The organism is Saccharomonospora piscinae, from assembly GCF_005862235.1.
In the GTDB taxonomy this organism is placed as follows: domain Bacteria; phylum Actinomycetota; class Actinomycetes; order Mycobacteriales; family Pseudonocardiaceae; genus Saccharomonospora; species Saccharomonospora piscinae.
On the sequence record NZ_VCEK01000004.1, the window covers coordinates 618,450 to 676,120 of the forward strand.

The 57,671-nt window shown below is 71.4% G+C and carries 3 protein-coding genes (2 of these 3 cut by a window edge); all 3 read left to right on the forward strand.

From position 1 onward, the window contains the following. Tightly spaced (at most 57 nt apart), the 3 genes in view from FFT09_RS19145 to FFT09_RS23375 form a layout consistent with a single transcriptional unit that may run on beyond the window. Positions 1 to 8,576, forward strand: the 3' portion of a protein-coding gene (locus tag FFT09_RS19145; RefSeq protein ID WP_138383529.1) for a type I polyketide synthase. 4,855 nt of this gene lie to the left of the window's left edge; only the last 8,576 of its 13,431 coding nucleotides appear in the window; its start codon lies beyond the left edge, outside the window; it ends in the stop codon at positions 8,574 to 8,576. A 57-nt stretch (positions 8,577 to 8,633) separates the two neighbouring features. Beyond that, entirely contained in the window at positions 8,634 to 19,694 is an 11,061-nt protein-coding gene (locus FFT09_RS19150) for a type I polyketide synthase (protein ID WP_138383530.1), read from the forward strand. Next, positions 19,691 to 57,671 carry the 5' portion of a type I polyketide synthase gene (locus FFT09_RS23375; protein WP_244231418.1) on the forward strand. Its footprint extends 899 nt past the window's final position, so 37,981 of the gene's 38,880 nt are visible here — the first part of the coding sequence; the start codon lies at positions 19,691 to 19,693; the stop codon falls past the right edge of the window. Before FFT09_RS19150 ends, FFT09_RS23375 begins: the two co-directional genes overlap by 4 nt.

Below are 57,671 nucleotides of genomic sequence, written 5' to 3' on the forward strand. Positions count from 1 at the left end.
CGTGGGAGGCACTCGAACGCGCCGGGATCGCGCCCGAGTCGCTGCGCGGCAGCCACACCGCCGTCTTCGTGGGCACGAACGGCCAGGACTACGGCTACCTGCTGGGCAACGCGGGCGACGAGGTCGCGGGCTACGTCGCCACCGGAAGCTCGGCGAGCGTGCTGTCCGGCCGGGTCGCCTACACCTTCGGCTTCGAGGGACCGGCCGTCACGGTCGACACCGCGTGTTCGTCGTCGCTGGTCGCGATGCATCTCGCCGCGCGGGCACTGCGGTCGGACGAGTGCTCCCTCGCCCTGGCAGGCGGTGTGACGGTCACCGCGACGCCGGGGGTTTTCGTCGAGTTCAGCCGCCAGCGCGGGCTCGCGCCGGACGGCCGCTGCAAGGCGTTCGCGGACGCCGCCGACGGCACCGGCTGGGGCGAGGGCGTCGGCATGCTCGTCCTGGAGCGGCTGTCCGACGCGCGCCGCAACGGCCACCCGGTACTCGCCGTGCTCCGGGGCTCCGCCGTCAACTCCGACGGAGCCTCCAACGGGCTCACCGCGCCGAACGGAACCGCACAGCAGCGGGTGATCAGGCAGGCGCTGGCGAGTGCCGACCTCGCCCCGTCGGAGGTCGACGTGGTCGAGGCCCACGGCACCGGCACGACACTCGGCGACCCGATCGAGGCGCAGGCACTGCTCGCCACCTACGGCCATGACCGCCAGCGCCCGCTGCTGGTCGGCTCCGTGAAGTCGAACCTCGGCCACACCCAGGCCGCGTCGGGAGTCGCCGGCGTGATCAAGATGGTGCAGGCCATGCGGCACGGTGTCGTGCCGAAGACGCTGCACGTCGACCGGCCGTCGGCGCACGTGGACTGGTCGGCGGGCGAGCTGTCCCTGTCGACCGACACGGTGCCGTGGCCCGAGGGCGGGCGTCGCAGGCGCGCGGCGGTCTCGTCCTTCGGGATCAGCGGCACCAACGCCCATCTCGTGCTCGAACAACCGGAGGAGTCCGGTGCGCCCGCCCGGCGCGACGGCACCCCGCCCGCCGTGGTCCCGTGGGCCCTGTCCGCCAAGTCCGGTGAGGCGCTGCGGGCGCAGGCAGCCGCGCTGCTGGCCCATGTCGGCGACTCGGCCGAGCTGGACCCGGTGGACGTCGCGTGGTCGCTGGTCACCACCCGTTCGCCGCTCGAACACCGGGGTGTCGTGCTCGGCAGCTCCCGCGACGAGCTGTGCGCGGGGCTCGCGGCGATGGCCGGAGCCGACGCGGCGCCCGAGGTGCTCGTCGGGTCCGTCACGGCGGGCCGGTTCGCGGTGCTGTTCCCCGGCCAGGGCAGCCAGACCTCCGGCATGGGGCGGGAACTGCACGGCACGTACCCGGCGTTCGCCGAGGCCTTCGACGAGGTGTGCGCGGCGTTCGAGCCGCATCTCGCGCAGCGGCTCGACGACGTGGTGTTCTCCGGTGGCGCGCTGCTCGACGAGACCGCCTACACCCAGGCCGGCCTCTTCGCCGTGGAGGTGGCGCTGTACCGGCTCGTGGAGTCGTGGGGGCTGACACCCGACTTCCTGCTCGGCCACTCGATCGGTGAGCTGACCGCCGCGCACGTCGCGGGCGTGCTCTCGCTCGACGACGCGGTCACGCTGGTCGCCGCGCGCGGAACGCTGATGGGAGCACTGCCGACCGGCGGCGCGATGGTGTCGGTGCGCGCGGCCGAGGAGGCCGTGCTGCCGCTGCTCACGGACCGGGTCTCACTGGCGGCCGTCAACGGTGCGGAGTCCGTCGTGCTGTCGGGCGACGAGGACGCCGTGCTCGACATCGCCGCGACGTTCGGCACCACGAGGCGGCTCCGGGTGAGCCACGCGTTCCACTCCCCGCGCATGGAGCCCATGCTCGACGAGTTCCGCGCTGTCGCCGAAAGCCTCTCCTACCACGAGCCGGCGCTGCCGATCGTGTCGAACCTGACCGGCGCCCTCGTGCCGGGCGAGCAGCTCCGCGACCCCGGTCACTGGGTGCGGCACGTGCGGGAGACGGTCCGCTTCCACGACGGCATCCAGGCCCTCGCCGCGGCGGACGTGCGGACCTTCCTCGAACTCGGCCCCGGTGGCGTGCTCAGCGCGATGGGCAGGGACGGTCTCGGCAGCGAGGCGAGTTTCGTGCCCGTGCTGCGCAAGGACCGCGCGGAGCCGGAGACGCTGAGCGCGGCACTGGCCACCCTGCACACGCGGGGCGTCGAACCCGACTGGTCCGCGGTCTTCGCGGGCACCGGCGCGCGGCGCGTGGCCCTGCCCACCTACGCGTTCCAACGCAGGCGGTTCTGGCCCGAGACCGCACTCACCTCGACGTCCAGCACGGACGGCCTGCGCTACCGGATCGTGTGGCGCGACGCGGAGTTGCCGCCCGAGCCGTCGCTGCCGGAGACCTGGCTCGTGGTGCTGCCCGGCGGCGGTGAGACTCACCCGTCGGCCCGGTGGCTGATCGAGGGAATCGCGGCGCGCGGTGGCAGCGCGATCCCGTTGACCGTGGCCGGGACCGGCCGCGCGGAGCTCGCGGACCTGCTCGCCGCCACCGTGGCCGAACACCCCGAACCGGCCGGAGTGCTCGCCCTGCCCGGTGCCACCCAGGAACCCGATCCCGGCGAGACATTGAGCCTCGTCCAGGCGCTTTCGGACGCCGAGGTGCCCGCGCCGCTGTGGGTGCTGACCGAGGGCGCGGTCTCGACCGGTGCCGACGATCCGGTCCGCCACGCCGCGCAGGCACAGCTGTGGGGCCTCGGCAGGGTCGTCGGCCTCGAACTGCCGCACGGCTGGGGCGGTCTTCTCGACCTGCCGCCCGCACCCGACGAGGACGCACTCGACCGGGTGTGCGCGGTCCTGTCCCAGCAGGTGGAGGACCAGGTCGCCGTCCGCGCCGACGGCGTGTTCGGGCGGCGGCTCGTGCGCGCGGACACGAGCCGCGACGCCGGGGCATGGACACCTCGTGGCACCGTGCTGATCACCGGTGGAACCGGCGCGCTCGGCGGGCACGTCGCCCGGTGGGCGGCGCGGGGCGGGGCGGCCCACGTGGTGCTGGTGAGCCGCCGAGGTGACACCGCACCGGAAGCCGGGGACCTGCGCGCCGAACTGCTCGACCTGGGCGTCGAGGTGACCATCGCCGCGTGCGACGTGACCGATCGCGCGGCGCTCGCCGACCTCGTGAGCGCGCTCGGCGACGTTCACGCGGTCGTCCACGCGGCCGGTGTCGCGCACCTGACCCCGGTGCCGGAGCTGTCGCGGGCGGAGCTCTCCGCCGTGTGCGCCGCCAAGGTCGCGGGGGCCGAGGCTCTGGACGCCGTCTTCGAACGGACCCCGCTGGACGCGTTCGTGCTGTTCTCGTCGATCTCGGGAGTGTGGGGCAGCCACGGGCAGGGCGCCTACGCCGCCGCGAACGCCTACCTTGACGCACTGGCCGCACAGCGGCGGGCGCGCGGCGTCGCGGCCACGTCGATCGCGTGGGGGCCGTGGGACGACGGCATGACCGACCCCGAAGCCAGGGACCTGCTCCGGGCGAGGGGAGTCTCGGTGCTGACCCCGGCGCGTGCCGTCGCGGCGCTGCATCGCTCACTCGCCGAGGACGACACGACGGTCACCATCGCCGACGTCGACTGGAGCCGGTTCGTGCCGGTGTACACGGCACTGCGGCCGAGCGCCCTGTTCGGCGAGCTGGACGGCGCCGCGCCGGAGGCCACGCCGCCGGAGCGGGACGGCACGAGATTCGAAAGGCTGCCGGGCGAGCAACGCGCCACGGCGTTGCTGGAGCTGGTTCGCGGCGAGGCCGCCGCCGTGCTCGGCCACCGCGACGGCGGCGCGATCGGCGCCGACACCGTGTTCCACGAGCTCGGCTTCGACTCGCTGACCGCGGTGGAACTGCGGGACCGGCTGGCCACCGAGACCGGACTGAGCCTGCCCGCCTCGCTCGTCTTCGACTACCCGGCACCCGACGCTCTCGCGCGCCATCTCGACACGGCGCTGTCCGGTGTCGCGGACGCCGTGTCCGCGCCCGTCGCCGAGGCGGCGACCGGAGACGACCCGATCGCGGTGATCGGCATGGGCTGCCGCCTGCCGGGCGGGGTCGACTCGCCGGAGGCGTTGTGGCGGCTGCTGGAGGCGTCGGGCGACGCCGTGTCCGGGTTCCCGACGGATCGCGGCTGGGACATCGCTCCCGCGGCAGGGTTCGCCAGCGCCGGTGGATTTCTGCACGACGCCGCCGAGTTCGACGCCGCGTTCTTCGGCGTCAGCCCGCGCGAGGCCCTGGCGATGGACCCGCAGCAGCGGCTGTTGCTGGAGACCTCGTGGGAGGCGATCGAGCGCGCGGGGATCGACCCAGGGTCGCTGCGGGGAAGCCGGACCGGAGTGTTCGCCGGCGCCGCGTCGCTCGGGTACGGCGCGGGCGCGGGCAGTGCCGCCGCCGAGGTCGACGGCCACCTGCTGACCGGCAACGCCACCAGCGTGCTGTCCGGCCGGATCGCCTACACCTTCGGCTTCGAGGGCCCCGCCGTGACCATCGACACCGCGTGCTCGTCGTCGCTGGTCGCGCTGCACTGGGCGGCGCAGGCGCTGCGCGGCGGTGAGTGCGGACTCGCGCTCGCGGGAGGGGTCGCCGTGATGGCGACACCGGACACGTTCGCCGAGTTCGGGAAGCAGGGCGGGCTGGCCGCCGACGGCCGGTGCAAGTCGTTCGCGGCGGCCGCCGACGGCACGGGCTGGGCCGAGGGCGTCGGCGTGCTGGTGGTGGAGCGGCTGTCGGAAGCGCTGCGCAACGGGCACGAGGTGCTGGCGGTGATCCGCGGCTCCGCGGTGAACTCCGACGGCGCCTCGAACGGGCTGACGGCGCCGAACGGGCCGTCGCAGCAGCGGGTGATCCGGCAGGCACTGGCGAACGCGGGACTGGCGCCGTCCGAGGTGGACGCCGTCGAAGCGCACGGCACGGGGACGACGCTGGGCGACCCGATCGAGGCGCAGGCGTTGCTGGCGACCTACGGGCAGGACCGGGACCGGCCGCTGTGGCTGGGCTCGCTCAAGTCCAATCTCGGGCACACCCAGGCCGCCGCCGGTGTCGCGGGCATCATCAAAATGATCATGGCGATGCGCCACGGCGTCCTGCCCGCCACGCGCAACGTCGACGAACCGACACCCCGGGTCGACTGGTCGGAGGGCGCCGTGCGGCTGCTGACCGAGCCGGTCCATTGGCCCGAAGGCGATGTTCGCAGGGCGGCCGTGTCCGCGTTCGGGATCAGCGGGACCAACGCGCACACCATCATCGAAGCGGCCCCCGTGCCGCCGAGGCCGGAGCCCGAACCGCTCCCGGCCGCGCCGCTGCTGCTGTCGGGGCGATCGGACGAGGCGTTGCGCGCGCAGGCCGCCCGCCTGCTCGCCTACCGCGAGGAGCACCCGGAGACGGCCGTGTCCGACCTGGCACGGGCGCTGGCCACCGGCCGCGCCCGGTTCGCTCACCGGGCGGCCGTCGACCACGCGGAGCCCGCCGAGGTCACCGCCGCGTTGCGGGCGCTCGCGGAAGGGCAGGACGCCCCGGGACTGACGACCGGCGTGGCCGAGCGGGAGCCGGTGGCCTTCCTGTTCTCGGGGCAGGGCACGCAACGCGCCGGGATGGGCCGCGCACTGTACGAGGCGTATCCGGTGTTCGCGCAGGCGTTCGACGCCGCCTGCCCGATCAAGGACGTCGTGTTCGGCGACGGCGACCGGCTCGACCAGACCGCGAACACGCAGCTCGGCCTGTTCGGCGTCGAGGTCGCCCTGTTCCGCTTGCTCGAATCGTGGGGAGTCGTCCCCGACTTCCTGCTCGGCCACTCGATCGGCGAGGTGGCCGCCGCGCACGTCGCGGGGGTCCTCTCCCTCGACGACGCGGTGCGCCTGGTGACGGCGCGAGGGGAGCTCATGCAGGCGCTGCCCGCCGGTGGCGCGATGGTGTCGCTGCGGGCCACCGAGGACGAGATCGCGCCGCTGTTGGACGAACGGGTCTCGCTGGCGGCGGTGAACGGCCCCGAGTCGGTGGTCGTGTCGGGAGACGAGGACGCCGTCGCCGAGATCGTCGCCGGGTTCGAGGGCCGCAAGTCGAAGCGGCTGCGGGTCAGCCACGCGTTCCACTCCCAGCGCATGGAGCCCATGCTCGACGAGTTCCGCGCCGTGGTGGAGAGCCTGAGCCTCGCACCTCCCACGATTCCCGTGGTGTCGACGGTGACCGGCCTGCCCGCCGGGGAGGACCTGACCGACCCCGGCTACTGGGTACGGCAGGTCCGCGACACCGTGCGCTTCGCGGCCGCGACGCGCTACCTCGACGAGCAGGGCGTGACGACCTTCCTCGAACTGGGACCGGAGACCGCCGACCCCGGCACCGCCGCCAACACGGTCGCGCGAGCACACGTCCGTGGCACCCCGGTGGACTGGCATGCCTTCTTCGCGGGCGCGGGCGCGGGCGCGGGCGCGGGCCGTGCCCGCGCGGTCGAGTTGCCCACCTATCCCTTCCAGCGGCAGCGCTACTGGCTGGCGCCCACCTGCGGCGACAGCGGCGCGGGGGGAGACCGTGACTCGCGCTTCTGGTCCGCGGTCGAGCGCCAGGATCTCGACGCGCTGGGCGGGCTCACCGCGGACCAGCCGCTGCGTGATGCCCTGCCCGCACTGCTCGCGTGGCGGGAGCGCGGCACGGAGCTGTCCACGGTGGACTCCTGGCGCTACCGGGTCGGCTGGCGGCCGGTGACCGGACCGGTCGGCGGGCCGCGCGGCGCGTGGCTCGTGATCGGGCCGGATGGTTCCGGCGCGGCGGCGATCGTCGACGGTCTTCGCGCGGGCGGCGCCGAGGTCGTCGAGGCACACGAGACGGCGGAGCTGGCCTCGATCGGCCGCGACGACCTCGCGGGCGTCGTGGCACTCACCCGCACCGGCGACGACGCGGCGTCCGCGACGGTGGAGCTGCTGCGGTCGCTCGGGGAGGCCGGCATCCACGCTCCCCTGTGGTGCCTCACCCAGGGGGCGGTGTCCGCGACCGCCGACGACGGCCCGCCCGACCCGGACCAGGCACAGGTGTGGGGACTCGGGCGGGTCGCCGCCCTGGAACTGCCCGCACAGTGGGGCGGTCTCGTCGATCTGCCCGGCGAGCTCGACGACCGTGCGGTGGAGCACGTGCTGCGCGTGCTCGCCGACGGCAGCGAGGACCAGGTCGCGGTGCGCCCTTCCGGTGTCCTGGCCCGCCGGATCGTCCGCGCCGCCGCGGGCGACGGACGCCACTGGCGCACCTCGGGCACAGTGCTGATCACCGGGGGGACCGGCGCACTCGGCCGGCGAGTGGCCCGGTGGCTTGCCGGACGAGGCGCCGAACACGTCGTGCTCGTCAGCCGTCGCGGTCAGCGCGCGAACGGCGTGGACTCGCTGCGCGCCGAACTCGCGGAGACGGGCGTGCGGGTCACCGTCGCCACGGCTGACGTCGCCGACCGCGATCGCCTGGCGCGGCTCCGCGCGGAGATCGAGGCCGAGGGCGACCGGATCCGCACCGTGGTGCACGCGGCCGGGATCGGCAGGCAGCTGCCACTCCCGGAGACGAGCGTGGCCGACCTGCACGAGGCCCGCGACGGCAAGGTGCTGGGAGCACACCACCTCGACGCGGTGTTCGCCGACGCCGACCTCGACGCGTTCGTGCTCTTCTCGTCGGTCGCGGGAGCGTGGGGCAGCGGCAGGCAGGGCGCCTACGCGGCGGCCAACGCCGCCCTCGACGCGATCGCCGAGCGGAGGAGGGCCTCGGGGCGCACCGCCACCGCGATCGCCTGGGGCCCGTGGGCCGAGGACGGCATGGCGGGCGGCGCGGACGCTGAGGAGCACCTCGGCAGGCGTGGTGTGCCGCCGATGGCGCCGGAGCGAGCGTTGCTCGCGCTGGAGCAGGCGCTCGCCGACGACGAGACCACCATCGCCGTCGCCCAGCTCGACTGGGCGCGGTTCGTGCCCGCCTTCACCGCGCTGCGGGCCAGCACGCTGTTCGGCGACATCCCCGAGGTGCGCGAGCCGCAGACCGGGCAGGACTCCAAGGACTCCGACGTGCCCGAGCAGTCCGCGACACTGCGGGACGCGCTCGCCGTCGCGAGCCCGGCCGAGGCTGACCGCATCCTGCTCGATCTCGTGCGCCGCGAGGCCGCGGGTGCGCTGGGCCACAAGGGAATGGACGCGGTGAAGGCTCAGGTCGGGTTCACCGACCTCGGTTTCGACTCGCTCACGGCGATCGCGCTCCGCAACCGCGTGACCCGTGCGACCGGGCTCCGGCTTCCTGCCACACTGATCTTCGACTACCCCAACGCCACCGCGCTCGCCGACCATCTGCGCTCCGCCATCACGCCGGATGTCGAGGCCGACCTGGACACCGAACTCGGCAGGCTGGAACGGTCGCTGGCCGCGTGCGATCCCGGCGAGCTCGACGAGCGGATCGCCGCCCGGTTGCGGGCACTGGCAGGCAAGTGGGCGCCGGAGCCGGTGACGCAGGCGGCGGAGGGCGAGTTCGACGATGCCTCCCCCGAGGACATGTTCGAGATCATTCAGCGAGAGTTCGGAAAGTCCTCGTGACGGCGCGGCGGGAGAGCCCATGCATGCCGGTCGGGGAATACGAGAGGTGCGACGGACATGGCCACTGAGCAGGAGTTGCTCGACCATCTGAAGTGGACGACCAGCGAGCTCCGGCGTACCAAGCAGCGGCTGCACGAGGTGGAGTCGGGCGAGCACGAACCCATCGCGATCGTCGGGATGAGCTGCCGTTACGCCGGTGCCGACTCGCCCGGCCAGCTGTGGCGACTGGTCGCCGACGGCGTCGACGCGATCCGCGGCTTCCCCGCCGACCGGGGCTGGGACCTCGCGCGCCTGCACGACGTGGACCCGGACCAGCCGGGCACCTCCTACACCGACCAGGGCGGATTCCTCGACGGGGCGGCGGAGTTCGACGCGGACTTCTTCGGCATCTCGCCCCGCGAGGCGCTGGCGATGGACCCCCAGCAGCGGTTGTTGCTGGAGACGTCGTGGACGGCGATCGAGGACGCCGGGATCGATCCCGGACGCCTGCGCGGCAGCCGGACCGGCGTGTACGTCGGGTCGAACGCCCAGGACTACGAGACGCTGCTGGGCTCGGTGGCCGACGAACTCGGCGGTCACCTCGCCACCGGCAGTTCGGCCAGCGTGCTGTCGGGCCGGATCGCCTACACCCTCGGTTTCGAGGGACCGGTGGCCACCGTGGACACCGCGTGCTCGTCGTCGCTGGTCGCGTTGCACTGGGCGTGTGAAGCCCTGCGCAGGGACGAGTGTACGACCGCGCTCGCCGGTGGCGTCGCCGTCATGTGTACGCCCGCGGCGTTTCTGGAGTTCAGCAGGCAGCGGGCGCTGGCCCCCGACGGCCGCTGCAAGGCGTTCGCCGAGACCGCCGACGGCACGGGCTGGGGCGAGGGCGTCGGCATGCTCGTGCTGCGCAAGCTCTCCGACGCCGTGCGCGACGGCGACCGCGTGCTGGCCGTCGTGCGGGGCAGCGCGCTCAACTCCGATGGCGCGAGCAGCGGGCTCACCGCCCCGAACGGTCCCGCGCAGCAGCGGGTGATCCGGCAGGCGCTGGCCAACGCGGGACTGTCGCCGTCCGAGGTGGACGCGGTGGAGGCCCACGGCACGGGAACCCTGCTCGGCGACCCGATCGAGGCGCAGGCACTGCTCGCGACCTACGGGCAGGGCAGGGACAACCCGCTGTGGCTCGGCTCGGTCAAGTCCAACATCGGGCACACCGCCGCGGCGGCCGGTGTCGCGGGTGTGATCAAGATGGTCGAGGCCATGCGGCACGGCACGCTGCCGAGGACGCTGCACGCGGACGAGCCGAACTCGCGCGTCGACTGGTCGGCAGGAGAGGTGTCCCTGCTGACCGAGTCGCGGCCGTGGCCGGATCTCGGCAGGCCGCGGCGGGCTGGCGTGTCGTCGTTCGGGATGAGCGGCACCAACGCGCACGTGATCGTCGAACAGGCTCCCGCCGTGGCGCCGAGCGAGCCGAGTGGTTCCGGGGGACCGGGAGTCGCGGGGCCGGTGCCGTGGGCGATCTCGGCCCGGTCGGACGAAGGGCTGCGCGCGCAGGCGGCGCGCTTGCGCGACTTCGCCGAGGGCGCCGAGGACACCGCGGACGGCTCGCCGGGCGACGTGGTGGACGTGGGCTGGTCGCTGGTGTCGTCCCGCGCTGCCCTGGAGCGGCGTGCCGTCGTGCTGGCCACCCAGCGGTCCGAGTTCGTCGAGGGGCTGGCAGCGCTGGCCGACGGCGACACGGACCCTCGGGTGGTCGTGGCCGACCGGCCCGTGCTGACCTCGGGCGACGCCCGTGTGGTGCTGGTGTTCTCGGGCCAGGGCTCGCAGTGGGTCGGCATGGGGCGGGAGCTGATCGCCTCGTCGGCCGTGTTCGCGGAGACCGTGCGCGAGTGCGAGCAGGAGCTCGGGCAGTGGGTCGAGTGGTCGCTGGAGGAGGTGCTGGCGGGCCGGTCCTCGGTCGATGTGGACCGCGTCGACGTGCTGCAGCCGGTGCTGTTCGCGGTCATGGTGGGGCTGGCTCGCGTGTGGCAGTCCTGGGGAATCGCTCCCTCGGCGGTGGTGGGGCACTCCCAGGGCGAGATCGCGGCGGCCCACGTGGCGGGAGGGCTGTCCCTGGCGGATGCGGTGCGGGTCGTGGTGTCCCGCAGCCGGTTGGTGGCCGCCCGGCTGGCCGGGCAGGGCGGGATGGTCTCGCTGGGGCTCGGCCGTGCCGAGGCCGAGAAGCTGATCGCGCCGTGGGAGGACCGGCTGGCGGTGGCCGCGGTGAACGGGCCGAGTGCGGTGGTGGTGTCCGGAGCGGCCGACGCCGTGGACGAGCTGCTGGAGTCGTGTGCCGACCGGGAGTTCCCGGCCCGGCGGATCGCGGTCGACTACGCCTCGCACGCCCCGCAGGTGGAGGTGCTGCGGCAGCAACTCCAGGAAGAGATCACCGGGATCAGCCCACGGGCCGGCGCGGTGCCGATGTACTCCACGGTCACGGGCGAGCCCATCGAGACCACGACGCTGGACGCCGACTACTGGTACCGGGGCCTGCGCCGGCCCGTGGAGTTCGAGGCGGCGGTGCGCAACCTGCTGGCGGCCGGACACGAGGTGTTCGTGGAAGTCGCGCCGCACCCGGTGCTGACCCCGGCCATCGACGAGATCATCACCGAGACGGGCGCGACCGCCGCGGCGCTGGGCACCATCCGCCGGGACGACGACAGCCCGGCACGCCTGCTGACCTCGCTGGCGCAGGCCTACGTCCACGGCGTGCGGCCGGACTGGAGCGCCGTCTTCGCGGGCACCGAGCCCGAACGGGTCGAGTTGCCCACGTACGCTTTCCAGCGCCGCCGCTTCTGGCCGCAGCCCAGCGAACCGGGTACCTCGGACGCGGCGGGGTGGGGGCTCACCGCGGCGGGCCACCCGTTGCTCGGGGCGGTGGTGTCGCTGGCCGAAGGCGGCAGCTGCGTGCTCACGGGGCGGCTCTCCGTGCGTTCGCAGCCGTGGCTCGCCGATCACGCGGTGGCCGGTGTCGTGATCGTTCCGGGGACCGCGCTGGTGGAGCTGGCCATCCGGGCCGGGGACGAGACCGGAAGCCCGCACCTGGCCGAACTGGTGCTCGAAGCGCCGCTGGTGCTGCCCGAAGACCAGGACGTGCAGCTGCAACTGGTCGTGGGTGAGCCCGACGAGCACGACCGCCGTTCGATCACCATCCATTCCCGCGCCGCGGGCAGCCACGAGCCGTGGACCCGCCACGCCAGCGGTGTTCTCGCCGACGTCGCCGCCGGGGAGGACGCCGCCGAGCTGAGGGTCTGGCCGCCGGAGGGCGCGCAGACCGTCGCGCTGGACGGGTTCTACGACGGCCTGGCCACGTCCGGATACCACTACGGACCCGCTTTCCAGGGACTCGAGCGCGCCTGGCGGGCGGGCGACGCGCTCTACGCCGAGGCGGCGCTGCCCGAAGACTGGCAGGACGGCGCGGGCCGGTTCGGGCTCCACCCGGCCCTGCTGGACTCGGCGTTGCACGCCATGAGCCTGCTCGGCGGAGGAGCCGACGAGCAGATGACGCTGCCCTTCGCCTGGAACGGCGTGTCCCTGTTCGCCTCCGGCGCGGCACACGTCCGGGTTCGCCTCACGAAGACGGGCGCCGACAGCGTCTCGGTGGCCGTCGCCGATGCCACGGGTGAACCACTGGCGTTCGTCGAGTCGATCGCCGTCCGTCCGGTTTCGGCCGAGCAGCTCCGGCAGGCCGAGCACGGTGTCCGCGACGATTCGCTGCTCGAACTGGAGTGGGAACCCCTCTCGTGGACCAGCGAGCCCGAGGTCTCCGGCGCCTGGGCGACGCTGGGCTCCCGCGCCCGGGCGTTGCTGCCGTCGGTGCCCTCGTACGACGGGTTCGCGGAGCTCAGCGATGCGGACCCCGTTCCGGAGAAGGTGCTGCTCTCCCTCGCGCCGCGCGAGGGCGACCTGGCCGCGAACGTCGACGGCACCACGGGCGAGCTGCTCGACCTGCTCCGGGACTGGCTGAGCGACCCCCGATTCGAGAGTTCCCAGCTGGTGGTGGTGACCCATCGCGCGGTGGCGACCCGCGCCGACGAGGACGTGCCGAACCTGGCGTGTTCCGCCGCGTGGGGACTGGTGCGTTCGGCCCAGAACGAACACCCCGGCCGGTTCGTCCTCGTCGACACGGACGAGCATGAGGACTCTCCCGTAGCGCTGGCCTCGGCGATGAGCCACGGCGAAGCGCAGCTGGCGATCCGCGAGGGCCGGGTGCTCGTTCCCCGGCTTCGGCCGGTGGCCGCGGGTGGTGTGCTGGTGCCGCCCTCGGGACGGTCGTGGCAGCTGGACACGGTGGCACCGGGCACGTTGGAGGGGCTGTCGTTCGTCGCGGTCCCCGAGGACGAACCGGTGGGAGCCGGGCAGGTGCGGGTGGCCGTGCGGGCAGCCGGGCTGAACTTCCGCGACGTGCTGCTGGCTCTGGGCATGTACTCCGGGATCGCCGCGCTGGGCAGCGAGATCGCCGGTGTGGTCGTGGAGGTCGGCGACGGCGTCGACGACCTGGCGGTCGGCGACCGGGTACTCGGGCTGGCCTCGGGAGGGTTCGGTCCCGGCGCGGTCGTGGACGCACGGTGGCTCGTCCCGATACCGCACGGGTGGTCGTTCGAGGACGCCGCGACGATCCCGGTCGCGTTCGCCACCGCGTGGTACGGCCTCGTGGACCTCGGTGGAGTGACCGAGGATGACTCCGTCTTGGTGCACGCCGCCGCGGGCGGGGTCGGCATGGCCGCGGTCCAGGTGGCGCGACACCTGGGCGCGCGGGTGCTCGCCACCGCCAGTGAGGCCAAGCAGGACGCGGTGGCCGCGCTCGGGGTGGCCGGTGCCGACATCGCCTCGTCGAGGTCGGCGGAGTTCGAGACCCGGTTCCGCACGGCCACGAACGGGCGCGGAGTGGACGTGGTGCTCAACGCGCTGGCCGGTGACCTCACCGACGCGGGCCTGCGACTGCTGGCCCCCGGCGGGCGGTTCGTTGACATGAGCAAGAACGACGTCCGGGACGCCGACCAGGTGGCCGCCGACCATGCCGGGATCAACTACCGGGCGTTCGAGCTCATCGACGCCGGTTCGGACCGCTTGCGGGAGATCCTGTCGACCGTGGTGGACCTGGCCGAGGCCGGGGTGCTGCGCCCGTTGCCGGTGTGGTGCTGGGACGTGCGGCGTGCTCCCGAGGCGTTCCGGGTGATGAGCAACGCCCAGCACACCGGCAAGATCGTGCTGACCATGCCCCCGGCGCCGGTCCGCGAGGGCACCGTGCTGATCACCGGAGGGACGGGCACGCTGGGTGGCCTGCTCGCCCGGCACCTGGTGACCCGGCACGGGGTGCGGCACCTCGTGCTGACCAGCCGTCGCGGTATCGACGCGCCGGGCGCGGTGGAGTTGCGCGACGACCTCACCGCCCTGGGTGCCGAGGTCACCGTGTCCGCCTGCGATGCCGCCGACCGGCAGGAACTCGCCCGGGTGCTGGCCGACATCGGCGATCGGCATCCGCTGACCGGGGTGGTCCACGCGGCCGGGGTACTCGAGGACGCCACGGTGCAGGCCACGGACCGGCAGCGCCTGCGCCGCGTGCTGAGAGCCAAGGTGGACGCCGCGGCCAACCTCCACGAGCTGACGAAAAACCACGACCTCGCCCTGTTCGTGCTGTACTCCTCGGCGGCCGGAGTCCTGGGCAGTCCCGGGCAGGCCAACTACGCCGCGGCCAACACCTTCCTGGACGCACTCGCGCACCACCGCCGCGCCAACGGGCTCACCGCGACGTCACTGGCCTGGGGAAACTGGGCCGAGGCCAGTGGTATGACCGGCCACCTCGACCAGCAGGACGCCTCGCGCATCAGCCGAGGCGGTGTCGCCCCGCTGGCCACCGAACACGCACTCACCCTCTTCGACACGGCGAACGAGTCCGACCACCCGTTCCTGCTGCCGATCCGGCTGAATCTCGCGGCGCTCGCGAGCCGTGGTGGCGACGACTCGGTTCCCCCGTTGCTGCGCAAACTCGTGCGCACCCCCGCTCGGCGCACGGCGAAACGCGCCGACCGCGACGCCTCCCAGTTCACGTCGCGGCTGGCTTCCCTGTCGGAGACCGAACGGCAGCACGAGATCGTCGAGCTCGTGTGCGCGCACGTCGCGACCGTGCTCGGACACCCGTCGGACACCTCGATCGATACCGATCGCGCCTTCCGGGACCTCGGGTTCGACTCGCTGACGGCGGTCGAGCTGCGCAACCGGCTCAGCGCCGCCACGGGCGTCCGACTGCCCAGCACGCTGATCTTCGACTACCCGAACCCCAGGGTCCTGGCCCGGTTCGTCGTCGACGAGGTGCTGGGCAGGCAGCGGGACGCGGAGACGGCCGCACCGTCGGTGGCCGTCGGCGGGGATGTGGCCGACGACCCGATCGTGATCGTGAGTATGGCGTGCCGGTATCCCGGCGGCGTCAGCTCGCCGGAGGACCTGTGGCGTCTGGTGACCGAGGGCGGCGACGCGATCACGCCGTTCCCCGAGGACCGGGGCTGGGACCTGAGCGAATTGTACGACCCGCATCCGGACCGCGCGGGCACGAGCTACGTGCGGGCGGGCGGGTTCGTCGACGGCATCGATCGCTTCGACACCGAACTGTTCGGAATCTCGCCGCGCGAGGCGCTGGCCATGGACCCGCAGCAACGGTTGCTGCTGGAGACGTCGTGGGAGGTGTTCGAGCGAGCCGGAATGGACCCGACTTCGGTGCAGGGGGATTCGATCGGTGTCTTCGTCGGTGCCTCGCAGGTCGACTACACGACGGGTGCGCAGGTTCCCGCGGAGCTCCAGGCCCACTCGGTCACCGGAAGCGCGTCGAGCGTGATCTCCGGGCGGATCTCCTACTTCTTCGGCATGGCCGGGCCCGCGGTGACGGTGGACACCGCGTGCTCGTCGTCGCTGGTGGCGTTGCACTGGGCGTGCCAGGCGGTGCGGTCGGGCGAATGCGACATGGCGTTGACCGGCGGGGTGACTCTGATGTCCAGTCCAGCCGGGTTCGTCGGGTTCAGCCGTCAGCGCGGCCTGGCCGAGGACGGCCGGTGCAAGGCGTTCGGTGCCGACGCGGACGGCATGGGGATGGCCGAAGGCGTCGGCGTGCTCCTGGTGGAGCGGTTGTCGGACGCGCGGCGCAAGGGGCACCGGGTGCTCGGCGTGGTGCGGGGATCGGCGACGAACCAGGACGGCGCGAGCAACGGGCTGACGGCACCGAACGGGCCGTCGCAACAGCGGGTGATCCGGCAGGCGCTGGCCAACGCCGGACTGTCCACGACGGACGTGGACGCCGTGGAGGCGCACGGCACGGGAACCGCGTTGGGCGACCCGATCGAGGCGCAGGCCCTGCTGGCGACCTACGGCAGGGACCGGCAGGACGCGCCCCCGCTGTGGTTGGGCTCGATCAAGTCGAACATCGGGCATTCGCAGGCCGCCGCCGGAGCGGCCGGCGTGATCAAGATGGTGCTCGCACTCCAGCACGGACTCCTGCCGAGAACGTTGCACGTCGACGAGCCGACGTCGCATGTGGACTGGACGGCCGGTGGTGTCGAGTTGCTCGCCGAGCCGATGCCTTGGCCGGAGACCGGGCGTGCCCGGCGTGCCGGTGTGTCCTCGTTCGGGATGAGCGGGACGAATGCGCACGTGGTGGTGGAGCAGGCGCCGGAGGCGGACGTGGTGGAGCAGGCGCCGGAGGTGGAGCCGGAGCCGGTCCTGGGTGTGTGGGTGGTGTCGGGTCGGGCGGAGTTGGCGTTGCGTGGGCAGGCGGCGCGGTTGCGGTCGTTTGTGTCCGGTGGATGTGGGTTTGGTGTGGGTGATGTGGGGTTGTCGTTGGGTGTGTCGCGGGCGGCGTTGGAGTATCGGGCGGCGGTGGTCGGTTCGAGCGCGGAGTTGGAGCGTGGGTTGGGTGCGGTGGCTGAGGGTGTGGTGTCGGGGAATGTGGTGTCGGGGTTGGTGGAGGGTGGTGTGGTGTCGCCGGTGTTGGTGTTTCCGGGGCAGGGTGCGCAGTGGGTGGGGATGGGTCGTGGGTTGGTGGCGGAGTCTGAGGTGTTCGCGGGGTGGATGGGTCGGTGTGGTGCGGCGTTGGCGCCGTTTGTGGAGTGGGATCTGCTGGAGGTGCTGGGTGATGAGGAGTTGTTGGCTCGGGTTGATGTGGTGCAGCCGGTGTTGTGGGCGGTGATGGTGTCGTTGGCGGAGTTGTGGCGTGCGGTGGGTGTGGAGCCTGCGGGTGTGATCGGTCATTCGCAGGGTGAGATCGCCGCCGCTGTCGTGGCGGGTGGTTTGTCGTTGGAGGACGGCGCGCGGGTGGTGGCGTTGCGTAGTCGGGCGTTGCGGCGGTTGGCCGGTGCCGGGGGCATGGTGTCGGTGGCGGCGTCGGAGGCGGAGGTGGCCGCCCGGCTGCGGGATGGGTTGTCGATCGCCGCGGTCAACGGGCCCGGATCGGTGGTGGTCTCGGGTACGCCGGAGGCGCTGGACGCGCTGCTCGCTGAGTGCGAAGGCGACGGTGTTCGGGCCCGCCGGGTGGCGGTGGATTACGCCTCTCATTCCGAGCAGGTGGATGTTCTCGAAGCCGAACTCGCTGAGGCTTTGGCGTCGATCAGGCCGGTGTCGGCCGAGGTCGCGGTGTATTCCACGTTGACTGGGCGGGCGTTGGACACGGCGGAGATGGATGCGGGGTACTGGTTCCGGAATCTGCGGAATCCGGTGCGGTTCGACGACGCCACGCGGTCCGCGATCACCGAGGGTCACCGGACTTTCCTGGAAGTCAGCCCGCATGCGGTGTTGACGATGAGCCTTCAGGAACACCCCGACGTTGTGGCGTTGGATACGTTGCGGCGAGGGGAGGAGGAGTCGCGCCGGTTTATGACGGCGGTGGCGGCGGCTCACGTGCATGGTGTGGCGGTCGACTGGCACGCTGTGTATCCGGGGGCGCGCCGGGTTGATCTGCCGACGTATGCCTTCCAGCACCAACGCTTCTGGCCCGAGCCCGTTGCCACCGCCGAACCGGAATCGGTGGAGGACCGGCAGTTCTGGGACAGCGTCGAGCAGGGTGATGCCGCTGAGCTGGCGGACGTGCTGGCTGTCGACGAGGCCGCGCTCACGCCGGTGTTGCCCGCGTTGTCGCGGTACCGGCAGGCGCGCCGTGCCCGCTCGGCGGCCGATTCGTGGCGGTACCGGATCAGCTGGACACCGTTGACGCTTCCCGCCCCCACGCCACCGCGCGGGCGCTGGCTGGTGGTCGCTCCCGCCGATCAGGCCGACCATCCCGTCGTCACCCAGGTGGTCGCGGCGCTGCCGGAGGCGAGCACGCTCACCGTCGACACCGCCGATCTCGACCGCGAGACCCTGACCGGACACCTCGGCGACGACACCGATCTCGCCGGCGTGATCTCCCTGCTCGCTCTGCGGCACGACCCCGATCCGGACACCCCGGTTCCGGCCGCGCTCGCGGCCAACCTGGCGCTCGCCCAGGCGCTGTTCGGCACGGACAGTGCGGCTCCACTGTGGGTCGTGACCACCGGCGCCACCACCGACGAGCCGGTACCCGACCAAGCCGCCCACTGGGGACTCGGCCGCGTACTCGCCCTCGAACACCCCGAACGCTGGGGCGGCCTGGTCGACCTGGCACTCGACGACGTCTCCGACGCGACCGAGTTCGCCGGGCGGCTTCACTCGGTGCTCGCCTCGCCGGGGGGCGAGGACCAGCTCGCGATCCGGCGCGACGGGGTTCACGCACGCAGGCTCACGCACGCACCGGCGCCGCTCGGTGCCGACGACACCTGGCGGCCCCGGGGCACCGTGCTCATCACCGGTGGCACCGGCGCACTGGGCGCGCACGTCGCGCGGTGGCTCGCCGACCGGGGAGCCGAGCACCTCGTGCTCGCGAGCCGGAGCGGAACCGGCGCGCCGGGCTCGGCGGAACTCGCGGCCGAGCTGACCGGGCGTGGTGCCAGGGTGGACGTGGTCGCCTGCGACGTCGGCGACCGGGAACAGATCGACTCGCTGGTGACGACTCTGGCCGCGAACGGCGACCCGGTCCGCGCCGTGGTGCACACCGCGGGAGTGAGCGTGGACGCGGCGGCCACGGAGCTCGACGACAAGCAGCTCGCGCACACGTTCGCGGGCAAGACCGCCGGTGCGCTGCATCTCGACGAACTGCTCGGCGACGACCTCGACGCCTTCGTGGTGTACAGCTCGATCGCCGGCGTCTGGGGAAGCGCGCGGCAGGGCGCCTACGCCGCCGCCAACGCGACCCTCGACGCGCTCGTGCTGCGCAGGCGAGCGCGCGGCCGGGCCGCCACGGCGATCGCCTGGGGCAGGTGGGCAGGCGAGAGCATGGCCTCGGACAGCGCGCAGCAGCTGGCGGACCTCGGTCTTGGCCCGATGCCGCAGGAGGCCGCCCTCGCCGTGCTCGGCCAGGCACTCGACCACGACGAGGGGCCGCTGGTCGTCGTCGACGTCGACTGGCAGAAATTCGCGCCGTTGTTCACCGCCCGGCGACCCAGCCCGCTGCTGGCGGAGCTGCCCGAGGTCGGTGACGACACGGCCGAGGACAGCGAAGCCTCGGAGCCGCAGGACGAGACGCGGTCGCTGCGAACCCGGCTCGTCGAGCTGTCCGAAGTGGAACGCGATCAGCACCTGCTGGACCTGGTGCGCGAGCTGGCCGCGGTCGTGCTCGGCTTTGGGGACGTGACCGCGCTCCGGCCCGACCGCGCCTTCCGTGATCTGGGAATCGACTCGGCCACGGCCGTGGACCTGCGCAACCGGCTCCAGGCCGCGACGGGTCTGCGACTGCCCGGCGCGCTGGTGTTCGACCATCCGACACCGGTGCGGCTCGCCGGGTACCTCCGTGGCCGGTTGCTTCCCTCGATCGCACCGGAGGACGAGGCCGCGCTGCGGGCGACGCTCGCGACCGTGCCGCTGGAGCGCCTCCGCGCCGCCGGGGTACTGGACGCCCTGCTCGAACTGGCGTCGACACCAACCGAACCACCAGGGCAGCCCGAGTCGACCGGCGACGCCGCTCCACAGGACGGCGAGCACGAGATCGACGACATGGACGCCGAAAGCCTCATTCATCTCGCACTCGGGGAGAACGGCCGATGACGACGGACAAAGGTAAGACAGACGCGATGACCGGCTCGTCGGATCGGACACTGGAAGCGCTGCGCGCGTCGCTCAAGGAAGTCGACCGGCTGCGCCGCGAGAACGACAAGCTCTCCGAGGCGTCCAGGGAACCGATCGCGATCATCGGGATGGGGTGCCGCTACCCCGGTGGCATCACCGACCCGGACGCGCTCTGGGACCTGGTCTCGTCCGGCGGGGACGCGGTCGGTCCGTTCCCCACGGACCGGGGCTGGGACGTCGACGCGCTCTACCGAAGCGATGGGGCACGGACCTACGAGGGCGGCTTCCTGCACGACGCCCCGCGGTTCGACGCGGACTTCTTCGGGATCGCGCCGCGTGAGGCGCTGGCGATGGACCCGCAGCAGCGGCACCTGCTCGAGGTGACGTGGCAGGCCATCGAGCACGCCAGGATCGACCCTGCGTCGTTGCGCGGGACGCAGACCGGCATCTTCGCCGGGGCGTCCCAGACGGGGTACGAGGCCGCGCTGCGCGCCGCGACCGACGACCTGTCGGGGCACTACATCACGGGCACCGCCAGCTCCGTCGTGTCCGGCCGGATCGCCTACACGCTCGGCCTGCACGGCCCCGCCGTCACGGTCGACACGGCGTGCTCGTCGTCGCTGGTCGCGATGCACCTCGCCGTGCAGGCGCTGCGGGCGGGCGAGTGCTCGCTCGCGCTGGCCGGTGGCGTGGCGGTGCTCGCCGAGCCGACGCCGTTCGCGGAGTTCAGCAAGCAGGGCGGGCTCGCGGCGGACGGGCGCTGCAAGTCGTTCGCCGCCGCGGCCGACGGCACCGGCTGGGCCGAGGGCGCCGGCGTGGTCGTGCTCGCCCGGCTGTCGGACGCACTGCGCGACGGGCACCGGGTGCTGGCGGTGCTGCGCGGCTCGGCGGTCAACCAGGACGGGGCGTCGAACGGTCTGACCGCGCCCAACGGTCCCGCGCAGCAGCGCGTGATCGGCCAGGCACTGGCGAACGCGGGCCTGACCGCCGACCGCGTCGACGCCGTCGAGGGACACGGCACCGGGACGGTGCTCGGCGATCCCATCGAGCTGCAGGCACTGCTCGACACCTACGGCGTGAAACGGCCTGCCGAACGGCCGTTGCTGCTCGGCTCCATGAAGTCCAACATCGGGCACGCGCAGGCCGCATCCGGGATCGCCGGCGTGATCAAGATGGTGCAGGCGATCAGGCACGGAATGCTGCCGCAGACCCTCCACGTCGACGAACCGACGTCGCACGTCGACTGGTCCGGCCTCGCCCTGCTCACCGAGGCGACCACGTGGCCGGACACGGGTGAGCCGCGCCGGGCGGCCATCTCCTCCTTCGGGGTCAGCGGGACCAACGCGCACCTCGTCGTCGAACAGGCCCCGCAGCACGAGGAACCGGTGCGGGAGCGCGAATCCGTCCCGCCGCTGCTGCCGTGGGTACTCTCCGCGGCGACACCGGAGGCGCTCGCCGTCCAGGCTGACCGCCTGCTGTCGCGGGTGACGGGTGAGCCCGAAACCGACCCCGCCGACGTCGGTTTCTCCCTGGCGACCAGCCGTGCCGCACTCGACCACGGCGCCGTGGTGCTCGGCCGTGACCGGGACGAACTCCTCCGCGGGCTCGGTGAGCTCGCGGAGGGCGCACCGTCGCCCCACGTCGTGCGCGGGACCGCGTCGACGGGCCTGCTGGCGATGCTCTTCGCCGGGCAGGGCGAACGACTGGCCGGGACCGGACGGCAGCTGTACGAGACGTTCCCCGCGTACGCGGCGGCGTTCGACGCCGTGTGCGCCGAGATCGACGGGCACCTCGGCGGTTCGCTGGCCGAGGCCGTGTTCGGTGAGGCCGATGAGGACGTCTCCGTCGAGGCGTACCAGGCCGGTCTGTTCGCGCTCGAAATCGCCCTGTTCCGGCTGTTCGAGTCGTGGGGCGTGAGCCCGGACGTCGTGCTCGGGCACTCCATCGGCGAACTGGCGATGGTGCATGTCGCGGGCGTGCTGTCGCTGGCCGACGCGGCGCGGCTGGTGGCCGCGCGGGGCAGGCTGATGGCCGCGCTGCCCGACGGTGGCGCGATGGTCGCCGTGCAGGCCACGGAGGCGGAGGTGCTGCCGCTGCTGACCGAGCGGGTCGGCGTCGCCGCCGTGAACGGCCCCGAGTCCGTGGTGCTCTCGGGCGACGAGGACGCCGTTCACGAGGTCGCCGGTGCGTTCTCCGCTCAGGGCAGGCGAACCCGCACCCTGTCGGTACACCGTGCCTACCACTCGCCCCGGATGGAACCGGCGCTGGCCGACCTGCGCGAGGTCGCCCGCGACCTCACGTTCGCCGCGCCGCGGCTGCCGATCGTGTCCACCGTGACCGGCGCGGTGCTGTCCGCGCAGGAGATCCGCGACCCGGAGTACTGGGTGCGGCACGCGCGCGGCACGGTGCGGTTCGCGGACGGTATGCGTGTGCTGCACGACCGTGGCGCGAGCGTGTTTCTCGAAGTGGGCCCGGGTGGGGTGCTGTCCGGGCTCGGCCGGGACTGCGTCCCCGACACCGCGAGCGTGTTCGTGCCCTCGCTGCGCAGCGACCGCGACGAGGCCAGGACGGTCCTCGAAGCGCTCGCCACCCTCCAGGTGAGCGGGCCGGTGCCGGACTGGTCCCGCTTCTTCGCCGGTTCGGGTGCGACCACCATCGGGCTGCCCGGCTACGAGTTCCAGGGCAACCGGTACTGGCCCACGCCACGCACGGCCGGTGACTCCTCTGCGGAGGACGGGCAGTTCTGGGACGCGGTCGAGCGCCAGGATGCCGCCGCGCTGACCGGCGGCGGCCTCGTCGGCGAGGGCGAGCTCGAACCGCTGACCGCGGCACTGCCCGCGCTCGCCGCCTGGCGCAGGCGGCGCCGGGAAGCCGCGGCCGTCGACTCGTGGCGGTACCGGATCAGCTGGCTGCGCGGCGAGGACGGCCCGGCCGCGACGATGTCCGCCACGCTGTCCGGCACGTGGCTGCTCGTGGTGCCCGAAGCCGCGGCTGACGACCTCGTGGCGGGCTGGGCCGCCAGCGCCCTGTCCCAGCGCGGCGCCGCTGTCATCACCGTCGCGGCGCCGGCATCGGACCGGGCCGACCTCGCGGCACGGCTGGTCGCGGCGGGCACCAACGTCCCGGTGGCCGGAGTGCTGTCCCTGCTCGCGCTCGACGGCGCGACGGACGCGAACGACGCGGACTCCGACCGGCCCGCACTGGACACGCTCGCGCTCATCCAGGCGCTGGACGACGCGGAGCTCGACGCGCCACTCTGGATCGTGACGCGCGGCGCGGTGTCGATCGGCCGCTCCGACGCGCTGGGCGGCACGAGCCAGGCCGCCGTGTGGGGGCTCGGCCGGGTGCTGAGCCTCGAACAGCCCCGCCGGTGGGGTGGTCTCGTCGACCTTCCCGCCGACCTCGACGGCCGCGCGGCCGACCGCCTGTGCGCGCTGCTCGCCGACGGGACCGAAGACCAGCTCGCGCTGCGTTCGTCCGGCTGGTTCAGCCGCAGGCTCGTCCGGGACGCGCGCAGCGCCGCACCGGCGACGTGGCGGCCGCAGGGCACCGCGCTGATCACCGGTGGCACCGGAGCGCTCGGCGCGCGCGTCGCGCGCTGGCTCGCCGACAGCGGCATCTCCCGGCTGGTGCTGACGAGCAGGCGGGGACCCGCCGCACCCGGCGCCGACGACCTGCGCGCCGAACTCGAAGCCACCGGCACCGACGTGCGGATCGTCGCCTGTGACGCGGCGGACCGGGCCGCACTCTCCGCGCTCGTCGACGAGCTCGACGCCGAGGGCCCGCCGTTGCGCACCGTGGTCCATGCCGCGGGCATCGGTTCCAGCGGTGCGCTGGCGGAGCTCACGGCCGACGCGTTCGCCGCCGAGATGTCGGCCAAGGCCGTCGGCGCGGCGAACCTGGACGAGCTGCTCGGCGACCGCGAGCTGGATGCCTTCGTCCTGTTCTCGTCGATCTCGGCCACGTGGGGCAGTGCGGGGCTCGGCGCCTACGCGAGCGCCAACGCCTACCTCGACGCGCTGGCCGAGCACCGGCGTGCGCGCGGGCTCGCGGGCACCTCCGTCGCGTGGGGCGCGTGGGCGGACGGCGGCATGGCCGAGGGCGAGGAGCAGGAACGCCTGTCGCTGCGCGGAATCCAGGCCATGGCACCGGCGAGGGCCGTCGCCGCGCTGCAGCGCGCGCTCGACCACGACGACACGAACGTGACGATCGCCGACGTGGACTGGGCACGTTTCCTGTCCCTCTTCGCCGCGGCGGGGCAGCGCCCGTTGTTCACCGCGCTCCCCGAGGCGGCGGAGGTCCTGGCGGGCCCGACCGCGGGCGAAGCGGATGGCAGGGCCACCTCCGCGCTGGAGGAGGCGCTGGCCGGGCTGCCCGACGCCGAACGGGTCGAGCGGCTCACGGCGCTGGTCTGCCAGGCCGCCGCCGTCGTCCTCGGCCACCGGTCGGCGGACGACGTGCGAGCCGACCGCGCGTTCCGCGACCTCGGCTTCGACTCGCTCTCGGCGGTGGAGCTGCGCGACCGGCTCAGCGGTGAGACCGGCGTGGCGCTGCAGGCGACCGTCGTGTTCGACTACCCGACACCGGCGGCGCTGGCCCGGTCGTTGCACGAGCAGCTGTTCGCCACGACCGGGGCCACCACTGAGGTCACCGCCGCGCGGACTCCCGCCGTCGCGGCCACCTCGGACGATCCCATCGTGATCGTCGGCATGGCGTGCCGCTATCCCGGCGACGTCGAGAACCCCGACGACCTGTGGCGGCTGGTCGAGGAGGGTGGCGACGGCATCACCCCGTTCCCCACCGATCGCGGCTGGGACCTCGCCGCGATGTTCGATCCGGACCCCGAGCAGGCGGGCACCTCGTACGTCGCCGAGGCCGGCTTCCTCCACGACGCCGGCGACTTCGACCCCGCGTTCTTCGGCCTCAGCCCCCGTGAGGCGCTCGCGATGGACCCGCAGCAGCGACTGCTGCTCGAAGTCTCCTGGGAGACGTTCGAACGCGCGGGCATCGACCCGGACCGCCTCAGGGGCGACGCGGTCGGGGTGTTCGTCGGGGCGTCGACGTCCGGATACGGCGGCGGCAGGGCCGACGAGGGCACCGAGGGCTACAACCTGACCGGTGCCGCGACGAGTGTCATGTCGGGCAGGGTCGCCTACACCCTCGGCTTCGAGGGCCCCGCGGTGACCGTCGACACGGCGTGCTCGTCCTCGCTCGTGGCGCTGCACCTCGCCGTGCAGGCACTGCACAACGGCGAATGCGACATGGCGCTCGCGGGCGGCGTCGCGGTACTCGCCACACCGGCGGGATTCGTCGAGTTCAGCCGCCAGCGCGGGCTGGCGCCGGACGGCCGGTGCAAGTCGTTCGCCGCCGCGGCGGACGGCACCATCTGGTCCGAGGGCGTCGGCATGGTGCTCGTGGAGCGCCTCTCGGATGCCCGCAGGAACGGCCACGAGATCCTCGCGGTGGTGCGGGGCAGCGCCGTCAACTCCGACGGCGCCTCCAACGGGCTGACCGCCCCGAACGGCCCGTCGCAGCAGCGGGTGATCCTGTCCGCGCTGGCGAAGGCGGGCCTGTCCACGGCCGACGTCGACGCGGTCGAGGCGCACGGCACGGGCACGGTGCTCGGCGACCCGATCGAGGCGCACGCCCTGCTCGCGACCTACGGCCAGAACCGGCCGGACGACCAGCCGCTCTGGCTGGGATCGCTGAAGTCGAACGTGGGACACACCGCGGCGGCCTCCGGCGTCGGCGGGGTCATCAAGACCGTCATGGCGATGCGGCACGGTGTGCTGCCGCGAACGTTGCACGTCGACACGCCCACCCCGCACGTCGACTGGTCCTCCGGCTCGGTCTCGCTGCTCGCCGAGGCGCGGGAGTGGACCCCCGACGGCAGGCCGCGCAGGGCAGGTGTGTCCTCGTTCGGGATCAGCGGCACCAACGCGCACGTCATCATCGAGCAGGCGTCCTCGGACGGCGAGGCCCCGGTCGAGCCGGAGACGAGGACGTTGCCGGCCTCGGCGGTGCCGTGGGTGCTGTCGGCTCCGTCCGACGAGGCGCTGCCGTCGCAGGCGGCACGGCTGCTCGACCACCTCGACCACGTCGAGGACGCGGAGCTGGACGTCGCGTTCTCCCTGGCCACGACACGTTCGGCCATGGAGTTCCGGGCGGTGCTCGTCGGCGCCGACCCGAGGGCGGGTCTCGCCGCGGCCTCGGGCCGCACGGACGGGACAGCCGTGGCGGCGGGGCAGGGCGAGCTCGTGACGGGCAGGGTGACCGGTGGGAAGGTCGCGTTCCTGCTCTCGGGGCAGGGCTCCCAGCGCTCCGGCATGGGCCGGAGCCTGTACGAGGCGTTCCCGGCGTTCGCCGATGCCTTTGACCGGGTGGCGGCCGGTTTCGACCGGCTGCTCGACCGGCCCGTGCGGGAGGTGACCTTCGACGGCGGCGATCTGCTCGACGAGACCGAGTACGCGCAGGCCGGCCTGTTCGCACTCGAGGTCGCGCTGGCCAGGCTGCTCGAATCGTGGGGAATCACCCCGGATCTGCTGCTCGGGCACTCGATCGGCGAGCTGGCCGCCGCGCATCTCGCGGGCGTGCTGTCGCTCGACGACGCGGTCACGCTGGTCGCCGCGCGCGGCCGGCTGATGCAGGCGTTGCCCCGTGGTGGGGCGATGGTGCCATTGCGGGTGCCGGAAAGCGAAGTCCTGCCGCTGCTCGGCGACCGGGTGTCGGTGGCCGCGGTGAACGGCCCGGACACCGTGGTGGTCTCCGGTGACGAGGACGTGGTGCTGGAACTCGCCGACCGATTCTCGGCCGAAGGCCGCGAGGTCAAGCGGCTGCGGGTGAGCCACGCGTTCCACTCGCCGCACATGGACGCGATGCTCGACGAGTTCCGCACGGTCGCGGAAGGGCTGACGTATCACAGCCCCCGGATTCCCTTCGTGTCCAATGTGACCGGGCAGATGGCCGGAGCCGAGGTCAGCACGGCCGAGTACTGGGTGCGGCACGTGCGCGAGGCGGTCCGCTTCGCCGACGGCATGGCGAGCCTGCGCGAGCAGGGCACGACGACGTGCGTGGAGCTGGGCCCGGACGGCGTGCTCACCGCGCTGGGCGCGGCGTGCCTGCCGGACTCCGACGCCGAGCTCGTCCCGACCCTGCGGCGGGACCGCGACGAAGCCCACACCGTGGTGTCGGCGCTCGCCCGCCTGCACGTGCGCGGCAGCGCGGTCGACTGGCCCCGATTCTTCGCGGGTACGGGCGCGCGGCGCGTGTCCCTGCCGACGTACGCGTTCCAGCACGAGCGCTTTTGGCTGTCCGGAACCGGGGCCGAACCGGCGGGGCCGCGCGGTGGCGAGCACCCGTTGGCGGGTGCCGCGGTCGAGCTCGCCGAGACCGGCACCGTCGTGCTGACGAGCAGCCTGTCGCTGCGGACACACCCGTGGCTGGCCGATCACGCCGTGCTCGGCTCCGTGCTGCTGCCCGGCACGGCGTTCGTGGAGCTCGCGTCGTACGCGGGCGAGCGCACGGGTTGCGGACGGGTCGAGGAGCTGACCCTCGAAACCCCCCTCGTGCTGCCCGAGCAGGGTGGGCTCGACCTTCAGGTGGCGGTGGGGTTCGCCGGAAACGACGGCCGCCGCGCGGTGAGCGTCCACACCAGGCCGGACGAGGACGCCGAGTGGACCAGGCACGCGAGCGGCGTCCTGGCCGAGGAGACCTCGCCCGCGCGGGAGTCGCTCGCGGTGTGGCCACCGGAGGGCGCGCAGCGTCTCGACCTTGATGGTTTCTATGCCGGACTGGCCGAGCTCGGCTACACCTACGGACCCGCGTTCCGCGGTCTGCGGTCGGCGTGGAGTCTCGGCGACGACGTGTTCGCCGAGGTGGCCCTGCCCGACGACGTCGAGGTGAACGGGTTCGGCGTGCATCCGGCACTGCTCGACGCCGCGCTGCACGGCATCGGGCTCGCCGGTTCGCAACGCGGCGGCGCGGCCGGGCTGCCCTTCGCGTGGTCGGGCGTGTCGGTGTTCGCGGTCGGCGCTTCCGCTGTGCGAGTGCGAATCTCCCCGTCCGGCTCGGGCTTCTCGCTGCTGCTCGCCGACGGCGCCGGTGAAGCGGTGGCGGCCGTCGAGTCGCTCGTGTTCCGGTCGACGTCCGGCAAGACACCCGTGGCACGGCGCGACCACCTCTACACGGTGGACTGGGTCTCGGTCGCCGCCGGTGACGAGGAGCCCGCGTCCGACGTCACGGTCCTGGAGGTCGGCACCCGCGAGGGCGACCCGGCGGCGGACGTGTACGACACCCTCCACGACACGCTCGACTCCGTGCAGCGGTGGCTGGCCGACGACCAGCCCGGAACCGCACTGGTCGTCACCCGAGGTGCAAGCGACGGCCATGACCTGGCGCAGGCCGCGGTGTGGGGGCTGCTGCGCACGGCGCAGTCGGAGCATCCCGGTCGGCTCGTCCTGCTGGATCTCGACGACCGCGCCGAACTCGACGACGTCCGGGCCGAGGTGCTGGCCTCGGGAGAGCCGCAGCTCGCCGTGCGCGACGGTCAGCTGGTGGCGCCGCGGCTGGCCAGGGCGGAGCCAGGAACGGGAGAGCACCCGGCGACGCTCGACGGCACGGTGCTGGTCACCGGGGCGAGTGGCGCCCTGGGCGCCCTCGTCGCGCGGCACCTGGTGGCCGAGCATGGTGTGCGGCAGCTGCTGCTGGTCAGCCGCCAGGGCGCCGACGCACCCGGTGCGGCCGAGCTCGTGGCGGAACTGGCCGAGGCCGGTGCCGAGGCCCGGCCCGTGGCGTGCGACGTCGCGGACCGCGACGCGCTGGCGGGCGTGCTGAACGACATTCCCGCCGACCGTCCTCTGGTGGGCGTGGTGCATGCGGCGGGTGTGCTGGACGACGGTGTGTTCTCGTCGCTCACGCCCGCGCGGGTCGCGACCGTGCTGCGCCCGAAGGTCGACGGTGCCCGGAACCTGCACGAGCTGACGCAGGGCCATGAGCTGTCGTTGTTCGTCCTGTTCTCCTCGGCTGCGGGTGTGCTCGGCTCCCCGGGGCAGGCTGGCTACGCCGCGGCGAACGCCTATCTGGACGCACTGGCGCAGTATCGCCGTGCCCGGGGCCTGGCCGGGCAGTCGCTGGCGTGGGGGCCGTGGGCCGAGGGCGGCATGGCCGGTGGACTGAGCGAGACCGAACGGCGCAGGATGGCGAAGGCAGGGCTTCCGCCCCTGTCGGCCACCGACGGGCTCGCCCTGTTCGACGCGGCACTGCGGGTCGACGCACCGGTCGTCGCCCCCGTACACCTCGACCTCGCCGCGCTGAGGGCGCGTGCCAAGGTCGAGAACCTGCCGCAGCTGCTGCGCGGCCTGGTCCGCGTGTCGGGCAGGCGAGTGGCGCAGTCGTCGACGGCCGAATCCGGTCTGGCCGACGAACTGGCCGGCCTGCCCTACGACGACCAGCTCACGCGAGTGACGGAGCTGGTCCGCTCGCAGGTGGCGCTCGTGCTCGGCCACGCCTCCGGCGACGCCGTCCGAACCGACCAGGCGTTCAACGATCTGGGTTTTGATTCGTTGACGGCGGTGGAGTTGCGGAATCGGTTGAATGCGGTGTCGGGTTTGCGGTTGCCTGCGACGTTGGTTTTTGATTATCCGACGCCGTTGGTGTTGGCGGAGTTCGTGGTCGGGGAGCTTGTGGGTGAGCAGGCTGGGCCTGTGGTGGTGGCTCCGACTGTGGTGGGTGATGACGAGCCGGTGGCGATTGTGGGGATGAGTTGTCGTTATCCGGGTGGGGTGTCGAACCCGGAGGAGTTGTGGGATTTGGTGGCGTCGGGTGTGGATGCGATTGGCCCGTTCCCGACCGACAGGGGTTGGGAGATGGATGGTGCTGGTGGGTTTTTGAGTGATGCGGCGGAGTTTGATGCTGGGTTTTTTGGGATTTCGCCGCGTGAGGCGGTGGCGATGGATCCGCAGCAGCGGTTGTTGTTGGAGGCGTCGTGGGAGGCGTTGGAGCACGCCGGTATCGACCCGGTGGGGCTTCGGGGCAGCAGTACGGGTGTGTTCGCGGGGTTGATGTATCACGATTATGGCAGGGGTGCGGAGAGCATTCCTGATGGTGCTGAGGCGTTTTTGGGGTTGGGTAACACCGGCAGTGTGTTCTCGGGTCGGGTGGCGTATAGCTTTGGGTTTGAGGGTCCGGCGGTGACGGTGGATACGGCGTGTTCGTCGTCTCTGGTGGCGTTGCATTGGGCTGTGCAGGCGTTGCGTTCGGGTGAGTGTTCGATGGCGCTGGCTGGTGGTGTGACGGTGATGGCCTCGCCGGGGACGTTTGTGGAGTTCGACCGCCAAGGTGGCTTGGCTGGTGATGGGCGGTGTAAGTCGTTTGCGTCGTCGGCGGATGGCACTGGCTGGTCCGAGGGTGTGGGTGTGTTGGTGGTGGAGCGTCTTTCGGATGCTCGGCGGCTTGGGCATGAGGTGTTGGCGGTGGTGCGTGGGTCTGCGGTGAATCAGGATGGTGCGTCGAATGGTTTGACGGCGCCGAATGGTCCGTCGCAGCAGCGGGTGATCCGCCAAGCCCTGGCCAACGCCGGACTCGCACCGGCCGAGGTGGATGCGGTTGAGGCGCACGGCACGGGCACCACCCTGGGTGATCCGATTGAGGCGCAAGCACTGTTGGCGACGTATGGGCAGGATCGTGAGCGGCCGTTGTGGTTGGGGTCGATCAAGTCGAACCTGGGTCATACGCAGGCTGCGGCGGGGGTTGCTGGTGTGATCAAGATGGTGCAGGCCATGCGCCACGAGACCCTGCCGCAGACTCTGCACGTGGATGAGCCCACTTCTGAGGTGGATTGGTCTGCGGGTGCGGTGGAGTTGTTGACGTCGGAGACCGCGTGGCCGGAGACGGGTCGTGCGCGTCGGGTGGGTGTGTCCTCGTTCGGGATCAGCGGCACCAACGCCCACGTGATTCTTGAGCAGGGTCCGCAGTCCGTTCACGATGACGGTTCGCGGCGTGAGTTGCCGGTGGTGCCGTGGGTGGTGTCGGCCAAGACCGAGCCGGCTCTGGGCGAGCAGATCGCTCGCCTCCAGTCCTTCGCCGAGGCTCGTGGGCTGGACCCGGTGGACGTCGGCTTTTCGTCGGCTAGCCGGTCGGTGTTCGAGCACCGCGCTGTGCTGCTGGATGACGGTGTGGTGCGTGGTAGCGCGGCGGTGCCCGGTGGTGTGGCGGTGTTGTTCACCGGTCAGGGTGCGCAGCGACCCGGTATGGGCCAGGAGCTGTATGCGGCCTATCCGGTGTTCGCCGAGGCTTTCGACGCGGTGTGCGCCGAGTTGGACCGCCATCTCGATGCTTCTGTGCGTGAGCTTGTCTTCGGTGAGGATGAGCGGGTTCACGAGACGATGTGGGCGCAGGCCGGGCTGTTCGCCATCGAGGTCGCGCTGTTCCGCTTGGTGGAGTCCTGGGGCTTGACCCCGGACTATGTCGTCGGGCACTCGATCGGTGAGGTCGCCGCTGCGCATGTGGCGGGTGTGTTCGATCTGGTGGATGCGTGCCGGTTGGTGGCGGCGCGGGGCCGGTTGATGCAGGCCCTGCCCGCCGGCGGGGTGATGGTCTCGTTGCAGGCCACCGAGGCCGAGGTCGCCCCCTTGCTGTCGGGCGGGGTGTCGCTGGCGGCGGTGAACGGTCCGTCGTCGGTGGTGCTCTCCGGTGACGACGATGCCGTTGCCGCGGTCCTTGCCGAGTTCGAGGGTCGTAAGCAGAAGCGGTTGACGGTGAGTCATGCGTTCCATTCGGCGCGGATGGAGCCGATGCTGGACGAGTTCCGCACCGTGGCCGAGGGCCTCGCGTTCGAGGCACCGCAGGTGGCGCTGGTGTCGAATCTGACCGGTGGCGTGGTCTCGGATGAGGTGTGCTCGCCCGACTATTGGGTGCGGCACGTGCGGGAGACCGTCCGTTTCGCGGACGGCATGAACACGCTGCACGAGCAGGGTGTGACCCGGTTTGTCGAGCTGGGTCCGGATGGTGTGTTGTCGGCGGCGGGGCAGGACTGTGTCTCGGACGGGGTGTTCGCCCCGGTGATGCGGCGTGGGCGGGATGAGGCCGCGACGCTGGTGCGGGCGGTGGCGGAGATGTTCGTGCACGGCACCGATCTCGACTGGGCCGCCCTGTTCGCTGGGTCGGGTGCGCGGCGGGTGGAGTTGCCGACGTATGCCTTCCAGCGGGAGCACTACTGGCTGCGTTCGTCCGGGATGCCCACGCGCGATATCCGCACGCTGGGGTTGGATGACGCCGAGCATCCGTTGCTCGGTGCGCTGATGGAGCTTCCCGGCAGTGGGTCACTGGCGTTCAGCGGCCGGGTCTCTCTGCATACGTGGCCGTGGTTGGCCGATCATGCGGTGGGTGGCACGGTGTTGGTGCCGGGGACGGTGTTCGTGGATCTGGCTCTGCACGCCGGGCTTCGGGCTGGGTATCCCGGGCTGGAAGAACTGACCCTCGAAGCTCCACTGGTCCTCGACGGCGATCAGGCACCGACCATCCACGTCACCATCGAGTCGACCGGAGACGACGACCGCCGCGCCGTCGCCGTACATTCCCGGCTCCGGGACGGAGACCCCTGGATGCGGCACGCGGTCGGGACCGTGACCGCGACTTCCGCGTCTCCCGACCGAGCACCCGCCGAGTGGCCGCCTGCGGGTGCGGCCGAGGTGGCCGTCGAGGGGTTGTACGACGAACTGGCCGTGGCGGGGTTGGAGTACGGGCCGGTGTTCCAGGGTGTGCGCCGGGCGTGGCGTGCCGAGGGACAGGTGTTCGTCGACGTGGCGTTGCCGGACGGTGTTTCCGTCGAGGGCTTCGGTGTGCATCCGGCGTTGCTGGACGCGGCGCTGCACGGCATTGGGCTCTTGGACGGGCACGACGAGGACGCGCATGGTGGCGTCGCGCTGCCGTTCGCCTGGTCAGGAGTGTCGCTGTTCGCCATCGGAGCGACGGCGGTACGAGCACGCATCACGCCCGCCGGATCGGGCTTCTCCCTGCTGCTCGCCGACGAGACCGGGCAGCCGGTGGCAGAGATCGCGTCGCTGGCGCTGCGGCCTGCCGCGGTGGACGGGCTCGACGCGGGCCAGCGTGTCGACTCGCTGTTCGGCGTGGACTGGGTGCCCGCTACGGGCGCTGAGATCGACAGCGAGTTGCGGTGGGGCCAGTGGGGCACGTTCTCCGACGACTCCACTGACGGAGCGGAACTTGAACGCGTCCCGGATGTGGTGACCTACGAGGTCGGCGCTACCGACGGTGCCGCGCCGGGTACGCGCGCGGTGCTCCACGAGGTGCTGCCCGTGGTGCAGCGCTGGGTGACGGACGAGCGGTTCGCCGACGCGACCCTGGTCGTGGTGACCCGCGGCGCCGTCGACGGCGAAGACGCCGGACAGTCGGCGGTGTGGGGGCTGGTGCGGTCCGCGCAGTCCGAGTATCCGGGCCGATTCCTGCTGGTCGACGTGGACCGCGACACCGTGGAGCCCGGTGGCGTGCTCGCCTCGGCGGTGGCCCTCGGTGAGCCGCAGGTGGCGGTGCGGGACGGGGAGGCGTTGGTGCCCCGGCTGGTGCGGGAAAGCGCGAAGCCCGCGCCGGCGCTGGACCCGGAGGGCACGGTTCTGCTGACAGGTGCCAACGGTGCGTTGGGTCGGTTGGTGGCTCGCCGGTTGGTTGCCGAGCACGGGGTGCGGCATGTGGTGTTGGTGAGCCGTTCCGGTGGTGGTGCGGATGCGGTGGCTGACCTGGATGTGGATGTGCGGTCGGTGGCGTGTGACGTTGCGGATCGGGATGCGCTGGCCGGGGTGCTCGATGCGATTCCGGCCGAGCATCCGTTGGTGGGTGTGGTGCATGCGGCGGGTGTGCTGGACGACGGTGTGATCTCGTCGTTGACCCCGGAGCGGGTCGAGGCCGTGCTGCGGCCGAAGGTCGAGGGTGCTCGTCACCTGCACGAGTTGACGCAGGGTATGGATCTGTCGTTGTTCGTGTTGTTCTCGTCGGTGTCGGGCGTGTTGGGTTCGCCCGGGCAGGGCAACTACGCGGCGGCGAACGCCTACCTGGACGCACTGGCGCAGCATCGCCGCAGTCAGGGTCTGCCGGGGCTGTCGCTGGCCTGGGGACCGTGGGCCGAAGGTGGCATGGCCGGTGGTCTGAGCGAGACCGACCGGCGCAGGATGGCGAAGGCGGGGATGCCCGCGCTGACCGATGCCGAAGGCTTGGCACTGTTCGACGGCGCACTGGATTCCGACCGTGCCGTGCTGGTCCCCGCCCGGTTCGACCTGGCGGCGTGGCGTGAGCGGGCCGCGGCCGATGGGGTGCCCTCGTTGATGCGGAGCCTGGTCCCCGCCACACGTCGTCGTGTTGCGCAGGCTGCGAGTGGTAGTGGTTTGGCTGCTCGGTTGGGTGGGTTGTCGGTGGAGGATCGGCAGTCGGTGGTGTTGGAGTTGGTGCGGGCTGAGGTGGCGGCGGTGTTGGGGCATGTGTCGGGTGAGGCTGTGGAGCCGCATCGTGCGTTTAGCGAGTTGGGTTTTGATTCGTTGACGGCGGTGGAGTTGCGGAATCGTTTGAACGCGGTGTCGGGTTTGCGGTTGCCTGCGACGTTGGTTTTTGATTATCCGTCGCCGTTGGTGTTGGCGGAGTTTGTGGTGGGTGAGCTTGTGGGTGAGCGGGAGGTGGTTGCTGCTCCGGTTGCTGCGTCGGTGGTGGGTGTGGATGAGCCGGTGGCGATTGTGGGGATGAGTTGTCGTTATCCGGGTGGGGTGTCGAACCCGGAGGAGTTGTGGGATTTGGTGGCGTCGGGTGTGGATGCGATTGGCCCGTTCCCGACCGACAGGGGTTGGGAGATGGATGGTGCTGGTGGTTTCCTGACCGGTGCGGCGGAGTTTGATGCTGGGTTCTTTGGTATTTCGCCGCGTGAGGCGGTGGCGATGGATCCGCAGCAGCGCCTGCTTTTGGAGGCGTCGTGGGAGGCGTTGGAACACGCCGGTATCGACCCGGTGGGGCTTCGGGGCAGCAGTACGGGTGTGTTCGCGGGGTTGATGTATCACGATTATGGGGTCGGCAGTGAGGCTGCTGAGGGCTCGAGCGGGACCGGCAATTTGGGCAGCGTGCTGTCCGGTCGGGTGGCGTATTCGTTTGGGTTTGAGGGTCCGGCGGTGACGGTGGATACGGCGTGTTCGTCGTCGTTGGTCGCTCTGCATTGGGCTGTGCAGGCGCTGCGTTCCGGTGAGTGTTCGATGGCGCTTGCTGGTGGTGTGACGGTGATGGCCTCGCCGGGCACGTTCGTGGAGTTCGACCGCCAAGGCGGGCTAGCGGGCGACGGCCGGTGCAAGTCGTTCGCGTCGTCGGCGGATGGCACGGGCTGGTCCGAGGGTGTGGGTGTGTTGGTGGTGGAGCGTCTTTCCGACGCTCGGCGGTTGGGTCATGAGGTGTTGGCGGTGGTGCGTGGGTCTGCGGTGAATCAGGATGGCGCGTCGAATGGTTTGACGGCGCCGAATGGTCCGTCGCAGCAGCGGGTGATCCGCCAAGCCCTGGCCAATGCCGGACTCGCGCCGTCCGAGGTCGATGCGGTCGAAGCGCATGGCACGGGCACGACCCTGGGTGATCCGATCGAGGCGCAGGCCCTGTTGGCGACGTATGGGCAGGATCGTGAGCGGCCGTTGTGGTTGGGTTCGATCAAGTCGAATCTGGGTCATACGCAGGCTGCGGCGGGGGTTGCTGGTGTGATCAAGATGGTGCAGGCCATGCGCCACGACACCCTCCCGCAGACCCTGCACGTGGATGAGCCCACTGCTGAGGTGGATTGGTCTGCGGGTGCGGTGGAGTTGTTGACGTCGGAGACCGCGTGGCCGGAGACGGGGCGTGCGCGTCGGGTGGGTGTGTCCTCGTTCGGGATCAGCGGCACCAACGCCCACGTCATCCTCGAACAAGGCCCTGCTGTGGAAGCGGCGGCTACCGAGGAGCCTGGCCGTGAGCTGCCGGTCGTGCCGTGGGTGGTGTCGGGCAAGACCGAACACGCCCTGGACGAGCAGATCGCTCGTGTTCGCTCCTTCGCCGAGGCCCGTGAGCTGGCTCCGATGGATGTGGGCTACTCGCTGGCTAGCCGGTCGGTGTTCGAGCACCGCGCGGTGCTGCTGGATGACGGCGTGGTTCGTGGAGACGCCGCCGTGTCTGGTGCGTTGGCGTTCCTTTTCACCGGTCAGGGTGCTCAGCGGACGGGTATGGGCCGCGAGCTGCATGAGGCGTTCCCGGTGTTCGCGGAGGCTTTCGACGCGGTGTGCGCCGAGTTGGACCGCCACCTTGAGTTCTCGGTGCGTGAGCTTGTCTTCGGTGAGGATGAGCGGGTTCACGAGACGATGTGGGCGCAGGCCGGGTTGTTCGCCGTCGAGGTGGCGCTGTTCCGTTTGGTGGAGTCCTGGGGATTGAGCCCGGACTATGTCGTCGGGCATTCGATTGGTGAGATTGCCGCTGCGCATGTGGCGGGTGTGTTTGACCTGGTGGATGCGTGCCGGTTGGTGGCGGCTCGGGGTCGGTTGATGCAGGCCCTGCCCACTGGTGGGGTGATGGTGTCGTTGCAGGCCACCGAGGCCGAGGTCGCGCCCTTGCTGTCCGAGGGTGTGTCGCTGGCGGCGGTGAATGGGCCTGAGTCGGTGGTGCTCTCCGGTGACGAGGACGCGGTCACGGCCGTGGTGGACCGGTTCGAGGGCCGCAAGCAGAAGCGGTTGACGGTGAGTCATGCGTTCCATTCGGCGCGGATGGAGCCGATGCTGGATGAGTTCCGCACGGTCGCCGAGGGCCTGTCGTTCGAGGCGCCGCAGGTGGCGTTGGTGTCGAATCTGACCGGTGGCGTGGTCTCGGATGAGGTGTGCTCGCCCGACTATTGGGTGCGGCATGTGCGGGAGACCGTGCGGTTCGCCGAGGGCATGAACACGCTGCACGAGCAGGGCGCGACCCGCTTTATCGAGTTGGGCCCGGACGGTGTGTTGTCGGCGGCGGGGCAGGACTGTGTCTCCGACGCCGTGTTCGCCCCGGCGATGCGGCGTGGTCGTGATGAGGCGGCCACGCTGGTGCGGGCGGTGGCGGAGATGTTCGTCCACGGCACCGATCTGAACTGGACCACCCTCTACACCGGGACCGGCGCACGGCGAATCTCGCTGCCCACCTATGCGTTCCAGCGGGAGCACTACTGGCTGCGCGCCAGCGCACCCACCGGCGACGTCCGCACGTTGGGGCTCGACAACCCCGAACACCCGTTGCTGGGCGCGATGGTGGAAAGCGCCCGTGGCGACGAATACCTGTTCACCGGCAAGGTCTCTCAGCGGACCCACCCCTGGCTGGCCGACCACGAGGTACTCGGCACCGTCCTGTTCCCGGGCTCAGCGCTTGTCGAACTCGCTCTGCACGCCGGGCACACGACCGGATACCCGGCCCTTGAGGAACTCGTCGTGACGACGCCGCTCACGGTGTCCGCCGACGAGGACGTGCGCCTCCAGGTCACCGTCGGACCCAGCGAGGATAGTGACCGTCGGGCGGTCCACGTCTACTCGCGCTCGGTCACCGACGACTGGATCGAGCACGCGAGCGGAACCCTCGCGGCGTCGGCCGAACACTCCGGCCGTTCCGCGAGGATCGACACCTGGCCACCGGCAGCCGACCCCGTTGACGTCGGCACCATCTACGACGACCTGGCCGCCGTGGGCCTCACCTACGGTCCCAGCTTCCAGGGCCTGCGCGCGGCGTGGCGCGACGGCGACACCGTCTACACCGAGATCGCCCTCCCCGCCAACCTCGACACCACCGGCTACGGACTCCACCCCGCGCTACTCGACGCCGCACTGCACGGCCTCAGCCTCAACCGCGGCGGTGACGAAACCACACCCAGCGCAGCGCTTCCCTTCACATGGACCGGCACCGCACTGCACGCCGAAGCGGCGACAACGCTTCGCACCCGCATCACACCCACCGCGACCGGCTACTCGCTCGTCCTGGCCGATGGCGTCGGCGACCCGGTGGCCGTGGTGGAATCGCTGGTGTTGCGGCCTGTGGGGGGCGAGCTGTCTCATGTCTCGCGCACGGAATCGCTGTTCGGTGTCGACTGGACCCCGGTCGAGTCGAGCGAGACAGCATCCGATGTGGACGCGGACGTGGTGGAGTTGCCGTCCGGTGGCGCCGTTCGTGAGCGTGTGGTTGAGGCGCTGGGTCTGGTGCAGGGCTGGTTGGGTGATGAGCGTCGGCGGGTCGTGGTGACTCGTGGTGCCACTGACGGTCAGGACATGGCTGCTGCCGCGGTGTGGGGTCTTCTGCGGTCGGCGCAGTCGGAGCATCCCGACAGCATCACGCTGGTCGATCTCGATGCGCAGGACGCTGACCTGTCCGAGGTGTTGCCGAATCTTCCGGCGGGTGAGCCGCAGGTGGCGCTCCGGGACGGTCAGGCGTTGGTGCCCCGGCTGGTGCGGGCGTCTGGCGAGGCGTCCGTGCCGACGTTGGACCCGGAGGGCACGGTGCTGGTGACGGGCGCCAGCGGTGCGTTGGGCCGGTTGGTGGCTCGCCGGCTGGTCGCCGAGCACGGGGTGCGGCACCTGGTGCTGGTCAGCCGTCAGGGCGGGGATGCGCCCGGTGCGGCCGAGTTCGTCGCCGAACTCGCCGACTCTGGTGCCGATGCTCACTTCGCGGCGTGCGATGTGGCGGATCGGGATGCGCTGGCCGTTGTGCTGGCCGAGATTCCGGCTGAGCATCGGTTGGTGGGTGTGGTGCATGCGGCGGGTGTGCTGGACGACGGTGTGGTGTCGTCGTTGACGCCGGAGCGGGTCGAGGCTGTGTTGCGGCCGAAGGTCGAGGGTGCGCGCAATCTGCACGATTTGACGCAGGGTATGGATCTGTCGTTGTTCGTGTTGTTCTCGTCGGTGGCGGGTGTGTTGGGTTCGCCGGGGCAGGGCAATTATGCGGCGGCGAACGCTTATCTGGACGCTTTGGCGCAGCATCGCCGTAGTGAGGGTCTGGCTGGGTTGTCGTTGGCGTGGGGTTTGTGGGCCGGGGACGGGATGGCCGGGGCGATGTCGGAGGCTGAGGCCGACCGGCTGGCTCGGGCCGGGTTCCCGCCGCTGTCCACCGAGCACGGGCTGGAACTGTTCGACGCCGCGCTCGGCAGCGACCGTCCGTTGCTGGCTCCGGTGAAACTCGACCTGTCCGCGCTCCGCGCGCGGGCCGCGACCGACGGCGTCGCACCGCTACTCCGCCAGCTCGTTCCGGCACCACGTCGTCGTGTTGCGCAGGCGGGTAGTCAGAGTGGTTTGGCTGCTCGGTTGGGTGGGTTGTCGGTGGAGGATCGGCAGTCGGTGGTGTTGGAGTTGGTGCGGGCTGAGGTGGCGGCGGTGTTGGGCCATGCGTCCGGTGATGCGGTTCCTGGGCATCGTGCGTTTAGCGAGTTGGGTTTTGATTCGTTGACGGCGGTGGAGTTGCGGAATCGGTTGAATGTGGTGTCGGGTTTGCGGTTGCCTGCGACGTTGGTTTTTGATTATCCGTCGCCGTTGGTGTTGGCGGAGTTTGTGGTGGGTGAGTTGGTGGGTGAGCGGGAGGTGGTTGCTGCGCCGGTTGCTGCGTCGGTGGTGGGTGTGGATGAGCCGGTGGCGATTGTGGGGATGAGTTGTCGTTATCCGGGTGGGGTGTCGAACCCGGAGGACTTGTGGGATTTGGTGGCGTCGGGTGTGGACGCGATCGGCCCGTTCCCGACCGACAGGGGTTGGGAGATGGATGGTGCCGGCGGTTTCCTGACCGATGCGGCGGAGTTTGATGCGGGGTTCTTTGGGATTTCGCCGCGTGAGGCGGTGGCGATGGACCCGCAGCAGCGCCTGTTGTTGGAGGCGTCGTGGGAGGCGTTGGAACACGCGGGTATCGACCCGACCGGGATTCGGGGTTCGAGTACGGGTGTGTTTGCGGGGTTGATGTATCACGATTATGGGGTTGGCAGTGAGGCTGCTGAGGGCTCGAGTGGTACGGGGAATTTGGGCAGTGTTCTCTCGGGTCGGGTGGCGTATTCGTTTGGGTTTGAGGGTCCGGCGGTGACGGTGGATACGGCGTGTTCGTCGTCGTTGGTGGCGTTGCATTGGGCTGTGCAGGCGTTGCGTTCCGGTGAGTGTTCGATGGCGCTGGCTGGTGGTGTGACGGTGATGGCCTCGCCGGGCACGTTCGTGGAGTTCGACCGCCAAGGTGGTCTGGCGGGTGACGGCCGGTGTAAGTCGTTCGCCTCGTCGGCGGATGGCACCGGATGGTCCGAGGGCGTGGGTGTGCTGGTCGTGGAGCGTCTTTCGGACGCGCGGCGGCTTGGGCATGAGGTGTTGGCGGTGGTGCGTGGGTCGGCGGTGAATCAGGATGGCGCGTCGAATGGTTTGACGGCGCCGAATGGTCCCTCGCAGCAGCGGGTGATCCGCCAAGCCCTGGCCAACGCCGGATTGAATGCCTCTGAGGTGGATGCGGTCGAAGCCCACGGCACGGGCACGACCCTGGGTGATCCGATCGAGGCGCAAGCACTGTTGGCGACGTATGGCCAGGATCGTGATGGGGATCGGCCGTTGTGGTTGGGGTCGATCAAGTCCAACCTGGGTCATACGCAGGCTGCGGCGGGGGTTGCTGGTGTGATCAAGATGGTGCAGGCCATGCGCCACGACACCCTCCCGCAGACTCTGCACGTGGATGAGCCCACTTCTGAGGTGGATTGGTCTGCGGGTGCGGTGGAGTTGTTGACGTCGGAGACCGCGTGGCCGGAGACGGGGCGTGCGCGTCGGGTGGGTGTGTCCTCGTTCGGTATCAGCGGCACCAACGCCCACGTCATCCTCGAACAGGGCTCGCAGTCTGCTCACGATGACGGTTCCCGGCGTGAGCTGCCGGTGGTGCCGTGGGTGGTGTCAGCCAAGACCGAGTCGGCTCTGGGCGAGCAGGTCGCTCGTGTTCGGTCCTTCGCCGAGGCGCGTGAGCTGGACTCGGTGGATGTGGGCTACTCGCTGGCTAGTCGGTCGGTGTTCGAGCACCGCGCGGTGCTGGTTGGCGGGGACGTTGTCCGTGGTGCCGCGGTGCCTGGTGGTTTGGCGGTGCTGTTCACGGGTCAGGGTGCGCAGCGGACGGGTATGGGCCGCGAGCTGTATGAGGCCTATCCGGTGTTCGCGGAAGCCTTCGACGCCGTGTGCGGAGAGTTGGACCGCCATCTCGATGCCTCCGTGCGCGATGTGGTGTTCGGTGGTGGTGACCTGCTGAACGAGACGATGTGGGCGCAGGCTGGGCTGTTCGCCGTCGAGGTGGCGTTGTTCCGGCTGGTGGAGTCGGGGGGTTTGAGCCCGGACTATGTCGTCGGGCATTCGATCGGTGAGGTCGCTGCTGCGCATGTGGCGGGTGTGTTCGATCTGGTGGATGCGTGTCGGTTGGTGGCGGCTCGGGGTCGGTTGATGCAGGCCCTGCCCACTGGTGGGGTGATGGTCTCGTTGCAGGCCACGGAGGCCGAGGTCGCGCCGTGGTTGTCGGGCGGTGTGTCGTTGGCGGCGGTGAATGGTCCGTCGTCGGTGGTGCTGTCCGGTGACGAGGACGCGGTCACGGCCGTGGTTGCGCAGTTCGAGGACCGTAAGAGCAAGCGGTTGACGGTGAGTCATGCGTTCCATTCGGCGCGGATGGAGCCGATGCTGGACGAGTTCCGCACCGTCACCGAAGCACTCTCGTTCCAGGTGCCGCACATTCAACTGGTGTCGAACCTGACCGGCGATGTGGTGTCCGACGAGGTGTGCTCGCCGGAGTACTGGGTGTCGCACGTGCGCGAAACCGTCCGTTTCGCGGATGGGATGAGCACCCTGCACGAGCAAGGCGCTACCCGGTTCATCGAGTTGGGCCCGGACGGGATTCTGTCGGCGGCGGGGCAGGACTGTGTCTCCGACGCCGTGTTCGCCCCGGCGATGCGGCGTGGGCGGGACGAGGCCGCCACGCTCATGCGGGCGGTGGCGGAGATGTTCGTTCACGGCAGCGACCTGGACTGGAGCAGTCTGTTCGCTGGGTCGGGTGCGCGGCGGGTGGAGTTGCCGACGTATGCCTTCCAGCGGGAGCACTACTGGCTGCGCGCCAGCGCACCCACCGGCGACGTCCGCACACTCGGACTGGGTGAGACCGAGCATCCGTTGCTGGGCGCGGTCACCGAGTTCGCCGACAGCGACGGTATGGCCCTGACGGGCCGTGTGTCGTTGGATGCGTGGCCGTGGTTGGCCGATCATGCGGTGGGTGGCACGGTGTTGGTGCCGGGGACGGTGTTCGTGGATCTGGCTCTGCACGCGGGGCTTCGGGCTGGGTGTCCGGTGGTGGAGGAGCTGACGTTGGAGGCTCCGTTGGTGTTGGGTGCGGGTGTGGCGCCGGTGGTGCAGGTGTCGGTGGGTGCTGTTGAGGGTGGTCGTTGTGGTGTTGCGGTGCATTCGCGGTGGCGTGAGGGCCTGGAGTGGGTTCGGCACGCGACGGGCACGGTGACGGCGGAGCCGGTGGAGCCTGCCGCCGGGGTTGTGTCGGGTGGTGGGGTGCCTGCTGGTGCTGTCGAGGTGGCCGTTGACGGGTTGTATGACGGGCTGGCTGGGGCGGGGTTGGAGTATGGGCCGGTGTTTCAGGGGGTGCGTCGGGCGTGGCGTGCCGAGGATCGGGTGTTCGTCGACGTGGCGTTGCCGGAGGGTGTGCCGGTTGAGGGCTTCGGTGTGCATCCGGCGTTGCTGGACGCGGCGTTGCACGGGATCGGGTTGCTCGACGGGGCCGGTGAGCGACACGACGGTGTCGTGTTGCCGTTCAGCTGGTCCAACGTGTCCCTGTTCGCCGTCGGAGCCACCGCCGCACAGGTCACGATCACACGGTCGGGATCGGGTTACTCCCTCCTGCTGACCGACGGCGCCGGCGATCCGGTCGCCCTGGTGGAGTCGCTGGTGTTGCGGCCTCTGGGCGGCGAGCTGTCTCGCGTGTCACGCGGCAACTCCCTGTTCGGTGTGGACTGGACTCCCGCTGAGTCGAACGCCCTGGAATCCGGCAACGACCTTGACGTGGTGGAGCTGCCGTCCGGGGGCGCCGTTCGTGAGCGGGTGGTTGAGGCTCTGGGTCTGGTGCAGGGCTGGTTGGGTGATGAGCGTCGGCGGGTCGTGGTGACTCGTGGTGCCACTGACGGTCAGGACATGGCTGCTGCCGCCGTGTGGGGTCTTCTGCGGTCGGCGCAGTCGGAGCATCCCGACAGCATCACGCTGGTCGATCTCGATGCGCAGGACGCTGATCTGTCCGAGGTGTTGCCGAATCTTCCGGCGGGTGAGCCGCAGGTGGCGATGCGTGCTGGGCAGGCGTTGGTGCCTCGGCTCGTGCGGGAGAGCGCGGAGTCGACTGTGCCAGTGCTGGATCCTGAGGGCACGGTGTTGGTGACGGGCGCCAATGGAGCGCTGGGCCGGTTGGTGGCTCGCCGGTTGGTCGCCGAGCACGGGGTGCGGCACCTGGTGCTGGTCAGCCGTTCCGGTGGTGGTGCGGATGCCGTGGCTGACCTGGATGTGGATGTGCGGTCGGTGGCGTGTGACGTCGCGGATCGGGATGCGCTGGCCGGGGTGCTCGATGCGATTCCGGCCGAGCATCCGTTGGTGGGTGTGGTGCATGCGGCGGGTGTGCTGGACGACGGTGTGGTGTCGTCGTTGACGGCGGAGCGGGTTGAGGCCGTGCTGCGGCCGAAGGTCGAGGGTGCTCGTCACCTGCACGATTTGACGCAGGGTATGGATCTGTCGTTGTTCGTGTTGTTCTCGTCGGTGGCGGGTGTGTTGGGCTCGCCGGGGCAGGGCAACTATGCGGCGGCCAACGCCTACCTGGACGCACTGGCGCAGCATCGCCGCAGTCAGGGCCTGGCTGGGTTGTCGCTGGCGTGGGGTCTGTGGGCCGGGGACGGGATGGCCGGAGCGATGTCGGAGGCTGAGGTCGACCGGCTGGCTCGGGCCGGGTTCCCGCCGCTGTCCACCGAGCACGGGTTGCAGCTGTTCGATGCCGCATTGGGCAGCGACCGGGCACTCGTGGCCCCGATCGACATCGACCTGTCCGCGCTCCGTTCGCGCGCTACCGCACCACTCTTCCGCAAGCTCATCCCGGCACCACAACGCCAAGCCACGCAAAGCGACAGCGGACTGGCAGCGGAACTGCGACAGCTCCACGACGACGAACGCAGGAAACGAATCCTCGACCTGGTGTGTGGCCATGTCGCCGTGGTGCTCGGGCACGCCTCGGGCGAGGCCGTCGAGCCGCACCGTGCGTTCACCGAGCTCGGTTTCGACTCGCTCACGGCGGTGGAGTTGCGGAATCGGTTGAATGCGGTGTCGGGTTTGCGGTTGCCTGCGACGTTGGTTTTTGATTATCCGACGCCGTTGGTGTTGGCGGAGTTCGTGGTCGGGGAGCTTGTGGGTGAGCAGGCTGGGCCTGTGGTGGTGGCCCCGACTGTGGTGGGTGATGACGAGCCGATCGCGATTGTGGGGATGAGTTGTCGTTATCCGGGTGGGGTGTCGAACCCGGAGGACTTGTGGGATTTGGTGGCGTCGGGTGTGGATGCGATTGGCCCGTTCCCGACCGACAGGGGTTGGGACATGGACGGGGCTGGTGGGTTCCTGACCGGTGCGGCTGAGTTTGATGCGGGGTTCTTTGGGATTTCGCCGCGTGAGGCGGTGGCGATGGATCCGCAGCAGCGCCTGCTTTTGGAGGCGTCGTGGGAGGCGTTGGAGCACGCCGGTATCGACCCGACTGGGATTCGGGGTTCCAGTACGGGTGTGTTCGCGGGGTTGATGTATCACGATTATGGGGTTGGCAGTGAGGCTGCTGAGGGCTCGAGCGGGACCGGCAATTTGGGCAGCGTTCTGTCCGGTCGGGTGGCGTATTCGTTTGGGTTTGAGGGTCCTGCGGTGACGGTGGATACGGCGTGTTCGTCGTCGCTGGTCGCTCTGCACTGGGCTGTGCAGGCGCTGCGTTCGGGTGAGTGTTCGATGGCGCTGGCTGGTGGTGTGACGGTGATGGCCTCGCCGGGCACATTCGTGGAGTTCGACCGCCAAGGCGGGCTAGCGGGCGACGGCCGGTGCAAGTCGTTCGCGTCGTCGGCGGATGGCACGGGCTGGTCCGAGGGCGTTGGTGTGCTGGTCGTGGAGCGTCTTTCGGACGCTCGGCGGTTGGGGCATGAGGTGTTGGCGGTGGTGCGTGGGTCTGCGGTGAATCAGGATGGCGCGTCGAATGGTTTGACGGCGCCGAATGGTCCGTCGCAGCAGCGGGTGATCCGCCAAGCCCTGGCCAACGCGGGGTTGAACCCGGCCGAGGTGGATGCGGTCGAGGCGCACGGCACGGGCACCACTTTGGGTGATCCGATCGAGGCGCAAGCACTGTTGGCGACCTATGGCCAGGATCGTGATGGGGATCGGCCGTTGTGGTTGGGGTCGATCAAGTCCAACCTGGGTCATACGCAGGCTGCTGCTGGGGTTGCTGGTGTGATCAAGATGGTGCAGGCCATGCGCCACGACACCCTGCCCCAAACCCTGCACGTGGATGAGCCCACGCCCGAGGTGGATTGGTCTGCGGGTGCGGTGAGCCTGTTGACTGAGCCGACAGAGTGGCCGGAGGTGGACCGGCCGCGTCGGGTGGGTGTGTCCTCGTTCGGCATCAGCGGCACCAACGCCCACATCATCCTCGAACAGGGAACGGCCGTCCCCTCGGTGGCCGAGCGGGAACCGGTCGTCGCATCCCCGGCCGTCGCATGGGTGCTGTCGGGTAAGTCGCCCGCCGCTCTCGCCGCGCAGGCCGCGTCCCTGCTCGCGCAGGTCGACGACGACACGAACCCCCGCGCGATCGGCTACTCGCTCGCCACCGGGCGCGCACGATTCGAGCAGCGTGCCGTCGTCGTCTCCGACCGGATCGACGAACTCCGCGCGGCGCTGGGCGCCCTCGAGGCAGGGACGGCACACGACGCACTCGTCACCGGGACGGCGACGACGCCGGAAGCGGATGCCGTGTTCGTCTTCGCCGATCGCGAGTCCGGCTGGCTCGGTACCGTCACGGACCTCCTCTCCGCATCACCCGTCTTCGCCGGCCGGTTCTCCGACTGCGCCTCGGCGCTCGCCCCGCACACCGGCTGGTCCCTCGACGACGTCGTGCGGTTCGAAGCCGACGCGCCGGAGCCCGGCCGTTCCGACGTGTCCCGCGCCGCCCGCTGGGCGGCGATGGTGGCGCTCGCGGACCTCTGGCAGGCGTGCGGAGTCCGGCCTGCGGCCGTGGTCGCGGACGGAATCGGCACACTCGCCGCCGCCGTCGTGGGCGGCGCGATGGACCTGGCGGAAGCCGCCGAGCTCGTCGCCTCCGGCGCCGACCACAGCACGCCCGAGGCGTCGGAACCACCGCTGTACCCACTGGACAGCGAGGCCGCGGAGCGGCTACTCGGCGACGGAACCCGCGTCGACATCCAGCCGAGCCACGAGACCGGCGAGCACGTGCGACTCGTGCAGGCACTGGCCGAGGCACATGTCCACGGCGTCGCCGTCGACTGGAGCCAGGTACTCGCCGGACCAGGTGCCGACCGGGTCGAGCTGCCCACCTACGCCTTCCAGCGGCAGCACTTCTGGTTCAAACCGGCCAAGCGCGGCTCCGCGATCGCCTCGGCGGGGCTGCGCGTCGTCGAGCACCCGCTGCTGGCGTCCGAGATGACGCTGGCGGACGGCGCGGGTCTCGTGCTGACCGGACGCCTGTCGACGGAAACGCACCCCTGGCTGGCCGACCATGCCGTGTCGGGCACGGTGCTGTTGCCGGGCGCCGCGTTCGTCGAACTGGCGCTCACCGCCGGAGAACGGGTCGGATGCGCGGCACTGGCCGAACTGACCCTCGAAGCGCCGCTCGTGCTGCCCGACGACACCGCGCTCGCCGTTCAGGTGTTCGTCGCCTCGTCCGACGACGACGGCGCGCGTGAGGTCACGGTTCATTCGAGCCGGGCCGACGGTGCCGAGGAACTGTGGACGCGGCATGCCGTGGGCGCACTGGTGCCCCAGGCCGTCGATGGCGCCGCGGTGCCGGGGCAGTGGCCTGCCGCGGGCGCCGGTGAAGTGGACGTGGCGGAGCTGTACGAGGGGTTGGCCGTCGCGGGACTGGAGTACGGGCCCGTCTTCCAAGGGGTTCGCCGGGCCTGGACTGCCGACGACGCGGTGTTCGTGGACGTCGCGCTGCCCGACGGGGTGTCCGTCGACGGGTTCGGGCTGCATCCCGCGCTGCTGGACGCGGCGCTGCACGGAATCGGGCTCATGGGCGGCGCGGGCGACGGCGGCGACGGCGGCGTCGTGCTGCCGTTCGCGTGGTCGGGCGTGTCGGTGCTGGCGGTGGGTGCCACCGCGGCACAGGTGAGGATCACGCGATCGGGCTCCGGTTACTCGCTGGTGCTGGCCGACGGCGCCGGAGACCCGGTGGCCGTGGTGGAGTCGCTGGTGTTGCGTCCCGTGGGGGCGGAGCTGGCTCGTGCCTCGCGAGCCGACTCGTTGTTCGCCATGGACTGGGTTTCCGTGAACCCGACCCACGTCGAGTCCGACCCGGACCTCGACGTGGTGGAGCTGCCGTCCGGTGGCGCCGTCCACGAGCGGGTGGTCGAGGCGCTGGATCTGGTGCAGGGCTGGCTCGGTGACGAGCGTCGGCGGGTCGTGGTGACCCACGGCGCCACCGATGGTCGAGACGTGGCCGCCGCGGCGGTGTGGGGGCTGTTGCGGTCGGCGCAGTCGGAGCATCCGGGGCGGTTCGTGCTCGTGGATGTCAATGGCGTCGACGGCGCCGACACTGCCGCGGCCGACGTGGTCGGCCTGCTCCCGGCTGGTGAGCCGCAGGTGGCGGTGCGGGACGGGCGGGTTTCCGTGCCCCGGCTGGTCCGTGAGGCGGCCGGGTCGGACCGCCCGGTGCTGGACCCGGAGGGCACGGTGCTGGTGACGGGCGCCAGCGGTGCGCTGGGCCGGTTGGTGGCTCGCCGGCTGGTCGCCGAGCACGGGGTGCGGCACCTGGTGCTGGTCAGCCGTCGCGGTGGTGAGGTCGCCGACCTGGCCGACCTGGATGCGGACGTGCGGTCGGTGGCGTGTGACGTTGCGGATCGGGATGCGCTGGCTGGGGTGCTCGGCGAGATTCCGGGTGAGCGTCCGTTGGTGGGTGTGGTGCATGCGGCCGGTGTGCTGGACGACGGTGTGGTGTCGTCGCTGACGGCCGAACGGGTTGAGGCCGTGCTGCGGCCGAAGGTCGAGGGTGCGCGCAATCTGCACGAGCTGACGCAGGGTATGGATCTGTCGTTGTTCGTGTTGTTCTCGTCGGTGGCGGGTGTGTTGGGTTCGCCGGGGCAGGGCAACTATGCGGCGGCGAACGCTTACCTGGACGCTTTGGCGCAGCATCGCCGTAGTGAGGGTCTGGCTGGGTTGTCGTTGGCGTGGGGTTTGTGGGCCGGGGACGGGATGGCCGGGGCGATGTCGGAGGCTGAGGCTGACCGGCTGGCTCGGGCCGGGTTCCCGCCGCTGTCCACCGAATACGGGCTGGAACTGTTCGACGCCGCACTCGGCAGCGACCGCGCAGTGCTGGCCCCGGTCGAACTCGACCTGCCCGTGCTGCGTTCCCACGCCTCCGGCCACGACGTCGCACCGCTGCTGCGCCAGCTCGTGCGGACCACGGGCAAGCGCGTCGCGGGAACCGGACCGGGACTGGCCGCGGCGCTGCGCGGCCTGAGCACGGACGACCAGGCCGCCAAGGTGCTCGACCTCGTGCGTGGCCACGTCGCCGCCGTGCTCGGGCACGCCTCGGGCGAGGCCGTCGAGCCGCAGCGGGCGTTCACCGAGCTCGGCTTCGACTCGCTCACGGCGGTCGAGCTGCGTAACCGGCTCGGCGCCGCCACCGGCCTGCGGCTGCCCGCGACACTCGTCTTCGACTACCCGACGTCGACCGAACTCGCCGGGTACCTCCGCGCCGAGGTCGTGGGCGGCGAACCCGCGGCGGCTCAGCCCACGCTCGCGCGGACCGGTGCCGACGTCGGCACCGACGACGACCTGATCGCGATCGTCGGCATGAGCTGCCGGTTCCCCGGCGGCGTCGGCTCACCCGACGACCTGTGGGAGTTCGTCCAGCGTGGCGGCGACGCGATCGGCCCCCTGCCCGCCGACCGTGGGTGGGACCTCGACCGGCTCTACGACCCCGACCCGGCGAACCCGGGGACGAGCTACACCGCAGAGGGAGGCTTCCTCCACGACGCGGCCTACTTCGACCCGGCGTTCTTCGGGATCGGGCCTCGCGAGGCGCTCGCCATGGACCCGCAGCAGCGGTTGCTGCTCGAAGCGTCCTGGCAGGCCGTCGAGTCGGCGGGCATCGACCCGGCGACGCTGCGGGGCAGTCAGACCGGCGTCTTCGCCGGGGTGATGTACCAGGACTACGGGGTCCAGCTCGCGATGTCGGACGAGCCCGTCGACGGCTACCTGGCCACCGGCACGTCCGGCAGCGTGGCGTCCGGGCGCCTCGCCTACACCTTCGGGCTGGAGGGCCCGACCGTCACCGTCGACACCGCCTGCTCCTCCGCGCTGGTCGCGCTGCACCTCGCGGCCCAGTCGCTTCGGCTGGGCGAGTGCTCGCTCGCTCTCGCGGGCGGTGCGACGGTGCTGGCGACCCCCAGCAGCTTCATCGAGTTCAGCAGGCAGCGCGGCCTCGCCCCCGACGGCCGGTGCAAGTCCTTCGCGGCGACCGCCGACGGCACCAGCTGGAGTGAGGGCGCGGGCATGCTGCTCGTCGAGCGGCTGTCGGACGCGCGGCGCAACGGGCATCCGGTGCTCGCCATCGTGCGGGGTTCCGCCGTCAACTCCGACGGCGCGTCGAACGGGCTCACCGCCCCGAACGGCCCGTCCCAGCAGCGCGTCATCCGCCAGGCCCTGTCCGGGGCCGGGCTGTCCGGCGCCGACGTGGACGCCGTCGAGGCACACGGCACGGGAACCACGCTGGGCGACCCGATCGAGGCGCAAGCGGTGCTGGCCACCTACGGCCAGGACCGCGACGAGCCGCTGTGGCTGGGCTCGGTCAAGTCGAACTTCGGGCACACGCAGGCGGCCGCGGGCCTGGCCGGTGTGATCAAGATGGTCCAGGCGATGCGTCACGGCGTGCTGCCGAGGACACTGCATGTCGACGAGCCGACTCCCGAGGTGGACTGGTCCTCCGGTGCCGTGCGCCTGCTGACCGAGCAGGTTCCGTGGCCGGAGATCGCTCGCCCCCGGCGGGCCGGGGTGTCGTCGTTCGGCATCAGCGGCACCAACGCACACGTCATCCTCGAAGCACCGGCGCGCAACGCGACCGCCTTCGTCTTCCCAGGCCAGGGTTCCCAGCGCGTGGGCATGGGCCGCGACCTCTACGAGACAGAGCCCGTGTTCGCGGCGGCGTTCGACGAGGTGTGCGCCGAGCTGGACCGCAACCTCGACCGGCCGCTGCGCGAGGTGATGTTCGGCGACGCCGACGCGCTTGACCGGACCGAGTTCGCCCAGCCCGCGCTGTTCGCGTACGGGGTGGCGCTGTTCCACCTGCTGCGCCACCGGGGCATGACCCCCGACGTCGTCCTGGGGCACTCGGTGGGCGAGTTGACGGCGGCCCACGTCGCCGGTGTCTGGTCGCTCGCCGACGCCGCCAGGCTGATCACCACCCGTGGCCGGTCGATGCAGAATCTGCCCGAGGGCGGGGCGATGATCGCCGTCCGCGCGGCCGAGGACGAGGTGCGTCCGCTGCTGACCGACCGGGTCTCGGTCGCGGCGGTCAACGGGCCGAGCTCCGTCGTCCTGTCCGGAGACGAGGACGCCGTGCTGGCGGTGGCCGCGCACTTCGAGGAACTCGGCAGGAAGACGACGCGGCTGCGCGTCAGCCACGCGTTCCATTCCGTGCGGATGGAGCCGATGCTCGACGAGTTCCGTGCGGCCGTCGCGGACACGGACTTCCGCGACCCCGAGATCCCCGTCGTCTCCACGGTGACGGGCGAGAGCAGCACGATCGCCGACATCGCCGACCCCGGCTACTGGGCGCGCAACGCGCGCGACACCGTCCGGTTCGCCGACGCCGTGCGCGCGGCACACGGCGCGGGAGTGACCACGTTCGTGGAACTCGGTCCCGGCGACGTGCTCGCCGGGCTCGCACGCGCCTGCCTGAGTGATCCGGTGGAGGCCCTGGCCGTCACCGGCGCGTCGGCCGCGCCACAGGCAGCGGGCAGGACTCTGCCGGTCGTGCCGTGGGTGGTGTCGGCCAAGTCGGAGCCCGCCCTGTCCGAGCAGCTCGGCCGCATCCGGTCGCACGTGGATGCCCAGGCCTGCGATCCGGTGGACGTCGGCTTCTCGTTGACCGCACGGTCGGTCTTCGCGCACCGTGCGGTCCTGCTGGACGGCGACGAGGTCGCGCGGGGGAGCGCGGCGCAGGGCCGGTCGGCGTTGCTGTTCACCGGCCAGGGTGCGCAGCGTGCCGCGATGGGGCGTGGCCTGTACGAGGCGTATCCCGTGTTCGCGGAGGCGTTCGACGCGGCCTGCCCCGTGAAGGACGTGGTCTTCGGCGACGACGACAGGCTGCACGAGACGGAGTTCGCGCAGGCAGGGCTGTTCGCCCTGGAAGTGGCGCTGTTCCGGCTGCTGGAGTCCTGGGGCGTGAAGCCCGACTTCCTGCTGGGGCACTCCATCGGCGAGCTGGCGGCGGCACACGTGGCCGGTGTCCTCTCGCTGGAGGACGCGCTGACGCTGGTCGCGGCGCGGGGCAGGCTGATGCAGGCCCTGCCGCCCGGCGGCGTCATGGTGTCGCTGCGGGCCACCGAGGACGACGTCACTCCGTTGCTGTCCGACGGCGTGTCGCTGGCTGCGGTGAACGGTCCGCGCTCGGTGGTGCTGTCCGGGGACGAGGACGCCGTCACCGCGGTGGTGGAGCAGCTCGACGGCGGCAAGCCCAAGCGGCTCACCGTCAGCCACGCGTTCCACTCGGCCAGGATGGACGGCATGCTGGCCGAGTTCCGCAGCGTCGCGGAGCGCCTGACCTTCCACGAGCCCCGAATTCCGCTGGTGTCGAACGTGACCGGCCGGCTCGCGGGCCCGGAGGTGGCGACGGCCGAGTACTGGGTGCGGCACGTGCGCGAGACGGTTCGCTTCGCCGACGGCCTCGCCTGCCTCGGTGAGCAGGGCGTGACCACGTTCGTCGAACTCGGACCGGACGCCGTCCTGTCGGCGATGGGCCGGGAATCCCTGCCCGACGCCGTGTTCGCGGCCACCCTGCGCCAGGGCCGCGCGGAGCCGCGGACCACGCTCGGTGCGCTGGCACAGCTGTACGTCCACGGCCACCCGGTCGACTGGACGGCGCTGTTCGAGGGAAGCGGAGCCCGGTACACAGCGCTGCCCACCTACGCGTTCCAGCGCGAACGGTTCTGGCCCGAGGCCACGTCCCGGCACGGGGAACAGCCGACGGAGGAATCGCGGTTCTGGGACGCCGTGGAACGCGCCGACCTCGCCGAACTGGCGGGCACCCTCGACGCCACCGAGCGCGAGGCGCTGAGTGCGGCGATGCCGGCTCTGTCGTCCTGGCGCCGCAGGTCCCGCGAGGCTTCCACGGTGGACTCGTGGCGGTATCACGTGACGTGGCGGCCGGTGAAGCTCACCGGCGGGGCGGCGCTGTCCGGATCGTGGTTGGTGATCGCGGGCGACGAGCACCCGCTCGCCGGGGCGATGCAGGCCGCGGGCGCCACCGTGACCACCGTGCCCGACCCGACCGCGCTGGACGACGTGACACTGCCCGGTGACCTGGCCGGTGTCGTGTCGATCACGGCGACCGACGCCCGGTCGGCAGCCGGTCTCCTGCGTGCGCTGGCGGAGGCCGAGGTCCACGCTCCGGTGTGGTGCCTCACCACCGGGGCGGTGTCCGTCGGCCGGTCCGACGACCTCCGCGATCCCCGGCAGGCACAGGTGTGGGGACTCGGCCGGGTCGCCGCGCTCGAACTGCCCGACGCCTGGGCTGGCCTGATCGACCTGCCGGATTCGCTCGACGAGGGCGCGCTCGCCAGGGTGTGTGCGGTCCTCGCGGGACGCGGTGAGGACCAGATCGCCGTTCGCGCGTCGGGGGCGTTCGCGAGGCGTGTCGTACCGGCACCGGCGGGCGGGCCGGGCGCGTGGACGCCGCGCGGCACGATCCTGATCACCGGCGGCACGGGCGCGCTGGGCGCCCACACCGCACGCTGGGCCGCGCACCACGGAGCCGAGCGCATCGTGCTGACGAGCCGACGAGGCATGGCCTCGCCGGGCGCGGGCGAACTGTGCGACGAACTCGCCGATCTCGGGGTGCCCGCCACCGTCGAGGCGTGTGATGTGACCGACCGCGACGCGCTGTCCGCACTGGCGGTCACGGTGGGCGACGTGCGGGCGATCGTGCACGCCGCCGGGGTGGCTCCGGCGCAACCACTGTCCGAGATGGACGAGGCGAGCCTCGCCGACGCGCTGGCCGCCAAGGTCGACGGCGCGGCGAACCTCGCCGCCGTGTTCGACGGGCACGAGCTGGACGCGTTCGTGCTGTACTCCTCGATCGCGGGTGTCTGGGGCAGCGGCGGTCAGGCTGCCTACGCGGCGGCGAACGCGGAACTGGACGCGATCGCCGCCCACCGCAGGGCCGAGGGACTGCCCGCCACCTCGATCGCCTGGGGCCCGTGGGCCGATGGCGGCATGACCGGCGACGACATGCAGGCCGAGCTGAACCGCAGGGGACTCGTGTCGATGCGGCCGGAGCACGCGGTCACCACGCTGGGCTCCGCGGTCGGGCGCGGGGAGAACCAGGTCGTCGTCGCCGACGTCGACTGGTCGCGGTTCGCCCCGTCGTTCACCGCGTTCCGGCCGAGCGCGTTGTTCGCCGAGATTCCCGGGGCCGAGTCGCCTGCGGCCGTCGTGGAGCCCTCCGACAGCGGGTTCCGCGCTCGCCTGCTCGGCGTCGCGGAGAGCGAGCAGCACCACCTGCTGGTGGAGCTCGTGCGTGCGGAGGCGGCGACGGTCCTCGGACACGCCGACGCCGATCCCGTCGGTGCGCGGACCGCGTTCAAGGAACTCGGCTTCGACTCGCTGGCCGCGGTCGAGCTGCGGGACCGGCTGTCGCGCGAATGCGGTCTGTCCCTGCCCGCGACGCTGATCTTCGACTACCCCGCGCCCGAGCCGCTCGCCGCGTTCCTGCGCAGCGAGCTGATCGGCACGGTCGCCGACGAGGCCGCGGACGTGCCGACGGCGGTGCCGCCGACGGCGGCGACCGGCGACGACCCGATCGTCGTCGTCGGCATGAGCTGCCGGTTCCCCGGCGGCGCCGCCACCCCGGAACTGCTGTGGGAACTGCTGGCTGACGGCCGCGACGCGATCACCCCGGTGCCGACCGACCGGGGCTGGGACCCGGCCGCGTGGGGTACGACCGGGAGCGTCGAGGGTGGGTTCCTCGCCGACGCGGCCGAGTTCGACCCCCGGTTCTTCGGGATCTCGCCACGCGAGGCCACGGCGATGGACCCCCAGCAGCGAATCCTGCTGGAAACCACGTGGGAGGCGTTCGAGACCGCCGGGATCGACCCGCAGTCGTTGCGGGGCAGCACCACCGGCGTCTTCGCAGGAACCAACGGGCAGGACTACAGCGCGCTGTACTTCCAGTCGGAGGACGGCGCGAGCGGGCAGGGTGGCACCGGTAACGCGGCGAGCGTGCTGTCCGGGCGTGTCTCCTACACCTTCGGACTGGAGGGGCCCGCCGTCACGGTCGACACCGCGTGCTCGTCGTCGCTGGTGGCGCTGCACCTCGCGGTCCAGGCACTGCGGTCGGGCGAGTGCTCGCTCGCGCTCGCCGGTGGTGTCACCGTCATGGCGACGCCCGGCGCGTTCATCGAGTTCGGCCGCCAGGGAGCGCTCGCCGCGGACGGCCGCTGCAAGGCGTACGCCGACTCGGCGGACGGCACCACGTGGGGTGAGGGCGCCGGCGTGCTGGTGGTGGAGCGGCTCTCGGACGCGCGGCGCAACGGGCATCCCGTGCTGGCCGTGGTCCGTGGTTCCGCGGTGAACTCGGACGGCGCCTCGAACGGCCTCATGGCCCCGAACGGTCCCTCGCAGCAGCGGGTGATCCGGCAGGCGCTCGCCAACGCCGGGGTGTCCACCACGGACATCGACGTCGTCGAGGGCCACGGGACCGGAACGGCACTGGGTGACCCGATCGAGGCACAGGCGTTGCTCGCCACCTACGGCAGGGACAGGCAGCGTCCGCTGCTGCTCGGCTCGGTGAAGTCGAACCTGGGCCACACGCAGGCCGCCGCCGGTGTCGCCGGGATCATCAAGATGGTGCTGGCTCTGCGGCACGGGACCGTGCCCAAGACCCTGCACGCCGACGACCCGTCGTCGCACGTGAACTGGTCGGCGGGCGAGCTGAGGCTGCTCACCGAGCAGCAGCCGTGGCCCGAGACGGGCCGACCGAGGCGGGCGGCGGTGTCGTCGTTCGGGATCAGCGGGACCAACGCGCACGTGATCCTCGAACAGGCTCCCGCCGAGGCCGTGGCCGCGGCCGGAGACGAACCGCGGACGGCGCCGCCGGTGGTGCCGTTGGTGCTCTCGGGCGGCTCCGAGGCCGCGCTCACCGCGCAGGCCGACCTCGTCGCCTCGTCGCTGGGCGATTCCGCCACCGCGACCGACCTCGTCGACGTCGGCTACTCCCTCACGCGCCGCGCGCGCCTGTCACACCGGGCTGTGGTGTTGGATTCGGCTGGTTTGGTGGGGTTGTCGTCGGGTGTGGTGCGGGGTGTTGTGGGTGAGGGCAAGGTGGGGTTCTTGTTCTCTGGTCAGGGTGCGCAGCGTGTGGGGATGGGTCGTGGGTTGTATGAGGCGTTTCCGGTGTTCGCGGAGGCGTTTGATGAGGTGTGTGGTGAGTTGGATGGGCTTGTGGGTGGTTCGGTGAGGGAGGTTGTGTTTGGGGGTGGTGGTGGTTTGTTGGATGACACGTTGTTTACGCAGGTGGGGTTGTTTGCGTTTGAGGTGGCGTTGTTTCGGTTGGTGGAGTCGTGGGGTGTGGTGCCGGATTATGTGTTGGGTCATTCGGTGGGTGAGGTCGCGGCTGCGCATTGTGTGGGTGTGTTGTCGTTGCGGGATGCGTGTGTGTTGGTGGGGGCGCGGGGTCGGTTGATGTCGGGGTTGTCCTCGGGTGGGGTGATGGTGGCGTTGGAGGCGTCGGAGGCCGAGGTGGTGCCTGTTCTTGGTGAGGGTGTGTCGTTGGCGGCGGTGAATGGTGTGGGTTCGGTGGTGTTGTCGGGTGATGAGGATGCGGTGTCGGCGGTGTTGGTGGGGTTTGAGGGGCGGAGGCATCGGCGGTTGCGGGTGAGTCATGCGTTTCATTCGGCTCGGATGGAGCCGATGTTGGGTGAGTTTTCTTCGGTGGTGGAGGGGTTGGAGTTTTCGGTGCCTCGGGTTCCGGTGGTGTCGTCTGTGTCGGGTGGTGTGGTGTCGGAGGAGTGGTGTGATCCGGGGTATTGGGTGCGGCAGGTGCGCCAGACGGTGCGGTTTGGTGCTGGGGTGGAGTGTTTGGTGTCTCGTGGTGTGGTGCGGTGTGTGGAGATCGGGCCGGACGCGGTCCTCACCCCCATGGCCGCCGACAGCGCGCCGGAGGTCGTGTTCACGCCCGCGTGCCGCAAGGACCGCGACGAGGCGAGGACCGTCGTCACGGCTGTCGCCACCCTCCACGTCCACGGCACACCCGTGGACTGGTCGGCGTTGTTCGCCGGTACCGGGGCACGGTGGGTCGAGTTGCCGACGTATGCGTTCCAACGAGAGCGGTACTGGCCGACCCTGCCGGAGACCTCCGGCGCGGCACTTGCCAGGGAGCTCTCCGTTGTGGACGAGTGGCGCTACGGGGTGGACTGGCTCCGCTGGACCGGCACCACCCCCGGGGTCTCGGACACCACGTGGCTGGTGGTCGGGTCGGCCGAGCAACTGGCGCATCCGCTGGTGGCCGCGCTGGAGGCTCGGGGTGTGCGGGTCGAGCGGTTGACGGCGGATCGCCTCGACCGGGTGGAACTGGGCCGGGACATCGAAAAGATCGTGGCGGAGTTCCCCGAGCGCGCGGCGCTTTCCGGTGTGCTGTCGCTGCTCGGGCTCGCCGAGGAGCCGCAGCCGGGCACGGCGGTGCTGCCGTCCGGGCTCGCGGGGACGCTGTCGCTGGCGCAGGCCATGGGTGACGTGGCACTGCCCGCGCCGCTGTGGTGTGTGACGCGGGGCGCGGTCGCCGTCGGCGAGACGGACGCGCTGGTCAGCGCCACCCAGGCGCAGCTGTGGGGGCTCGGCAGGGTCGTCGGCCTCGAACAGCCGCAACGGTGGGGCGGACTGATCGATCTGCCCGAAACACTCGACGAGTCCGCCTACGACCGGGTGTGCGGTGTGCTCAGCGGCACCGAGGACCAGGTGGCGGTGCGCTCGTCCGGCGTCTACGTGCGCCGCGTCGTCGACGCGCCCGCGAACACGGCCGAGCCGGTGGCGTTGCGCGACACCGTGCTGATCACCGGCGGTACCGGCGCGCTGGCGGCGCACGTCGCGAAGTGGGCCGTCGACCACGGTGCCGCCCGGGTCGTGCTGGCCAGCCGCCGCGGCACGGCCGCACCCGGCATGGCCGAACTGTGCGAGGAACTCACGAGCTCCGGGGCACGGGCCGACGCCGTGTCCTGCGACGTCACCGACCGTGTGGCGCTCGCCGCACTCGTGGACCGGCTCGAGGCCGACGGCGACCCCGTGCGGGCCGTCGTCCACGCCGCGGGCGCGGAGCAGCTGACGCCGCTGTCGGAGGTCACCGTCGAGGAGTTCGAGCACGTGCTGAGCGCGAAGGTGCTCGGCGCGGCGAACCTCGACGCCGTCTTCGACGAGGACACGTTGGACGCGTTCGTGCTGTTCTCCTCGATCTCCGGCATCT

What these genes read in the sequence shown, in the direction of transcription:
- FFT09_RS19150 (WP_138383530.1), top strand. Translation starts at nt 8,634, where the DNA reads ATGGCCACTGAGCAGGAGTTGCTCGACCATCTGAAGTGGACGACCAGC.